The 56636-nt window shown below is 60.0% G+C and carries 58 protein-coding genes (2 of these 58 cut by a window edge); 47 read left to right on the top strand and 11 right to left on the bottom strand.

The genetic code is table 11. The features are described from left to right. On the top strand, positions 1-954 hold the 3' portion of the coding sequence (gene sppA / locus ACA064_RS23695) for a signal peptide peptidase SppA (RefSeq protein WP_497670304.1). It extends 45 nt beyond the left edge of the window; the window shows 954 of its 999 coding nt (coding positions 46-999); the start codon falls outside the window, past its left edge; its stop codon occupies positions 952-954. Between the two features lie 60 nt (positions 955-1014). Here the strand turns inward: sppA and ACA064_RS23690 are convergent, their stop codons facing one another. Further along, a complete protein-coding gene (locus ACA064_RS23690; protein ID WP_497670303.1) occupies positions 1015-1593 on the bottom strand; it encodes a Maf family protein in 579 nt (192 codons plus the stop codon). Positions 1594-1698: 105 nt separating this feature from the next. Here ACA064_RS23690 and ACA064_RS23685 point away from each other — a divergent pair, with 105 nt between their 5' ends. The 13 genes from ACA064_RS23685 (at position 1699) to ACA064_RS23625 (ending at position 12053) form a co-directional block, all read left to right on the top strand. Beyond that, positions 1699-2226, top strand: a complete 528-nt coding sequence (locus tag ACA064_RS23685) for a YceD family protein (protein WP_008152342.1) — start codon at positions 1699-1701, stop codon at positions 2224-2226. Positions 2227-2239: 13 nt separating this feature from the next. Then, complete coding sequence (gene rpmF / locus ACA064_RS23680; RefSeq protein ID WP_008375086.1) at positions 2240-2422, top strand: 50S ribosomal protein L32; 183 nt, start codon at positions 2240-2242, stop codon at positions 2420-2422. A gap of 3 nt (positions 2423-2425) precedes the next feature. Next, positions 2426-3436, top strand: a complete 1011-nt coding sequence (gene plsX / locus ACA064_RS23675) for a phosphate acyltransferase PlsX (RefSeq protein ID WP_497670302.1) — start codon at positions 2426-2428, stop codon at positions 3434-3436. 125 nt (positions 3437-3561) lie between these two features. Continuing rightward, positions 3562-4500, top strand: a complete 939-nt coding sequence (gene fabD, locus ACA064_RS23670; protein ID WP_497670301.1) for an ACP S-malonyltransferase — start codon at positions 3562-3564, stop codon at positions 4498-4500. 16 nt (positions 4501-4516) lie between these two features. Next, the gene (gene fabG / locus ACA064_RS23665; protein WP_497670300.1) at positions 4517-5260 is read left to right on the top strand and encodes a 3-oxoacyl-ACP reductase FabG; all 744 of its coding nucleotides are present in this window, start codon (positions 4517-4519) and stop codon (positions 5258-5260) included. Positions 5261-5452: 192 nt separating this feature from the next. Further along, positions 5453-5689 (top strand): acyl carrier protein, encoded by a 237-nt coding sequence (gene acpP, locus ACA064_RS23660; RefSeq protein ID WP_004371293.1) that lies wholly within the window; start codon positions 5453-5455, stop codon positions 5687-5689. A gap of 110 nt (positions 5690-5799) precedes the next feature. Further along, entirely contained in the window at positions 5800-7044 is a 1245-nt protein-coding gene (gene fabF / locus ACA064_RS23655) for a beta-ketoacyl-ACP synthase II (RefSeq protein ID WP_497670299.1), read from the top strand. After that, positions 7044-7859, top strand: a complete 816-nt coding sequence (gene pabC, locus ACA064_RS23650) for an aminodeoxychorismate lyase (protein WP_497670298.1) — start codon at positions 7044-7046, stop codon at positions 7857-7859. Before fabF ends, pabC begins: the two co-directional genes overlap by 1 nt. 3 nt (positions 7860-7862) lie before the next feature. After that, a complete protein-coding gene (mltG, locus tag ACA064_RS23645; RefSeq protein ID WP_497670297.1) occupies positions 7863-9221 on the top strand; it encodes an endolytic transglycosylase MltG in 1359 nt (452 codons plus the stop codon). 19 nt (positions 9222-9240) lie between these two features. Continuing rightward, entirely contained in the window at positions 9241-9873 is a 633-nt protein-coding gene (gene tmk / locus ACA064_RS23640) for a dTMP kinase (protein ID WP_497670296.1), read from the top strand. Beyond that, positions 9866-10852: a DNA polymerase III subunit delta' gene (locus ACA064_RS23635; RefSeq protein WP_497670295.1), complete on the top strand. Its 987-nt coding sequence runs from the start codon at positions 9866-9868 to the stop codon at positions 10850-10852. The genes tmk and ACA064_RS23635 overlap by 8 nt, the downstream gene beginning before the upstream one ends. Positions 10853-10894: 42 nt before the next feature. Continuing rightward, positions 10895-11251, top strand: a complete 357-nt coding sequence (locus ACA064_RS23630) for a PilZ domain-containing protein (RefSeq protein ID WP_497670294.1) — start codon at positions 10895-10897, stop codon at positions 11249-11251. A 10-nt stretch (positions 11252-11261) separates the two neighbouring features. Beyond that, positions 11262-12053, top strand: coding sequence for a TatD family hydrolase (locus tag ACA064_RS23625; protein WP_497670293.1), 792 nt, complete (start codon positions 11262-11264; stop codon positions 12051-12053). 294 nt (positions 12054-12347) lie between these two features. On the opposite strand, the gene ACA064_RS23620 is transcribed toward ACA064_RS23625, so the two are convergent. Continuing rightward, a complete protein-coding gene (locus ACA064_RS23620) occupies positions 12348-13478 on the bottom strand; it encodes an aminotransferase class V-fold PLP-dependent enzyme (RefSeq protein ID WP_497670292.1) in 1131 nt (376 codons plus the stop codon). Positions 13479-13556: 78 nt separating this feature from the next. Between ACA064_RS23620 and ACA064_RS23615 the strand changes: the two genes are divergently transcribed. The 8 genes from ACA064_RS23615 to ACA064_RS23580 all read left to right on the top strand — a co-directional run bounded on the left by ACA064_RS23615 (position 13557) and on the right by ACA064_RS23580 (position 21450). Further along, positions 13557-14195 carry a TetR/AcrR family transcriptional regulator gene (locus tag ACA064_RS23615; RefSeq protein ID WP_150643823.1) on the top strand — a complete coding sequence of 213 codons (639 nt, stop codon included), beginning with the start codon at positions 13557-13559 and terminating at the stop codon, positions 14193-14195. Positions 14196-14552: 357 nt separating this feature from the next. After that, complete coding sequence (locus ACA064_RS23610; protein WP_497670291.1) at positions 14553-15521, top strand: GTP 3',8-cyclase MoaA; 969 nt, start codon at positions 14553-14555, stop codon at positions 15519-15521. 139 nt (positions 15522-15660) lie between these two features. Continuing rightward, positions 15661-16263, top strand: a complete 603-nt coding sequence (locus tag ACA064_RS23605; RefSeq protein WP_497670290.1) for a DUF4823 domain-containing protein — start codon at positions 15661-15663, stop codon at positions 16261-16263. A 21-nt stretch (positions 16264-16284) separates the two neighbouring features. Then, complete coding sequence (locus tag ACA064_RS23600; protein WP_497670289.1) at positions 16285-16845, top strand: DUF1285 domain-containing protein; 561 nt, start codon at positions 16285-16287, stop codon at positions 16843-16845. Between the two features lie 196 nt (positions 16846-17041). Continuing rightward, a complete protein-coding gene (locus tag ACA064_RS23595) occupies positions 17042-17755 on the top strand; it encodes a GntR family transcriptional regulator (protein ID WP_497670288.1) in 714 nt (237 codons plus the stop codon). After that, positions 17752-18750: an ADP-ribosylglycohydrolase family protein gene (locus ACA064_RS23590; RefSeq protein WP_497670287.1), complete on the top strand. Its 999-nt coding sequence runs from the start codon at positions 17752-17754 to the stop codon at positions 18748-18750. Before ACA064_RS23595 ends, ACA064_RS23590 begins: the two co-directional genes overlap by 4 nt. A gap of 314 nt (positions 18751-19064) precedes the next feature. Next, positions 19065-20531: a purine-cytosine permease family protein gene (locus tag ACA064_RS23585; protein WP_497670286.1), complete on the top strand. Its 1467-nt coding sequence runs from the start codon at positions 19065-19067 to the stop codon at positions 20529-20531. Beyond that, positions 20524-21450, top strand: coding sequence for a PfkB family carbohydrate kinase (locus ACA064_RS23580; RefSeq protein ID WP_497670285.1), 927 nt, complete (start codon positions 20524-20526; stop codon positions 21448-21450). Before ACA064_RS23585 ends, ACA064_RS23580 begins: the two co-directional genes overlap by 8 nt. Before the next feature lie 82 nt (positions 21451-21532). On the opposite strand, the gene ACA064_RS23575 is transcribed toward ACA064_RS23580, so the two are convergent. Beyond that, the gene (locus ACA064_RS23575) at positions 21533-21913 is read right to left on the bottom strand and encodes a Rho termination factor N-terminal domain-containing protein (RefSeq protein ID WP_497670284.1); all 381 of its coding nucleotides are present in this window, start codon (positions 21911-21913) and stop codon (positions 21533-21535) included. A gap of 53 nt (positions 21914-21966) precedes the next feature. Beyond that, positions 21967-22221: a hypothetical protein gene (locus tag ACA064_RS23570; protein ID WP_497670283.1), complete on the bottom strand. Its 255-nt coding sequence runs from the start codon at positions 22219-22221 to the stop codon at positions 21967-21969. A 383-nt stretch (positions 22222-22604) separates the two neighbouring features. Between ACA064_RS23570 and ACA064_RS23565 the strand changes: the two genes are divergently transcribed. From ACA064_RS23565 to ACA064_RS23540, 6 genes are all read left to right on the top strand, one after another. Beyond that, positions 22605-23084 (top strand): GNAT family N-acetyltransferase, encoded by a 480-nt coding sequence (locus ACA064_RS23565; protein ID WP_497670282.1) that lies wholly within the window; start codon positions 22605-22607, stop codon positions 23082-23084. Positions 23085-23281: 197 nt separating this feature from the next. Next, positions 23282-24259, top strand: coding sequence for a 2-dehydro-3-deoxygalactonokinase (locus ACA064_RS23560; RefSeq protein ID WP_497670281.1), 978 nt, complete (start codon positions 23282-23284; stop codon positions 24257-24259). 32 nt (positions 24260-24291) lie between these two features. Continuing rightward, the gene (locus tag ACA064_RS23555) at positions 24292-24912 is read left to right on the top strand and encodes a 2-dehydro-3-deoxy-6-phosphogalactonate aldolase (protein ID WP_497670280.1); all 621 of its coding nucleotides are present in this window, start codon (positions 24292-24294) and stop codon (positions 24910-24912) included. A 145-nt stretch (positions 24913-25057) separates the two neighbouring features. Beyond that, complete coding sequence (gene dgoD / locus ACA064_RS23550; protein WP_150806448.1) at positions 25058-26206, top strand: galactonate dehydratase; 1149 nt, start codon at positions 25058-25060, stop codon at positions 26204-26206. A gap of 229 nt (positions 26207-26435) precedes the next feature. Continuing rightward, positions 26436-27746 (top strand): MFS transporter, encoded by a 1311-nt coding sequence (locus ACA064_RS23545; protein WP_497670279.1) that lies wholly within the window; start codon positions 26436-26438, stop codon positions 27744-27746. A gap of 62 nt (positions 27747-27808) precedes the next feature. Further along, entirely contained in the window at positions 27809-28612 is an 804-nt protein-coding gene (locus ACA064_RS23540; RefSeq protein WP_497670278.1) for an IclR family transcriptional regulator, read from the top strand. 16 nt (positions 28613-28628) lie between these two features. On the opposite strand, the gene ACA064_RS23535 is transcribed toward ACA064_RS23540, so the two are convergent. Continuing rightward, positions 28629-29681, bottom strand: coding sequence for an NAD(P)-dependent alcohol dehydrogenase (locus ACA064_RS23535; RefSeq protein WP_497670277.1), 1053 nt, complete (start codon positions 29679-29681; stop codon positions 28629-28631). 191 nt (positions 29682-29872) lie between these two features. On the opposite strand from ACA064_RS23535, the gene ACA064_RS23530 reads away from it, so the two are divergent. Next, positions 29873-30763 (top strand): AraC family transcriptional regulator, encoded by an 891-nt coding sequence (locus ACA064_RS23530; protein WP_497670276.1) that lies wholly within the window; start codon positions 29873-29875, stop codon positions 30761-30763. A gap of 176 nt (positions 30764-30939) precedes the next feature. On the opposite strand, the gene ACA064_RS23525 is transcribed toward ACA064_RS23530, so the two are convergent. Continuing rightward, positions 30940-32604: an electron transfer flavoprotein-ubiquinone oxidoreductase gene (locus ACA064_RS23525; protein ID WP_497670275.1), complete on the bottom strand. Its 1665-nt coding sequence runs from the start codon at positions 32602-32604 to the stop codon at positions 30940-30942. Between the two features lie 417 nt (positions 32605-33021). Next, positions 33022-33156 (bottom strand): hypothetical protein, encoded by a 135-nt coding sequence (locus tag ACA064_RS23520; protein WP_497670274.1) that lies wholly within the window; start codon positions 33154-33156, stop codon positions 33022-33024. On the opposite strand from ACA064_RS23520, the gene ACA064_RS23515 reads away from it, so the two are divergent. The 14 genes from ACA064_RS23515 (at position 33155) to ACA064_RS23450 (ending at position 44777) form a co-directional block, all read left to right on the top strand. Continuing rightward, entirely contained in the window at positions 33155-33904 is a 750-nt protein-coding gene (locus tag ACA064_RS23515; RefSeq protein ID WP_497670273.1) for an electron transfer flavoprotein subunit beta/FixA family protein, read from the top strand. The genes ACA064_RS23520 and ACA064_RS23515 overlap by 2 nt on opposite strands. Before the next feature lie 15 nt (positions 33905-33919). Continuing rightward, complete coding sequence (locus ACA064_RS23510) at positions 33920-34849, top strand: electron transfer flavoprotein subunit alpha/FixB family protein (protein WP_497670272.1); 930 nt, start codon at positions 33920-33922, stop codon at positions 34847-34849. 80 nt (positions 34850-34929) lie between these two features. Continuing rightward, entirely contained in the window at positions 34930-35754 is an 825-nt protein-coding gene (locus ACA064_RS23505) for a substrate-binding periplasmic protein (RefSeq protein ID WP_497670271.1), read from the top strand. 9 nt (positions 35755-35763) lie between these two features. Next, the gene (locus ACA064_RS23500) at positions 35764-36120 is read left to right on the top strand and encodes a DUF4398 domain-containing protein (RefSeq protein ID WP_497670270.1); all 357 of its coding nucleotides are present in this window, start codon (positions 35764-35766) and stop codon (positions 36118-36120) included. Then, the gene (locus ACA064_RS23495) at positions 36117-36929 is read left to right on the top strand and encodes an OmpA family protein (protein WP_497670269.1); all 813 of its coding nucleotides are present in this window, start codon (positions 36117-36119) and stop codon (positions 36927-36929) included. Before ACA064_RS23500 ends, ACA064_RS23495 begins: the two co-directional genes overlap by 4 nt. Before the next feature lie 253 nt (positions 36930-37182). Next, entirely contained in the window at positions 37183-38622 is a 1440-nt protein-coding gene (locus tag ACA064_RS23490; RefSeq protein WP_150645079.1) for an aminotransferase-like domain-containing protein, read from the top strand. 102 nt (positions 38623-38724) lie between these two features. Next, complete coding sequence (locus tag ACA064_RS23485) at positions 38725-39225, top strand: translation initiation factor 2 (RefSeq protein WP_497670268.1); 501 nt, start codon at positions 38725-38727, stop codon at positions 39223-39225. 166 nt (positions 39226-39391) lie between these two features. Next, complete coding sequence (locus ACA064_RS23480; RefSeq protein ID WP_497670267.1) at positions 39392-39646, top strand: YkgJ family cysteine cluster protein; 255 nt, start codon at positions 39392-39394, stop codon at positions 39644-39646. Positions 39647-39688: 42 nt separating this feature from the next. Next, complete coding sequence (locus ACA064_RS23475) at positions 39689-40297, top strand: START domain-containing protein (protein ID WP_497670266.1); 609 nt, start codon at positions 39689-39691, stop codon at positions 40295-40297. A 147-nt stretch (positions 40298-40444) separates the two neighbouring features. Then, entirely contained in the window at positions 40445-40681 is a 237-nt protein-coding gene (locus ACA064_RS23470; RefSeq protein ID WP_150645075.1) for a hypothetical protein, read from the top strand. A 216-nt stretch (positions 40682-40897) separates the two neighbouring features. Further along, a complete protein-coding gene (locus ACA064_RS23465) occupies positions 40898-41239 on the top strand; it encodes a ribonuclease E inhibitor RraB (protein ID WP_150645074.1) in 342 nt (113 codons plus the stop codon). 365 nt (positions 41240-41604) lie between these two features. After that, the gene (locus ACA064_RS23460) at positions 41605-43014 is read left to right on the top strand and encodes a circularly permuted type 2 ATP-grasp protein (protein WP_497670265.1); all 1410 of its coding nucleotides are present in this window, start codon (positions 41605-41607) and stop codon (positions 43012-43014) included. Positions 43015-43026: 12 nt separating this feature from the next. Next, a complete protein-coding gene (locus tag ACA064_RS23455; RefSeq protein ID WP_497670264.1) occupies positions 43027-43977 on the top strand; it encodes an alpha-E domain-containing protein in 951 nt (316 codons plus the stop codon). Next, positions 43974-44777 carry a transglutaminase family protein gene (locus ACA064_RS23450; protein WP_497670263.1) on the top strand — a complete coding sequence of 268 codons (804 nt, stop codon included), beginning with the start codon at positions 43974-43976 and terminating at the stop codon, positions 44775-44777. The genes ACA064_RS23455 and ACA064_RS23450 overlap by 4 nt, the downstream gene beginning before the upstream one ends. Positions 44778-44920: 143 nt before the next feature. Here the strand turns inward: ACA064_RS23450 and ACA064_RS23445 are convergent, their stop codons facing one another. After that, positions 44921-45727, bottom strand: coding sequence for a c-type cytochrome (locus tag ACA064_RS23445; protein ID WP_497670262.1), 807 nt, complete (start codon positions 45725-45727; stop codon positions 44921-44923). Between the two features lie 667 nt (positions 45728-46394). Here ACA064_RS23445 and ACA064_RS23440 point away from each other — a divergent pair. From ACA064_RS23440 to ACA064_RS23430, 3 genes are all read left to right on the top strand, one after another. Then, positions 46395-47600 carry an acetyl-CoA C-acetyltransferase gene (locus tag ACA064_RS23440; RefSeq protein ID WP_497670261.1) on the top strand — a complete coding sequence of 402 codons (1206 nt, stop codon included), beginning with the start codon at positions 46395-46397 and terminating at the stop codon, positions 47598-47600. A 25-nt stretch (positions 47601-47625) separates the two neighbouring features. Then, positions 47626-49770 carry a 3-hydroxyacyl-CoA dehydrogenase NAD-binding domain-containing protein gene (locus ACA064_RS23435; RefSeq protein WP_497670260.1) on the top strand — a complete coding sequence of 715 codons (2145 nt, stop codon included), beginning with the start codon at positions 47626-47628 and terminating at the stop codon, positions 49768-49770. A gap of 102 nt (positions 49771-49872) precedes the next feature. Further along, positions 49873-50607, top strand: coding sequence for an amidotransferase (locus tag ACA064_RS23430; RefSeq protein WP_497670259.1), 735 nt, complete (start codon positions 49873-49875; stop codon positions 50605-50607). 46 nt (positions 50608-50653) lie between these two features. Here ACA064_RS23430 and ACA064_RS23425 read toward each other — a convergent pair whose 3' ends face one another. Together ACA064_RS23425 and ACA064_RS23420 are read right to left on the bottom strand one after the other, a co-directional pair. Then, positions 50654-52135 (bottom strand): methyl-accepting chemotaxis protein, encoded by a 1482-nt coding sequence (locus ACA064_RS23425; protein WP_497670258.1) that lies wholly within the window; start codon positions 52133-52135, stop codon positions 50654-50656. Positions 52136-52359: 224 nt separating this feature from the next. Further along, entirely contained in the window at positions 52360-53166 is an 807-nt protein-coding gene (locus ACA064_RS23420) for a TatD family hydrolase (protein WP_497670257.1), read from the bottom strand. A 234-nt stretch (positions 53167-53400) separates the two neighbouring features. On the opposite strand from ACA064_RS23420, the gene ACA064_RS23415 reads away from it, so the two are divergent. Then, positions 53401-54822, top strand: coding sequence for an MltF family protein (locus tag ACA064_RS23415; RefSeq protein ID WP_497670256.1), 1422 nt, complete (start codon positions 53401-53403; stop codon positions 54820-54822). 6 nt (positions 54823-54828) lie between these two features. On the opposite strand, the gene mnmC is transcribed toward ACA064_RS23415, so the two are convergent. Beyond that, positions 54829-56636, bottom strand: partial view of a bifunctional tRNA (5-methylaminomethyl-2-thiouridine)(34)-methyltransferase MnmC2/FAD-dependent 5-carboxymethylaminomethyl-2-thiouridine(34) oxidoreductase MnmC1 gene (mnmC, locus tag ACA064_RS23410; protein ID WP_497670255.1) — the 3' portion only. 175 nt of this gene lie beyond the right edge of the window; only the last 1808 of its 1983 coding nucleotides appear in the window; the start codon falls outside the window, past its right edge; it ends in the stop codon at positions 54829-54831.

Here is a 56636-nt window from a genome sequence, read left to right as displayed (position 1 = left end):
GCTGACGGTGCTGACGACAAAAGCTGGAAGCTGCTGGAAAAGACCCTGCTGGCCGGGGTGCAGGAGCAGCGGCGGTCGCGGCGCTGGGGGATTTTCTTCAAGCTGCTGACGTTCGTTTACCTGTTCGTCGCGTTGTTGCTGTTCACTCCGTTGATGGATATGGAAAAGAGCGCGACCCGCGGTCCGGGCTATACGGCATTGATCGAAGTGATCGGGGTGATTGCCGACAAGGAGCCGGCCAGCGCCGACAACATCGTCGGCAGCTTGCGAGCGGCTTTCGAAGATAAAAAGGTCAAGGGCGTGGTGCTGCGGATCAACAGTCCGGGCGGCAGTCCGGTGCAATCGGGTTATGTCTATGACGAGATCCGTCGTTTGCGCGGCCTGCATCCGGACACCAAGGTCTACGCGGTGATTTCGGATCTGGGGGCTTCCGGTGCGTATTACATCGCCAGTGCCGCGGATCAGATTTACGCGGACAAGGCGAGTCTGGTTGGCTCCATCGGCGTGACGGCGGCCGGTTACGGGTTTGTCGGCACCATGGAAAAGCTCGGAGTCGAGCGTCGGACCTATAACTCGGGCGAGCACAAGTCGTTCCTTGATCCGTTCCAGCCGCAGAAACCTGAAGAAACCCAGTTCTGGCAGAGTGTGCTGGACACCACTCATCGCCAGTTCATTGCCAGCGTCAAGCAGGGGCGTGGCGACCGGCTCAAGGATAAGGAGCATCCCGAGCTGTTCTCGGGCCTGGTGTGGTCCGGGGAACAGGCGCTGCAACTGGGCCTGATCGATGGCATGGGCAGTGCCAGTTCGGTGGCACGGGATGTGGTCGGCGAGAAAGAACTGGTGGACTTCACTATTGAGGAGTCGCCGTTCGATCGTTTCTCGAAAAAGCTCGGGGCCAGCATTGCCCAGCAAATGGCAATGTGGATGGGCTTTCAAGGGCCGGCATTGCGCTGATTCTCCAGTGACATAAAAAAACCGGCCTGCTTGGCCGGTTTTTTTATGATCTTTTGATGTTCAGGGGATCTGCACGCCCTCGGCGAGCAGCATATCCACCAGGCGAATCAGCGGCAGGCCGACCAGGCTGGTGGCGTCCGGGCCTTCGGTGCTTTGAAACAGGCTCACCCCCAGCCCTTCGGCCTTGAAGCTGCCAGCGCAGTCGTAGGGCTGTTCGGCGCGCAGGTAGCGTTCGATGCGCGCTGGATCGAGCGTGCGCATGTGCACGGTGAAAGGGACGCAGTCGATCTGGCAGTGGCCGCTCTGGCTGTTGAGCAGTGCCAGGCCGGTCAGGAAGGTCACGCTGGCGCCGCTGGCCGTCAGCAGCTGCTCGCGGGCCTTCTCGAAGGTGTGGGGTTTGCCGATGATCCGGCCGTCGAGCACGGCGACCTGGTCGGAACCGATGATCAGGTGCGCCGGGTGGCTGCCAGCCAGGGCCTGGGCTTTCTCTATGGCCAGGCGTTTGACCAGGTCGATGGCCTGCTCGCCAGGGCGGTGGCTTTCGTCGATATCCGGTGAGCTGCAGGTAAACGCAAGCTGCAAGCGAGCCAGCAATTCACGGCGATAAACCGAGCTTGAAGCGAGTAATAAAGGCAGCATGCGGCTCTCCTGAGGTTGGCCGCGAATTCTAGCGAGGCTTGCAAGTGACGGACAGGGCTGAATTTCCTTTGACATGGCTGGGGGCATCCCTATAATGCTGCGCCTATGTTGAATGACCCGATTCCACCTCACGTTGACCCGCGCAAATTGGCTGATCGTGGCACCACCCTTCAAGGTGAAATGCTGCTGGCCGATTTGGAGAGACTCTGCGACCCGCTTTCCGACACTGTCGGTACGGTGCAGGCTAAATTCGTTTTTGAGCGAGATGAACGTAAATCTGTGGTTATCCACAGTTTTATCGACACCGAGGTCAAAATGGTTTGCCAGCGTTGTCTTGAGCTGGTCACCCTGCCGATCCACAGCGAATGCAGTTATGCTGTGGTGAAAGAGGGTGCGAATACCCAGTCGTTGCCGAAAGGTTATGACGTGCTGGAACTGGGCGAAGATCCTTTGGATCTGCAGTCACTGATCGAGGAGGAGCTTTTGCTCGCCTTGCCCATTGTGCCTGCTCATCATCCGGAAGAATGCCAGCAGCCGGCGGGTCTCGATGAGCCCGAACCGAGCGAGGACGAGGTAACGCGGTCCAACCCGTTCAGTGTATTGGCGCAGTTAAAGCGTGACCCAAACGTTTAGGAGTTAATCAATTATGGCTGTTCAGCAGAACAAAAAATCCCGCTCTGCCCGTGACATGCGTCGTTCGCACGATGCTCTCTCGGCTAGCACCCTGTCTGTAGAAAAAACCACCGGTGAAGTTCACCTGCGTCACCACGTATCGCCAGAAGGCGTATACCGTGGCCGTAAAGTGATCGACAAAGGCGCTGACGAGTAATCCTTGTCCGCTCAAGTCATCGCGATTGACGCAATGGGCGGGGACTTCGGTCCCCGCAGCATTGTTCAGGCCAGTCTTGCTTGCCTGTCTGCTACGCCCTCGCTGCACCTGGCCCTTGTCGGTCAACCCTCCCTTTTAGAAGAATTGATTGCCAGTCAGCCGGCTGTGGATCGCGCGCGCCTGAATATCGTGCCGGCCGCCGAAGTCATTGGCATGGACGAAAAACCCTCGCAGGCGTTGCGTGGCAAGCCGGACTCGTCGATGCGGGTGGCCCTGGGGCTACTGCGCGATGGCAAGGTCCAGGCGTGCGTCAGTGCCGGCAATACCGGTGCGCTGATGGCGTTGTCGCGTTATTTGCTCAAGACCCTGCCAGGCATCGATCGGCCGGCGATGGTGGCGGCCATCCCGACCCAGCGTGGCTTCTGTCAGTTACTCGATCTGGGGGCAAACGTTGATTGCAGCGCCGAACACCTACTGCAATTTGCCGTGATGGGCTCGGTGGCGGCCGAGGCGCTGGGCGTTGTTCGCCCGCGCGTGGCCTTGCTGAATATCGGCACCGAAGACATCAAGGGGAATCAGCAGGTCAAGCTGGCGGCCACGTTGCTGCAGAACGCCCGCGGCCTGAACTACATCGGCTTTGTCGAGGGTGACGGGTTATATCGGGGCGAGGCAGACGTGGTGGTGTGCGATGGTTTCGTCGGCAACATCCTGCTCAAGTCCAGCGAAGGTCTGGCAACCATGATTGGCGCGCGGATCGAGGCGTTGTTCAAGCAAAACCTGGCATCGCGAATGGTCGGCGCCCTGGCGTTGCCGTTGATGCGCCGCTTGCAGGCAGAGCTGGCACCCGCGCGGCATAACGGTGCAAGCTTTCTCGGTTTGCAGGGTATTGTCGTGAAAAGCCATGGCTCCGCCGGGGTGCAGGGCTTCCAGAGTGCCATCCAGCGAGCCTTGATCGAGATCCAGGAAAACCTGCCAGAGCGCTTGCACGGTCGTCTCGAGGACCTGTTGCTTTAGGCGTTTTCGTTCGACAATGCTTAAATGTGACCGTTCAGTTTAATCTGTCATCCAACTGTCAGTTTCTTGTGTCCCTTATTGGGGACGTCAACTTTCCGACGACAAGATCATTAGGGGCTTGTTACATGTCTGCTTCCCTCGCATTCGTCTTTCCAGGGCAGGGCTCGCAGTCCCTCGGCATGTTGGCCGAGTTGGGCGCGCAGTACCCATTGATCCTAGAAACATTCAAAGAAGCTTCCGATGCTCTGGGTTATGACCTGTGGGCGCTGACCCAGCAGGGACCGGAAGAGCAACTCAATCAAACCGATAAGACCCAGCCGGCCATTCTGACTGCATCGATCGCCTTGTGGCGTCTGTGGCTGGCTGAGGGTGGTGCACGCCCGGCCTATGTCGCGGGCCACAGTCTTGGCGAATACAGCGCCCTGGTCGCTGCGGGCAGCCTGAGCCTGGGCGACGCGGTGAAGTTGGTAGAGCGTCGCGGTCAGTTGATGCAGGAAGCCGTTCCGGCCGGGCAAGGCGGCATGGCCGCTATCCTGGGGCTGGAGGATGCTGAAGTGCTGGCAGCCTGTGCCGACGCGGCGCAAGGCGAAGTGGTCAGTGCGGTCAACTTCAACTCGCCGGGCCAGGTGGTGATCGCCGGTGCCAAGGCGGCTGTCGAGCGCGCCATCGAAGGTTGCAAGTCGCGCGGTGCCAAGCGTGCTATGCCGTTGCCAGTCAGCGTGCCATCCCATTGCGAGTTGATGCGTCCGGCTGCCGAGCGTTTCGCCGAGGCAGTTGCCGCGATCGACTGGCAGACGCCGCAGATCCCTTTGGTGCAGAACGTCAGCGCCAATGTGGCGCCGGATCTCGAGACCCTCACCCGTGATCTGCTCGAGCAGCTCTACAAGCCGGTACGTTGGGTCGAGTCCGTTCAGTACCTGGCAGTCAACGGCGCCACTGCGTTGGTCGAGTGCGGCCCTGGCAAAGTCCTTGCGGGCCTGAACAAGCGCTGCGCCGAAGGCGTGTCGACCGCTAACCTCAATACCCCAGATGCTTTCGCTGCCGCTCGCGCAGCGCTGGCCTGAATTAGGAGAAGCCTGCATGAGCATGCAAGGTAAAGTTGCACTGGTTACCGGAGCCAGTCGTGGTATTGGCCAGGCCATCGCCCTTGAATTGGGTCGTCTGGGTGCCGTGGTCGTTGGCACCGCGACTTCCGCTTCGGGTGCCGAGGCTATCACCGCGACCCTGAAAGACAACGGTATTCAAGGTACCGGTCTGGAACTCGATGTCACCAGCGACGAATCAGTCGCTGCGGTATTGGCGAGCATTCAGGCGCAGTTCGGTGCGCCGGCGATATTGGTCAATAACGCTGGTATCACCCGCGATAATCTGATGATGCGCATGAAAGACGACGAGTGGCATGATGTCGTCGATACCAATTTGAACAGTCTGTTCCGCCTGTCCAAGGGCGTTCTGCGCGGTATGACCAAGGCTCGCTGGGGCCGAATTATCAGTATTGGTTCTGTTGTGGGTGCCATGGGCAACGCAGGCCAAGTAAACTACGCAGCCGCCAAGGCAGGACTGGAAGGTTTCAGTCGTGCTCTGGCCCGTGAAGTCGGCTCGCGGTCGATTACGGTAAACTCGGTGGCTCCTGGGTTCATCGATACCGATATGACCCGCGAATTGCCTGAGGCGCAGCGGGAAGCCTTGCTGACGCAAATTCCGCTGGGCCGTCTGGGCCAGGCTCAAGAGATCGCGCAAGTGGTCGCTTTTTTGGCTTCGGACGGTGCGGCTTACGTTACTGGGGCTACAATCCCGGTGAACGGCGGGATGTACATGAGTTAAATGTGACGGATTGATGCAAAAAAATGTAATACGAGCTGTCTAAAATCCGTTATAAAGCAGCAATCTATTTATAGGCAAAGGGTCAGTCGGGTTTGAGGAGTGAAGCTTTCAGTTGAAAAACCGAAAAGCCTTTCTATACACTTACCCACTGGCCAGCTGCCTGAATTTGTCCATTAGGAGTGAAAACAAGGTATGAGCACCATCGAAGAGCGCGTCAAGAAAATCGTTGCTGAGCAACTGGGCGTTAAAGAAGAAGAAGTGACCAACAGCGCTTCCTTCGTAGAAGACCTGGGTGCCGACTCCCTTGACACCGTTGAGCTGGTGATGGCTCTGGAAGAGGAATTCGAGACCGAAATCCCTGACGAAGAAGCTGAGAAGATCACTACTGTACAAGCTGCAATCGACTACGTTACTAGCCATCAGGCGTAATAGTTTGTAGTCGTTGCTTGCTGTCATGGAAAAACCGCACTGCCATCTTGGCGTGCGGTTTTTTCTTTAGGCCTGATGCAAAGTGTCGTCATTAGAAAAAGGAGAGTGCTGTGTCGCGTAGACGCGTCGTAGTCACCGGTATGGGTATGTTGTCGCCACTGGGTACGGATGTACCGAGCAGTTGGCAGGGCATTCTGGCTGGCCGCAGTGGCATTGGTCTGATCGAACACACCGACCTTTCTGCCTATTCCACCCGCTTTGGCGGCTCGGTAAAGGGCTTCAATGTCGAGGAATACCTGTCGGTCAAAGAAGCTCGAAAACTCGACCTGTTCATTCAATACGGTCTGGCGGCAGGCTTTCAGGCGGTACGCAACGCCGGCCTGGAAGTGACCGATGCCAACCGTGAACGCATTGGTGTGGCCATAGGTTCGGGTATTGGCGGTCTGACCAATATCGAAGAGACCAGTCGCACGTTGCACGAGCAAGGGCCGCGGCGGATTTCGCCGTTCTTCGTGCCAGGCTCGATCATCAATATGATTTCCGGTTTCCTGTCTATCCATTTGGGTACTCAGGGGCCTAACTACGCCGTTTCGACTGCCTGCACCACCGGTACGCACTGCATTGGCATGGCGGCCCGCAATATTGTCTACGGCGAAGCCGATGTGATGATTGCCGGTGGCGCCGAAATGGCTGCCTGCGGCCTCGGTATGGGCGGTTTTGGTGCCGCTCGTGCGCTATCGACGCGCAATGACGAGCCGGCGCGCGCCAGCCGTCCATGGGACAAGGGTCGTGACGGCTTCGTCCTTTCCGACGGTGCCGGAGCCCTGGTGCTCGAAGAGCTGGAGCACGCCAAGGCACGCGGTGCGACCATATATGCCGAGCTGATTGGTTTTGGCATGAGCGGCGACGCTTACCACATGACCTCGCCGCCAGCCGATGGCGCAGGCGCGGCCCGTTGCATCACCAATGCGATGCGTGATGCGCAGCTCAACGTCAATGACGTGCAGTACATCAACGCCCATGGCACCTCGACTTCGGCCGGCGACCTGGCGGAAGTCCAGGCGATCAAGTCGGTGTTTGGTGAGCACGCCTACAAGATGGCAGTCAGTTCGACCAAGTCCATGACCGGTCACCTACTGGGTGCGGCCGGCGCGATCGAGGCGATCTTCAGCGTGTTGGCGATCAACAGCCAGGTGGCTCCGCCGACCATCAACCTGGATGAGCCTGATGAAGGCTGCGACCTCGATTTCGTACCTCATGAGGCACGGAACATGGCCATTGATGTGGTGCTGTCCAACTCGTTCGGCTTTGGTGGCACCAACGGCTCGCTGGTGTTCCGCCGGTTCGCCGAGTGATGCACAGCTGGGTCGACGGTCAGCCGGCTGACGCTCTGTCGGTAAAAGACCGGGGCCTGGCCTATGGCGATGGTTTGTTCGAGACCATCGCGGTCAAGGGCGGGCAGCCGTTGCTGATGGAGCGGCACCTGCAGCGCCTGGCCGAGGGGTGTTCGCGGCTGGCGATTGCTGCGGACCAGACCCAGGTCCGCAGCGAGCTGCTGGCCTATGCCGCTGCCATGGGTGAGGGGGTGCTCAAGCTGATCCTCACCCGCGGCGACAGCCTGCGCGGTTATGCCGTCGATCCGGCTGCTCAGGCGCGACGGATTCTGCAAGGCAATCCGCCCGCCGCTTACCCCGCTGCCCATGGGCAGCAAGGTATTCGCCTGTTCCCCTGTACTACGCGCCTTAGCGAGCAGCCCTTGCTCGCCGGGCTCAAGCATCTGAACCGTCTGGAGCAGGTTATCGCCCGCTCCGAGTGGCAGGATGCCGAGCATGCCGAAGGCTTGATGCTGGACGTTTCCGGGCGAGTGATCGAGGGGGTTTTCAGCAATCTGTTTCTGCTGCGCGATGGTGTGTTGCGGACCGCCGATTTGAGTCGCTGCGGCGTCGCCGGGGTAATGCGGGCTGAAATATTGTTTCAGGCCGAGTCACTGGGCATTCCCGTGGAAATTGCCGACATCAGTCTCGATCAACTGCAACAGGCCGACGAAGTCTTCGTCTGCAATAGCGTATATGGCGTATGGCCGGTATGCGGCTATTCAGCACTGAGCTGGCCGGTTGGGCCGCTCACCCGTAAACTGCAAAATATTGCCCGCGCGCTATTGGATGTTTGATTCGTGAGACGTAAATTCTTGCTGCTGCTGGAAACCGGACTGGTTCTGGCCGGCCTGCTGCTGGGCGCTTCGGCCTGGAAAGTGAACTCGGCGCTGGACCAGCCGCTCAACCTGAAGCAAGAGGAATTGCTTGAAGTGCCTGCCGGTGCGACGCCGAGCGGGACTTTCAATCGGCTGGAGGCTGACGGGGTCTTGAAGGACTCTTTCTGGTTGCGGGTGTATTGGCGCTTCAATCTGGCCGGGCAACCCCTGCACAGTGGTGAATACCGCATGTTGCCAGGCATGACTGCCCAAGGCCTGATCGGTGTCTGGCAGCGCAGCGAAGTGGTGCAGTACAGCGTAACCCTGGTCGAAGGCTGGAATTTCCGTCAGGTGCGGGCTGCCCTGGCCAAGCAGGAAAAACTTGAACAGACCCTGAACGGCTTGAGCGATAGCGAAGTAATGGAAAAGCTCGGTCATACCGGCGTATTCCCGGAAGGACGGTTCTTTCCAGACACTTATCGTTTCGTTCGCGGCATGACCGACGCCGAGCTGCTGGCAAAAGCCTACGCCCGTCTGGACGATGTCCTCGCCAAAGAGTGGAGCAAGCGTGCTGCCGACGCACCTTACACTCAACCCTACCAAGCGCTGATCATGGCTTCCCTGGTGGAAAAGGAAACCGGCGTGCCACAAGAGCGTGGGCAGATTGCCGGGGTCTTTGTGCGACGCATGCAGCTCGGCATGTTGCTGCAAACCGATCCGACCGTGATCTACGGCCTGGGCGAGCGTTATAACGGCAAGCTGACCCGCGCCCACCTGCGCGAGGAAACCCCTTACAACACCTACATGATCGCCGGGTTGCCACCGACACCGATTGCGATGGTGGGGCGTGAGGCAATCCATGCGGCGCTGAATCCGGTGCCCGGCAGCAGTTTGTATTTTGTCGCTCGTGGGGATGGCAGCCACGTATTTTCCGATGACCTGGACGCGCACAATAATGCGGTGCGCGAATTCCAGCTCAAACGCCGCGCGGATTATCGATCCAGCCCGGCGCCGATCACCCCTGCGACGGCATCCGAGACCCCAATCCCGGAATCTGAAGCGCCGGTTGAGAGCGCTCCAGAGCCAACTCCAGAGCCAACTCCTGAAACGAGTCCGGAGCCGACTCCGGAGCCGACTCCGGAGCCGACTCCAGAGCTGATTCCGGAGCCAACTCCGGAGCCAACTCCGGAGCCAACTCCGGAGCCTGCTCCAGAGCTGACTCCCGAAACGACTCCCGAAACGACTCCAGAGCCGACCTCGGAGCCGGTTCCCGAAGCAACTCCGGAACAACCGGCCACGGATCCCGCGCCAGACGCGACCGAGCCGCCAAGCCCGCAATGAATCTGACTAAGGACTGCCTGTGACTGGCCTGTTTATTACCCTGGAAGGACCGGAAGGCGCCGGCAAAAGTACTAACCGCGAGTACCTGGCCGAGCGCTTGCGCGCCGAAGGTATCGAGGTATTGCTGACCCGCGAACCGGGCGGCACCCCTTTGGCCGAGCGGATTCGGGAAGTGCTGCTGACCCCCGGCGAAGAAGTCATGTGTGCCGACACCGAACTGCTGCTGGTGTTCGCCGCGCGGGCCCAGCACCTGGCCGAGGTGATTCGCCCGGCGCTGGCCAAGGGCATGGTGGTCCTGTGCGATCGCTTCACCGATTCCACCTACGCCTACCAGGGCGGCGGTCGTGGTTTGTCGCTGGAGCGCATCGCCGCCCTGGAGACCTTCGTCCAGGGTGATTTGCGTCCGCACCTGACCCTGGTGTTCGACCTGCCGGTTGAAGTCGGCCTGGCTCGCGCCAGTGCCCGTGGTCGGCTGGACCGTTTCGAGCTGGAAGGCCGGCGGTTCTTCGACGCAGTTCGCAGTGCTTACCTGAAGCGTGCCGAGGCTGAGCCGGCGCGTTATCGTCTGGTGGACGCCGCGCAGCCGCTGGCGCAGGTCCAGCAGTCGCTGGATGCCTTGCTTCCGCAATTGCTGGAGCTGTACCGTGGCTGAGGCTTTCCCTTGGCAGGACAGCCTCTGGCAGCAACTGGCCGGTCGTGCCCAGCATGCCCACGCTTACCTGCTGCACGGCCCGGTCGGGATTGGCAAGCGCGCGCTGGCCGAACGCTTGATGGCCCGCTTGCTCTGCCAGAAACCGCAAGGCCTGGACGCCTGCGGGCAATGCAAATCCTGCATGCTGCTCAAGGCCGGCAGTCATCCGGATAACTACGTCCTGGAGCCGGAGGAAGCGGACAAGGCGATCAAGGTCGATCAGGTTCGTGAACTGGTCAGCTTCGTGGTGCAGACCGCGCAGATGGGTGGGCGCAAAGTGGTGCTGATCGAGCCGGCCGAGTCGATGAACAACAACGCCGCCAACGCCTTGCTGAAAAGCCTTGAAGAGCCTTCCGGCGACACCGTATTGCTGCTGGTCAGTCATCAGCCGAGTCGTTTGTTGCCGACCGTCAAAAGTCGTTGTGTGCAGCAGGCGTGTCCGCTGCCGAGCGAAGCGATGAGCCTGGCATGGCTGGCCAAGGCCTTGCCCGACTGCGCTGAAGAGGAACGTATGGAGTTGCTGGCGCTGGCCACCGGTTCGCCGCTGGCCGCGGTCACCTTGCAGGCCCAGGGTGTGCGCGAGCAACGTGCGCTGGTGGTCGACGGGGTGAAGAAACTGCTCAAGCAGCAGCAATCGGCGACTCAGTTGGCTGAGGGCTGGAATACCATCCCCTTGCTGTTGTTGTTCGACTGGTTCTGCGACTGGTCGAGCCTGATCCTGCGCTATCAGCTTACTCAGGACGAAGCGGGCCTGGGTTTGAACGATATGTGCAAGGTCGTGCAATACCTCGCGCAGAAGTCTTCTCAGGAAAAGGTCCTGGATATCCAGGACTGGATTCTTGCCCAGCGTCAGAAGGTGCTGAGCAAGGCCAACCTCAATCGAGTGCTGTTGCTCGAGGCATTACTGGTGCAGTGGGCAGGTTTACCTATCCGCAATTGATCGCCCGAGAATAGAATCAAGCATTCAGCAGCGGAGGTCAGCATGAACGAAGCGGTCAATCCGGGTCCACGCAACGGCATCTTGTCCCTGACCATCAAGGACAAGTCGGTGCTGTATGCGGCTTACATGCCCTTCATCAAGAACGGCGGCCTGTTTATCCCGACCCACAAAAGCTACAAGCTGGGCGATGAGGTATTCATGCTGTTGAGTCTGATGGATGAGCCGGAAAAGATTCCGGTTACCGGCAAAGTCACCTGGATCACCCCCAACGGTGCCCAGGGCAATCGTGCCGCCGGTGTCGGCGTGCAGTTCAATGACGGCGACAATAGCGCCCGCAGCAGAATCGAAACCCATCTGGCCGGAGCCCTGAAGTCCGACCGTCCCACTCATACGATGTAGTTGCAGTCTTATGCTTGTAGATTCCCATTGTCACCTTGATCGCCTCGACCTCGCCGAACATGCCGGTTCTCTCGATGCAGCCCTCGACGCGGCGCGCCAGCGCGGGGTCGGGCATTTCCTGTGTATCGGCGTGAGTGTCGAGAATGCGGCTGACGTCAAGGCGCTGGCCGAGCGTTATACCGATGTCGACTGCTCGGTCGGCGTCCATCCGCTCGACGTGCAGCCGGGCGCCGCGCCGGCGCTGGACTGGCTGCTGCAGGAACTCAACCATCCGCGGGTCGTGGCCATTGGTGAGACCGGTCTGGACTATCACTACGAACCGGAAGCGGCCGAACTGCAGCAGGATTCCTTTCGCCTGCATCTGCAAGCCGCGCAGCAGACGGGTAAGCCGGTTATCGTGCATACCCGTGGCGCGCGCGCCGATACCTTGACGCTGTTGCGTGAAGCGGCGTTACCCCAGGCTGGCGTACTGCACTGCTTCACCGAAGACTGGGAGATGGCCAAGGCCGCACTGGATCTGGGGTTCTATATTTCCCTGTCCGGTATTGTCACTTTCCGCAATGCCGATGCCTTGCGCGATGTGGCCAGGCAGGTACCGGCCGATCGACTGTTGGTGGAAACCGACTCTCCGTATCTGGCGCCGATCCCTCATCGGGGCAAGCCGAACCTGCCGCAGTACGTGCGTGATGTCGCAGAGTTTCTGGCGATGTTGCGGGGGGAATCGTACGAGCGTTTTGCCGAGCAGACGACCGAGAACTTCAAGCGGTTGTTTCCGTTGGCGCATGTCAGGGAGTTGGTGTAGAGCCCGAAAAGATCGCAGCCTGCGGCAGCTCCTACGGGATCTGCGTACATCCAAAAGCGCAGGTTTTGGGTCAAATTCCAGGCAAAAAAAACCCGGGTTCTGGGGGGTGAATCCGGGTTAAGACCATTAGGAGTAAAACAAAGATACGCCGTCCGTTGGTACCTTCATCGGCGCGCCACTTGGGGGAGATGTCGCGCCGACAGTTCAAGTATTGATCACTATCGCTCTGAGTCCAGTCTGACCCCTGTGTTTTTTAAACAGATTTGGAATACGTGCGCTTCGGTTGGGTTCTCATTACCTCGCTATTGCCGCCACGATCTGCAGAGTTTCGTCGATCACGCGCTTTTCTGTATAGAAATGCGGAGAAAAACGAATCCCGGGGCCGCGGGGGATGCATACAACCTGTTGCTGCTTGAGTTGCTCGTAAACCAGCTGATTATCAATGCCATCGATACTGAACGAGAAGATCCCGCCGCGTCGGGCGGGATTCAGCGGGCTATGCAGCTGTATCCCGGGAATCGCGCTCAAGCCGTCCTGAAGCCATTGCACACGTTGGGCAATGAGCGCGGCGACGTTTTCCATGCCGACTTCTTCGAGCAGCGACAGGCTGGCTTCAAGCGCCATGGCCCCGAGCATGTTCGGGCTGCCACACTCGAAACGTCGTGCGCTTTTGGCCGGCTCCCACCCAGTGCGGTTGTAATCGCCCATGTGTTCGAGCATATGCCAGCCGAATTCATGCAGCTTCAACTGCTCGCGCAATTCGCTGCGGCAATAGAATACCCCCAGGCCTTCAGGCCCCAGCAGCCATTTATGGCCATCAGCCATGGCGAAATCGCATTGATAAGCCTGGACATCGAAGGGCAGGGCGCCCAGTTGCTGGATCGCATCGATGCAGAACAGCACGTTCTGCTGTTTGCAGCCGGCACCCAGGCGCTGCAGGTCCAGGCGCAGGCCGCTGGCGAACTGCACGGCACTGACCGACATCAGCCGGGTGCGCGGGCCGCAGGCGGCCAGCAGGGCGCCCTCGGGGTCATCGCCCTTGAGGCTGACCTGGACCACTTCCACGCCTTTTGGTGCAAGGGCTTCCCAGACGATGCGATTGGACGGAAATTCTTCGTCACTAATGACAATCTGATCGCCACTTTGCCATTCCAGTCCGAACGCGACAAAAGACAGCGCTTCCGAAGTATTTTTGACCAGTGCCACGTCATCCGTCGACGGAGCGTTAAGCAGGCGCGTAAGGCGTTCGCGCAGGCGCTGCTCAAGGGTCATCCAGTCCGAATAGTCCCGCGCGCCCAGCAAAACGTTCTCCCGGGCGAAACGGGCGACCGCCTCGGCGGCCCGATTTGGCCACGGGGCGACGGCCGCATGATTCAAATAACGCAGGCCCGGAGCCTGTACAAATTCATCAAGAAACGTAGACATGGTCGGATGATCCGTGCAATTTGGCGCAAGTTAGGCATAATACGCGGCTTCGATTTTGACCCCTACAGACCTTTTCTTATGCAGAAAGAACCTCGTAAGGTCCGTGAGTTTCGTCGCCGCGAGCAAGAAATTCTCGATACCGCGCTCAAGCTGTTCCTCGAACAAGGTGAAGACAGTGTCACCGTCGAGATGATCGCTGATGCCGTCGGTATCGGCAAAGGGACCATCTACAAGCACTTCAAGTCCAAGGCGGAGATTTACCTGCGCCTTATGCTCGACTACGAGCGCGACCTGAACGAGCTGTTGCACTCTGCCGATGTCGACAAGGATAAGGAAGCCCTGTCCCGGGCCTACTTCGAATTCCGCATGCGCGATCCGGCGCGCTATCGACTGTTCGACCGCCTGGAAGAGAAGGTGGTCAAGGGCAATCAGGTGCCGGAGATGGTTGAGGAACTGCACAAGATCCGTGCTTCCAACTTCGAACGCCTGACCTTGTTGATCAAGGGCCGGATCAGCGAAGGCAAGCTTGAAGACGTCCCGCCTTACTTCCACTATTGCGCAGCCTGGGCGCTGGTACATGGCGCCGTTGCGCTGTATCACTCGCCGTTCTGGAGCAATGTGCTGGAAGATCAGGAAGGTTTCTTCCAGTTCCTGATGGATATCGGCGTGCGCATGGGCAACAAGCGCAAGCGCGATACCGACACCCCCGGCAGCTGAGTCATTCAGTTGTCTTATTGCGCCATGTTTCCCTACATGGCGCAGTACCTCAGTAATATACTCAGGCTAAGGGTGCGTTCTCGATAACTGACAGTCGCGCCGTCGCCCCGCTGAAATTGTGGGCCGACGGTATTGGCGGCAGGGGCTAGGCCCTACGGGTTGAAGCTGTGATCGCGCCATGCTGCGTTGCGGGACTTGAAGAGGCAGTAAGCATCTCCTGCGTCCCGCGCCTTGCCTGGCACGACCACAACTCCAACGCGATCTGTCATTTATCGAAAACGCACCCTTGGGCTTGCTAAAACCTGATTTTTAAGTCAAGTTTTAGCCTGTCCGAATCTTCTTTCGCCGGAGTCATCCATGATCGTTGACCGTCAAGGCAGGCGTTTTCGCAATTTGCGGATCAGCCTGACTTCAGCCTGCAATTACGCCTGTACCTACTGCGTGCCGAACGGCAAGCGGCTGGTGGCGGCGCAGGATGAATTGTCGGCCGAGGCCATGGCCCGCGGCGTGGCTTATCTGATCGAAGCAGCCGGTATCGAACGGCTGCGGATCACCGGTGGTGAGCCGCTGGTCAGCCCCAAGCTGGAAGCCTTCATGACTGCGGTGGGGCAGATGGGCCTGGCGGATATCAGCCTGACCACCAATGGCCAGCTTCTGGCACGCAAGCTGCCGTTGCTGGTGAATGCCGGCATCCGGCGGATCAATGTTTCCCTCGATACCCTTGACCCTGTCGCGTTTCGCAACATTGCCCGTGGTGGTGATCTGCCTACCGTGCTCGATGGCATGGATCAGGCCAAGGCCGCGGGCATGAAGATCAAGGTCAACATGGTGCCGTTGCGTGGGCAGAACCTGGATCAGGTGATGCCGCTGCTCGATTACTGTCTTGAGCGTGGATATGAACTGCGCTTTATCGAACTGATGCGCATGGGCCATCTGGCCAGCGATTCGAATGCCTTCTTGCAGCAGTTTGTCAGCCTTCAGCAGCTGTTGAGCCTGGTTGGCGATCGTTACGAGTATCTGCAGGCCGACGCACCGGTGGATGCCACCGCGGTGCGCTACGAGATTCCCGGCCAGGGTTTTTTTGGGGTGATCGCCAATGAAAGCGTGCCATTCTGCCGGACCTGTTCGCGCTTGCGTTTGTCGTCCACCGGCTGGCTACATGGCTGTCTGTCATCGAGTAACCGGCACTACGTCGGTGATCTGCTGGACAAGCCGCGCCACGAGGCGTTGCCAGCCTTGCAGCGGCTGCTGGTGAAAGCCCTGGGCGACAAGCAGGAAGTGGCGTTCTCCGGTGGCGCGACCATCATGAAAATCATCGGCGGCTGATCGACCCCACAGTAACAATCAATAAAGAAATTTCTGACACCCTCCAATCCATCCAGCACTCCCATACCCTGTAGCTGGCGCGGAAGCTGCATCCAGCGGCTATTCGCCGGTTTTCCGTCACCGGCCTCTGGAGGGTAGGATGCGTAGCCTGGTTTTGCTGCTGGCCTTTTTGGCGCTTGGTGGCTGCATGAAAGTCAGCGATCTGGGTGAGGGCGCTCGTTATCACATGAGCGATGCAGGCCTGCTCGACCACAGCGATACCCGCCGCTCGAACTCTATCCGCATACAGCCCGACTCGTTCATCTACATCGCCCAAGGGGCATTCGCGCCTCCGGGCGACGCCTATCCACGGCCCAATGTAGTCGCCGAAGAGGCCTTCAACGGATTTGTCGAGTACTTCCCCATGGTCCGTCGTGCCCGCGCCCCTGAAGGGCTGGACGACGCGATGAGCGCGGCCCGCGCAGCCGGTGCGCATTACCTGCTCTATACCCGTTTCGCCAAGGCTGACAACCGGATCGGCAACTCCGATGAATGGGCCGATCAGGAAGCCGTGGATCGCCTGGGAATCGACAGTGGCGTGATTCAGCTCATGTTGATCGAGACCAGCACCCAGTATTTGATCGATACTGCACGTATTCGCAGTCGTGGCGGTTTACTGACGTTCCACGACACCCATCCAGAAGATTTGCTGGGCCCGCCGCTGGAGCAATACGCTCGCAGCCTGCTGGGCTTGAGCGACTAGGCACTACAGGAGAAAAACAACATGAGTGGTCCGCAAAAAGCTAACGATCTGTTGGGGCAAATCCCCAAATCCAAAGGCTTGCCGCCGGTCCACCTGTGGAATCCCGACTTCTGCGGCGATATCGACATGCGCATCGCCCGTGACGGGACCTGGTATTACCTGGGCACACCGATCGGGCGCAAGCCGATGGTCAAGCTGTTCTCCACCATCATGCGTCGCGATGGCGATGATTATTTCTTGATCACCCCGGTGGAAAAAGTCGGTATCAAAGTCGACGACGCGCCGTTTGTCGCGGTCAGCCTGGAGGTCGAAGGCGATGGGGAGGCTCAGGTACTGCGCTTCACCACCAACGTTGAAGAGCAGACCGAGGCCGGCCCTGATCACCCGATGCGGGTGGTGATCGATCCAGACACCCAGGAGCCTGCGCCCTACGTGCATGTGCGAACCAATCTCGAAGCCCTGATCCATCGCAATGTGTTCTACCAGCTGGTCGAATTGGCCGTGACCCGGGAAATCGACGGGCAGCGCTGGTTGGGCGTCTGGAGTGGCGGCGAGTTCTTTCCCATCGGACTTGAGCCGTAAAAACCTCATGTTGACCTGAAATCTGTAGGAGCGAGCTTGCTCGCGATGCACTCAAGAGCGGCGCGTTCATTCAGACAACACGCGTTATCGTTAACGTCCATCGCGAGCAAGCTCCGCTCCTACAAGAGCACCCCTTTGACATCCCTCTGAATAATTCACTTGCTACTGCCAACCCCTTTCAGTTATCAAACTGTACATGATTAGACATGTACGATTTGACAAGAAACAACGGGTGGTCGACGAGTTGATCCGGCGCATCGAAAGCGGCCTCATGGAGGACGGTTTTCTATTGCCGGGCGAACATCAGTTGGCTGAAGAATTTGGCGTAAGCCGCGGGACGTTGCGCGAAGCCTTGGCCGAGTTGAAGCGGCGCAACTACATTGCCACCCAGAGCGGTGTCGGTTCCATCGTGACCTACGATGGCGTGGTGCTCGATCAACGCAGCGGCTGGGCGCAAGCGCTGGCCGACAGCGGGGCGCTGATCAATACCGAAGTATTGCGCCTGGAAGCGACTCGACGGCCTGACCTGTCGAGCCGTTTCGGCACCGAGCAGTTCATCCTTCTGGAGCGTCGTAGGCGCGGCAACGACGGTACGCTGGTGTCCCTCGAGCGCTCACTGATGCCGGCGACTGGAGGTCTGGAAAGCCTGCCGCGGGTCGGCTTGATCGAAAACTCCCTGACTATCACCCTTGCTGCCTACGGCTACATTGGCGAGCGCGGCGATCAATGGATCGGCGCCGAGCCGCTGAATGAAGAAGATGCGCGGTTGCTCGGACGCCCGGTAGGCACAGTGTTTCTCAAAGCGCTGCGCACCACCTATGACCGTCGTGAGCGCTTCATGGAGCAGGTCGAAAGCTTGCTCGATCCCGTGCACTTTCGCCTGCACCTGCAATTCGGTGCGCAGAAGTGACCGCGCTCGATCGGGCCCTGGGGGCTTTCTACGGATTGGCCCTGGGCGATGCCCTGGGCATGCCGACCCAGTCCTTGAGTCGCGCGCAAATCAAGCAACGCTTCGGCGTAATCAGCGCTCTGGAAGATGCCGGTCCCGATCAACCGATCGCCGCGAACATGCCCAAAGGCTCGATCACCGATGACACTGAACAGGCGATTCTGGTCGGTCAGTTGTTGATAGACGGCCGGGGTCAGATTGAACCGGCCATGTTGGCGCAACGCTTGATCGAATGGGAAGCCGGGATGCAGGCCAAAGGTTCGCAGGACCTTTTGGGGCCTTCGACCAAACGCGCCATTGAAATGATTCTCGCCGGTCATTGCGTTGAAGAGGCCGGGCGCTACGGCACCACCAATGGCGCGGCGATGCGTATCACCCCGGTCGGTATTGCCGCGGATGTCACCGATCCGGAGAACTTTATCAAGGCGGTGGTGCAAGCCTGTCAGGTTACCCACAACACCACACTGGGGATTTCCAGTGCGGCGGCGGTGGCGGCGGTGGTCTCGGCCGGGATCAACGGGATGGACCTGGGCGAGGCGTTGCACCTGGGCATGCAGATGGCGCAACAGGCCGAAGGCTATGGCCACTGGGTCGCTGGCGGGCGTATTGCTTCGCGCATCAGCTGGGCGCGAACCATCAGCGTCGACAGCGACAAAGCGCTGTTGGCCGATCTGCTCTACGACGTGATCGGCACCTCCGTGGCTTCGCAGGAATCGGTGGTGGTTTCCTTCGCCTTGGCGCAACAAGTGGCCGTCGGCGAAATGGACGCATTCGAAGCGTTGTGCATGGCCGCAAGTCTCGGTGGCGATACCGATACCATCGCGGCGATCCTGGGAGCGATGCTCGGTGCTTGCCTGGGAATGCAGAGCTGGCCGATGGAGATGATCGAGCAGGTGAAAGCGGTCAATGATCTGGAGCTTGAACCGTTGGTGCAGGGGTTGTTGGCCTTGCGCTAATCCAAGGGCTCATGGGCTTGTTGTGGTAATGGGGCTTGTTGTGGCGAGGGGGCTTGCCCCCGCTGGGGCGCGCAGCGGCCCTGAAACCTGCAAACGCGTTGTATCAGACACACCGCGTTCACCGACTTTACGACTGCTTCGCAGCCGAACGGGGGCAAGCCCCCTCGCCACAGCAAGCTCCCTCGCCACAAGTTCAGCGCAATTCTGAAAAACCACCGCAACGGAATGCAGGAACACGGCAAGGAATGCCGGATGTCATATCGACTTCCGAAATTGCCGACAACCACAATAAATGGCAGCAGGAGTAGTTCTCAATGAGTTCATCGAATGCCGGGCAAAGTGCCGGGCAACTGGAAACCCGTGGCATCGAGCCGGTTCCGGAAGGGGAATGCAACGGGCATCCGCTGCAATTGTTCTGGGTCTGGTTCGCCGCCAATATCAGCATCCTTGGCTTGCCGCTGGGGGCGACGCTGGTAGCGTTTCGCGGGTTGGCGATCTGGCAGGCGATCATCGTCGCCATTCTCGGTGCGGCCGGCTCGTTTGCGGTGGTCGGGATCATCTCGATAGCAGGCCGTCGTGGCCGTGCACCGAGTCTGACCTTGTCGCGAGCGATCTTCGGTGTGCGCGGCAACATTGGCCCGACCCTGGTCTCGCTGATGTCTCGCCTGGGCTGGGAAACCGTCAACACAACCACGGCGGCATTCGTACTGCTGTCGTTGTGCTCGATCCTCTTCAGCTCGCCGGTGGAAGCCCAAACCGCGCCGCTGCTCACGTTGCTGTTCATCGGCATTTTCGTGCTGCTGACCCTGGCTGTTTCCGGCCTCGGTCACGCGACCTTGCTGGTGATTCAGAAGTGGGCCACCTATGTATTCGGTGCACTCAACCTGCTGGTGGGCGGCTTCCTTTGCGCGACCATTGATTGGACTGCCGTATTCAACGCCACACCAGCGCCACTGAGCGCGATGATCATCGGCGTCGGCACTATGGCGGCCGGCACCGGAATTGGCTGGGCCAACGCCGGTGCAGACATGTCGCGCTACCAGCACCGCAGCGTCAAGGCGGCGCGTCTGGTCGCTTCAGCCGCGTTCGGTGCCGGTATTCCGCTGGTGTTGCTGATCACCCTGGGTGGCCTGCTGTCGGTGGGCAATAACGATCTGGCGTCTGCCACCGACCCGATCATCGCGATCCGCGACATGCTGCCGACCTGGATGGCCGTGCCCTACCTGATTACCGCCTTCGGCGGATTGCTGCTGTCGAACAACCTCTCGGTGTACTCCGCGGGTCTGACTACGTTGACCCTTGGGTTGAAGGTCAAGCGGGTGCATGCGGTGATCGTCGACATCGTGGCGATCTTCGCCGGGTCGATTTACTTCATGCTGATCGCCGACAGCTTCTATGGTCCGTTCATTACCTTCATCTCGCTGCTGGCGGTGCCGATTACCGCCTGGGTGGGGATCTTCGTGGTCGACCTGATTCACCGTCACCACTACAGCGCCAGGGACTTGCTGGACGTTAGCCCGAGCAGCGCCTATTGGTATCGCGGCGGCATCGAATGGCGTGCCTTCGGTGCCTGGGCGATGGCGATCGTGCTCGGTTTCAGTTTCACCACCATTGGCACCACGGCCGAAAACATCTGGTTTGCCGGCCCGCTGTCCGATTCCTGGCTGGGGCATAACGGCCTCGGCTGGATCGTGACCTTCCTGGTGGCCGGTGGTCTTTATGCTTTGCTCGGCGGGGCGAAGGATCGTCGCGCGGCTTTTGTCGAGAATGCCAATGCCTAGATTGCTGCATACCGGCCAGGTGATGGTCGACCTGGTGATGTCCGTGGACAAACTGCCGAGTTCCGGCGGTGACGTGCTGGCGCAATCCGCCAGTTTCGAGGCCGGTGGCGGTTTCAACGTGATGGCGGCGGCCCAGCGCAACGGATTGCCGGTGGTCTATCTCGGGCGCCACGGCAAGGGGCGCTTCGGCGACCTGGCCCGTGAGGCGATGACAGCTGAAGGTATCCAGATCGGCATGGTCAGCAGCAGCGAGCAGGACACAGGACTCTGTGTGGCGCTAACCGAAGCCACGGCTGAGCGTACATTCATTTCCTATATCGGCACGGAAGGGGAGTTATCGGCAGAGGATCTGGAAAGTGTTGCGGTGCAAGCTGACGACTATGTGTACGTCAGCGGTTACAGCCTGTTGCATGGCGGCAAGGCGCAGGCCTTGCTCGACTGGGTGCTGGCGTTGCCCGATACAATCAAGGTGGTGTTCGACCCGGGCCCGCTGGTGGATTCGCCGGCCTGCGAGCTGATGGCGGCGTTGCTGCCACGGATCGATATCTGGACCAGTAACAGCGCTGAAGCCTTGCGCTTTACCGGGGCGCAGGGGATTGCCGATGTGCTGGTTCGCCTCGGCGAGCATTTGCCAGCCGGCGCGCTGATGGTGGTGCGCGATGGTCCGCAAGGCTGCTGGATTTGTCAGCTACGCCAGAGCCAGCATGTGCCTGGATTCAAGGTGGTGGCCGTGGACAGTAATGGTGCGGGGGATGCTCATGCCGGGGTATTTGTCGCGGGGCTGGCGAGTGAGTTGACCCCGATTCAGGCGGCCCGCCGCGCCAATGCCGCTGCTGCATTGGCGGTCACGCGGTGGGGGCCGGCGACCTCTCCTGGGATAGCTGAAGTTGATGCGTTGATGCTGAATGAGGTGGATTGACCTTATAACTTTGGCGCTTGATCCACCGTATTCGCGAGCAAACTCGCGAAGGGGCCATTGAGATCGATATCGTTCCCAAGGGTCACCCAGCCTTTTTAAGCGCCTCGATCAACTCCTGCTTGCGCATGCTCGACCGCCCGGGAATGTTTTTCGCTCGGGCTTCTTTCATCAGACTGTCCCTGGTTTGCGTGCCCAATGACGCCGGACTGTTGCGCGAATGGCCTTTACGGCTGGCTACCGCGCGCTTGGCCGATTCCTTGCGATCAGTGGCTTTTTCACTCGCAGGCTTGCGACGTCCCGAGCCGCCGGCACGTTCTCCGCCACCGGATTGTTTATTCACCGTCGCCCAGGCGCGTGCTTCGGCTTCGTCTTTAGAGACACCTTTGTCTTCGTAGCTGGCTTCGATATGGGCGGCTTTGCGCTTCTGTTCCGCCGTGTATTTGGCTTTGCTTCCTCGAGGCATGGGATTACTCCTTCTGATCCTGATGCGCAGGGTCTGGAAAGGTTGCGTTCGATTTAGTTGCGGCCGCTGCCGTCACGGTCTGAACCCGAGCCACCGGTGGTGGTTTTAGAGCTGGTTCCCAATCCGGCGTTATCCGGGACGTTGGGGCCTATGCCGTCGGGTCTTTGGGAGTCGTTGCGATCGATTCGGGGATCGGTCGCGGTGGCGGAAGGGGGGGATACAGGATTGGTCGGAGCGGATGATCCGGCGATGGCTGCTGAGGACAGCAATCCGGCAAGGACAAGGGCAGGCAGTTTTGACATGTTCATGGCGTCGCCTCCACTTCTAGAGTCGTTACCCGTATTAGTCTGCTCCGGATTTTCGTTGGTGCCTGAATTACGACGAGCGGTCCGGCTTTGCCATTGCAGACGGCCGCTGTCGGCCCTGGCCGATCTCGCACAAGACCTGTGGCGAGGGGGCTTGCCCCCGCTGGGCTGCGAAGCAGCCCCAAAACCTGCGACTTCATTTTTCCCAGGCACACCGCATTGACGGGTTTTACGACTGCTTCGCAGCCGAGCGCGGACCGGCCGGCGGGAGCAAGCTCCCTCGCCACAAGTAATCCGATAACCATAAACCAGGTTTTCATTTGAAATGTGACGAGCGCTCCGAGTCGACTTAGTATGGCGTTTTCACTTTTGCACAAGGCAAGTCCATGACCATCGAAATCCGCCCGGCCGTGCCCAGCGATGCCCCGCAAATTCTCGCGTTCATCACTGAACTGGCGGACTATGAGCGCGCCAGGCATGAGGTCATTGCCAGTGTCGCCGACATCGAGCGCAGCCTGTTCAGCGAAGGTGCAACCGCCCATGGCCTGATCTGCCTGCGGGACGGGCAGCCGATCGGTTTCGCGGTGTTCTTCTTCAGCTATTCCACATGGTTGGGCAGCAACTGCCTCTACCTTGAAGACCTGTACATCAATCCCGAACAACGCGGCGGCGGGGCGGGCAAGAAACTCCTGCGCCATCTCGCGCAAATCGCCTGCGCCAACGACTGCGGGCGCTTCGAATGGAGCGTGCTGGACTGGAATAAACCGGCGATCCAGTTTTACCAATCCATCGGTGCAGTGCCACAGGACGAGTGGGTGCGCTATCGCATGGAAGGGGAGAAATTGCGAGAGTTTGCCCAAGGCTGAATCAGCGCTAATTCATTTATCGGTATAGACGGTAGGCGTAGATAACCGCCGACCGTCACCGGGCAAAATCCGTCACTTTGATTATCCCTATATATGGGATACTAATTTATATATTGAGATTTTTCCTCTCCGAGGTTTATAGTCCCCTGCATCAGCTCTACGCACTCACTGCTCAATAACAAATTTCAGGTGAAGCGATGCAGGCGCAATTGATCGCACTCGATTGGGGAACAACTTCCCTTCGGGCTTACAAACTTACTGCTGGCGGCGAGGTGCTCGAACAGCGTTCGCTGTCTTCGGGAATCATGCAGTTGCCCAGTGCGCCGCAGATGATCGCCGGTCAGCTGTGCGCCGATGGTTTTGAACTGGCATTCGATGCCGCCTGCGGTGACTGGCTGGAGGCTCAACCCGGCCTTCCGGTAATCGCCTGCGGCATGGTCGGCAGCGCCCAGGGTTGGGGGGAGGCCGCCTACCGCGACACTCCGGCGAATCTCGCCAGTCTGGGTAGCTCCTTGAAAGTCCTGCACAGCCTGCGCGGCGTCGATGTGCATATCGTGCCCGGGGTGATTGAGCGCTCGCGGCTGCCGAATGTGATGCGTGGTGAAGAGACCCAGGTCCTCGGCGTGCTGCAGAGTCTGCCAGCCGGGGCCGGGGATGACCTGCTGATCGGTTTGCCCGGCAGCCATTCGAAATGGGTGGAAGTGGCCGACGGTTGCATCGTGCATTTCGACACTTTCATGACTGGCGAACTGTTCGCCGTGCTCAGCGAGCACAGCATTCTCGGTCGCACCCAGCAACACGATGCGCCCTTTGATGGCGCGGCGTTTGATCGCGGTGTCCAGGTGGCATTGTCCACCGACGGCGAGATCGGTCCGCTGTCGACCTTGTTCAGTGCGCGCAGCCTCGGCCTGACCGGCGAGCTGAGTCCGGCCGAACAGGCCAACTATCTCTCGGGCCTGTTGATCGGCCATGAGCTCTCATCCCTCGCCAAGATGCAGTGCTGCCGACGCCGCAGCGCGCATCTGCCCTCGATCATCCTGATCGGCAATTCCCAACTCTGCGCTCGCTACAGCCGGGCGCTGGATACCTGCGGTTTCGCTCAGGTGAGCCTGGCCGAACACGCCACCGAACGCGGTTTGTGGCACCTGGCCGAAGCGGCCGGGCTGCTCGGCTGAACCGTCTGCGTTCAACTACCAAGAGGTCTGACATGCTCAAGCAAGCACTGGCGAAAAACGGTCTGGTCGCGATCCTGCGCGGCCTGCGTCCGCAAGAGGCGGCGGCCATCGGCGAGGTGTTGTATCAGGCGGGCTTTCGCGTCATGGAGGTGCCGCTCAATTCTCCTGAGCCGTACGAAAGCATTCGCATCCTGCGCAGCTCCTTGCCCACCGATTGTCTGATCGGCGCCGGTACGGTGTTGACCCCGGAACAAGTCGAGCAGGTGAAGGCCGCGGGCGGCCAGGTGATCGTCATGCCTCACAGCGATCCCAAGGTGTTGCGTGCTGCCAGGGCGGCGGGGCTGTACCTGTCGCCCGGTGTCGCCACGCCGACCGAAGCTTTCGCCGCACTGGCCGAAGGCGCCGATGTATTGAAGATGTTCCCGGCCGAGCAAATGGGCCCGGCGGTGGTCAAGGCCTGGCTGGCGGTGCTGCCGGCAGGGACGCTGCTGCTTCCGGTGGGCGGGATCACCCCGGACAACATGCAGGTATTTGTCGAGGCGGGCGTCGGTGGTTTCGGCCTGGGTTCCGGGCTGTTCAAGCCGGGGCTGACACCTGATGAAGTGGCGATTCGCGCCAAGGCTTATGTACAGGCCTGGAACGCATTGCGTTAAGACTTTTTGGCGCCGATAGCGCCGCAATCCCTGTAGGAGCCGAGCTTGCTCGCGATGGCATCACTGCGGTGAAACAGGCAGACCGCGCCGTCTGCATCGCGAGCAAGCTCGACTCCTACAAGAGCTGATAACAAGAGAGCTGAAAATGAAAATCACCAAACTGACGACCTTTATCGTTCCACCGCGCTGGCTGTTCCTCAAAGTCGAAACCGACGAAGGCGTGACCGGTTGGGGCGAGCCCGTGGTCGAAGGCCGCGCTCACACCGTCGCCGCAGCCGTGGATGAGCTGTCGGATTATTTGATCGGCAAGGACCCGCGCAACATCGAAGACATCTGGACCGTGCTCTATCGCGGCGGTTTCTACCGTGGCGGCGCGGTGCACATGAGCGCTTTGGCCGGGATCGATCAGGCACTGTGGGACATCAAGGGCAAGGCGCTTGGCGTCTCGGTCAGCGATTTGCTGGGCGGTCAGGTTCGCGACAAGATTCGCGTCTATTCGTGGATCGGCGGCGACCGTCCGGCCGACACCGCCAAGGCGGCCCGGGAAGCCGTCGAGCGTGGTTTCACCGCGGTGAAAATGAACGGCACCGAAGAACTGCAATTCGTCGACACCTTCGACAAAGTCGACCTGGCGCTGGCCAACGTCGCGGCGGTGCGTGATGCGGTGGGGCCGAATGTCGGCATCGGCGTGGACTTCCATGGCCGGGTCCACAAACCCATGGCCAAGGTGCTGATGAAGGAACTCGACGCCTACAAACTGATGTTCATCGAAGAGCCGGTGCTCAGCGAAAACTATGAAGCACTGAAGGAATTGGCACCGCTGACCAGCACGCCGATTGCCCTGGGCGAGCGGTTGTTCTCCCGCTGGGATTTCAAGCGGGTGCTCAGCGAAGGCTACGTCGACATCATCCAGCCGGACGCCTCCCATGCCGGCGGCATCACCGAAACCCGCAAGATCGCCAACATGGCCGAAGCCTACGATGTGGCGCTGGCGCTGCATTGCCCACTGGGCCCGATTGCCCTGGCGGCGTGCCTGCAACTGGATGCGGTTTGCTACAACGCGTTCATTCAGGAGCAGAGCCTGGGCATCCATTACAACGAGAGCAATGACCTGCTGGATTACGTCAAGGACCCACGGGTGTTCGACTACGACAAAGGCTTCGTGAAAATCCCCAATGGCCCGGGGCTGGGAATCGAGATCAACGAAGAATACGTCATCGAACGCGCCGCCATCGGCCACCGCTGGCGCAACCCGATCTGGCGCCATGCCGATGGCAGTTTTGCCGAGTGGTAATCCCTGGCTGAATCAATACCGCTCCCACAGGGGCCGCGCAAATCCTGTGGGAGCGGCGGTGCGGCGATCCGACTTGCTCGCGAAGACTTCGGTTCAGACGCCGAGACTCTTCAGGCAAACCGCGTTGACCCAATCGCGAGCAAGCCCGCTCCCACAAAAGCTCGCTCCCACAGGACCGCGTCGTTTCTATCTTTACCGCCCTCAATAAACATAAAAAGAGGCACTCCCCATGCAACCCGAAAGTTTTACCGGGCAGGCGTCGTTGGTGACGCCGAGCCGCAAGCGCTTTTTCATCATGCTGCTGTTGTTCATCACTGTGGTGATCAACTACCTGGACCGCAGCAACCTGTCGATTGCTGCTCCGGCACTGACCAGTGAATTGGGTATCGATCCGATTCATGTCGGGCTGATCTTTTCCGCGTTCGGCTGGACCTACGCCGCCATGCAGATCCCCGGCGGCTGGCTGGTGGACCGGGTGCCGCCGCGCATTCTCTACAGCGTGGCCTTGCTGTTGTGGTCGGTGGCCACGGTGATGCTGGGCTTCGCCGCGAGCTTCATCGCATTGTTCGTCTTGCGCATGGCCGTCGGCGCGCTGGAAGCCCCGGCCTATCCGATCAACAGCCGCGTGGTGACCACCTGGTTTCCCGAGCGCGAGCGTGCAACCGCCATCGGTTTCTACACCTCCGGGCAATTCGTCGGGCTGGCGTTTCTTACCCCGGTGCTGGCCTGGCTGCAGCATCAATATGGCTGGCACATGGTGTTCGTCAGCACCGGTGCGGTGGGGATTATCTGGGCGGTGATCTGGTACGCGGTCTATCGCGAGCCACGGGATTTCAAAGGCGCCAACCAGGCGGAAATCGACCTGATCAGCGAAGGCGGCGGGCTGGTGGATATCCAGGCCGAGACCGCCAAACGCAAGGCCCCGTTCAGCTGGACGGACCTGGGCATAGTGTTGAGCAAGCGCAAGTTATGGGGCATCTATCTGGGCCAGTTCTGCCTCAACTCGACCCTGTGGTTCTTCCTGACCTGGTTCCCGACCTATCTGGTGAAATACCGCGGCATGGACTTCATCAAGTCCGGGCTGCTGGCGTCGCTACCCTTTCTCGCGGCCTTCGTCGGAGTGCTCTGCTCCGGGTTCTTCTCCGACTGGCTGATCCGCCGCGGCGCGACTGTCGGCTTTGCCCGCAAGCTGCCGATAATTGGCGGTCTGCTGATTTCCACCTCGATCATCGGCGCCAATTTTGTCGAATCGACGCCGCTGGTGATCGCTTTCCTGGCACTGGCGTTTTTCGGCAACGGCCTGGCCTCGATCACCTGGTCGCTGGTCTCGACCCTGGCACCCGCTCGTTTGTTGGGACTGACCGGTGGCGTGTTCAACTTCATCGGCAATCTGTCGGCGATCACCACGCCGATTGTCATCGGATTTCTCGCCAGCGGCGACTCCTTCGCCCCGGCGATCACCTACATCGCCGTGCTGGCGCTGATCGGTGCATTGTCTTATGTACTGCTAGTGGGCAAGGTAGAGCGGATCAAACTCTAGTAAGCGCAAGTGCGGGCGACCATAATGCCGCCCGTTCTCTCGCTCATTGTTGAAGGCCGGATATGCAGGAAGACGCCCCAAAAAACGCCAAGGACGCCGCTCCGACCGGCACCCAGACGCTGCTGCGTGGCCTGGGTGTGGTTCAGGCCGTGGCCAGTGGCGCTCGCGACCTCAAGGAAATTGCCCGGCTGATCGGAACCACCCGCAGCACGACCCACCGGCTGGCCAGTTGTCTGGTGGATGAACGCTATCTGCGGGTGGTACCGCAAATCGGCTATCTGCTTGGACCGAAGCTGATCGAACTGGGTTTCCAGGCTCGCGAAGAGTTGCCGTTGGTGACCCTGGCCGGACCGTTTCTGGATGAGCTGTCGGCATTGACCGGCGATACCATTCATCTGGCGATTCGGGAAGACGACGACGTGCTGTACCTGCACAAGAACCCAGGGCGCAATGGTCCGGAAATGCGGTCGCGGGTCGGTCATCGCATGCCGCTGGCGCGCACCGGGATCGGCAAGGCGCTGATGCTCGACGATACTCAGCAAGAGTGGCAGCGCCTGTACGAAGTCAGCTTGCCGGTGGGCGGGAAAAATCTGTTGTGGCCGCAGCACCCGGAACAATCCTGGGAGCAGTTCCGCCAGCGCATGCTGGAATACGTGGCCGGCGGTTACGCCTTCGATCTGGAAGACAACGAACCGTCGATCCGCTGTGTAGCGGCACCGGTACGCGATGCCAGCCGGCGAATCGTCGCCGGGATCAGCATCGCCAGTACCGTGCCGTACATGCCGCTGGAGAAAATGGCAGAGCTGATTCCGCTGATCAAACAGGCAGCCGCCCGGCTCTCGGCGGAGCTAGGGGCCAAGGTATAAGCCGCGAAGGTCTGAGTCAGACCTTCAAGGTCGCCATGTCGATCACGAAGCGGTATTTCACGTCACCGGCGATCATGCGGCTGAAGGCCTCGTTGATCTGGCGGATGTCGAGCATTTCGATGTCACAGGTGATGTTGTGCTCGGCGCAGAAATCCAGCACTTCCTGGGTTTCGGCGATGCCACCGATCAGGGATCCGGCCAGTACCCGGCGACTCATCACCAGCTTGCCGGCGTGGACCGGTGGCTCTACCGGTTCGATCAACCCCACCAGAATGTGCACTCCGTCGAAACGCAGGGTATCGAGATAGGGATTGAGGTCGTGCTGCACCGGAATGGTGTCCAGCAGGAAGTCGAAATGTCCTGCCGCCGCGGCCATCTGTGCCGCATCAGTGGACACGATCACGTGGTCCGCACCCTGGCGTCGACCTTCCTCGGCCTTGCTGGCGGAACGGGTGAACAGTGTCACTTCGGCACCCATGGCCTTGGCAAACTTGATGCCCATGTGACCGAGGCCGCCCATGCCGAGAATCCCGACCTTGTCGCCAGCCTTGACGCCGTAATGCTTGAGGGGCGAGTAGGTGGTGATGCCCGCGCAAAGAATCGGCGCGGCGCTGGCCAGGTCGAGTTTCTCGGGGATGCGCACGACAAAATGCTCGCTGACCACGATGCTGTCGGAGTAACCGCCCATGGTGTTGCTGCCATCGACCCGGTCCGGGGTGGCGTACGTCATGGTCGGGCCTTCCAGGCAGTATTGCTCGAGGTCGGCGTGGCAGGCTTCGCACTGACGGCAGGAATCGACCATGCAACCCACGCCGACCAGATCGCCGACTTTATGCCGGGTGACCTTCGCACCGACGGCGGTGACTTTGCCGACAATCTCGTGGCCCGGCATCAGCGGGTAAACAGCAATGCCCCACTCGTTGCGCGCCTGGTGGATGTCGGAATGGCAGACGCCGCAGTAGAGAATTTCGATCGCCACGTCGTCGGCCCGAGGGCTGCGGCGTTCGAATTTCACGGGGGCGAGGGGAGTGGTGGCCGACTGGGCGGCATAACCGATGGCGGTGTACATGAGGAACCTCGCAGAAACAGTGACAGGTGAGGTGGGGCATTCTGGGCGTTGCTACGGTCACCGGCCATGGCAATTCCTCTGCATGTCATGCCTAATCCTCCGACATGTGCCTTTGATGGGTCGCATTGGTCGTCAGACCTGCGATGATGTTTTCATCCCTTTTTCCGTGACTTTTTTTGTGAAGAGTTCCCATGTTGTTGACCCGTCATCTCGACGCCAATTCCACGCTGGTTTCGCTGATTCAGCCTCTGACCACTCGCGATGGTTTCGCTCCCACCGCATTGCCGGGTGTGCAGGTTTTGCGGGCCAGTCGCGATGTGGCCCGAGGCCCGCAAATCTACGAACCAAGCCTGGTCATCATCGCCCAGGGCAGCAAGTTGGCGTATCTGGGCCCGCGTACGCTGGAGTACGGCGCCGGGCATTATTTGATTCAGGCACTGCCGGTGCCGTTCGAATGCGAGACATTTGCGGCGCCGGATGGGCCGATGCTGGGGATTTCCATTGCTATCGACAGGGTGGCGCTCGGTGAGTTGGTCTTGGCCATGGGGCTCGCGCCGGGGCGTAATATTCCGGCACAGACACCCGAGTCCATGACCTCTGCGGTACTCGACGATGCGATGCGTGGTTGTGTTGAGCGGCTGTTACATTGCCTGCACGATCCGCTGGAATGCCAGGTCATGGGCCAGGCTCGATTGCGCGAGTTGTTGTTCGTCGCCTTGCGCGGGCCGCAAGCCGATGTGCTGCGGGCGCTGGTCGAGCAGCAGGGGCAGTTCGCGCGGATCGCGGCATCGCTCAGTCATCTGCATGCGCATTACACCGAGCCATTGAACGTCGAAACCCTGGCCAGTTGCGCGAACATGAGTGCGTCGACTTTTCACGAGCATTTCAAGCGCAGCACCTTGCTGTCGCCGGTGCAGTATTTGAAGCGCTTGCGCTTGCTCAAGGCGCAAACCTTGCTGGTGGCCGAAGGGTTGGGCGTGGCGCAGGTGGCGCATCGGGTGGGTTATCAGAGCACCTCGCAGTTCAGTCGCGAATATAAACGCTACTTCGAACGCAATCCGGGGGATGAACGCGCTGCTTGATGCACCGCAAATCAAATGTGGGAGCGAGCTTGCTCGCGATTGGGCCATAAGATTCAACATCAATGTCGGCTGCCAGTCCGTTATCGCTCGCTCCCACAATTGAACGGTGGTGAACCCTGGATTGCAGGCAACAAAAAGGCCCCCATTTCGGGAGCCTTGATGTTCAGTGATTCGACTTACATGTTCGGGTAAGTCGGGCCGCCGGAGCCTTCCGGTGCCACCCAGGTGATGTTCTGCGCAGGGTCCTTGATGTCACAGGTCTTGCAGTGCACGCAGTTCTGGGCGTTGATCTGGAAGCGCTTCTCGCCGTCTTCCTTGGTGATCACTTCATACACGCCAGCCGGGCAGTAGCGTTGCGCCGGTTCGTCGTACAGCGGCAGGTTCTTGGCGATCGGGATGCTCGAATCGGTGAGCTTCAGGTGGCAAGGCTGCTCTTCTTCATGGTTGGTACCGGAGATGAACACCGAGCTGAGTTTGTCGAAGCTGATCTTGCCGTCCGGTTTCGGGTAGTCGATCTTCTTGCAGTCGGCCGCCAGCTTGAGGCACGCATAATCCGGCTTGGTGTCGTGCAGGGTGAACGGCAGTTTGCCGCCGAAAATGTTCTGATCGAGCCAGTTGAAACCACCACCGACGATAGCGCCGAACTTGTGGATCGCCGGGCCGAAGTTACGACTGGCGAACAGTTCATCGTAGAGCCAGCTGGCTTTGAACGAATCAACGTAAGTGTTCAGTTCATCGCCGCCTTCGGAACCGGCAAACAGCGCCTCTGCCACAGAGTCGGCGGCGAGCATGCCGGACTTCATTGCGGTGTGGCTGCCCTTGATCTTGGCGAAGTTCAGAGTGCCGAGGTCGCAACCAATCAGCGCGCCGCCCTTGAAGACCATCTTCGGCAGCGAGTTCAAACCGCCTTTGCTGATGGCGCGGGCGCCGTAGCTGACGCGCTTGCCGCCTTCCAGATACTGCTTGAGTACCGGGTGGTGCTTGAGCCGCTGGAATTCGTCGAATGGCGACAGGTAGGTGTTGCTGTAGGACAGATCGACGATCAGGCCGACCACCACCTGGTTGTTTTCCAGGTGATACAGGAACGAGCCGCCGGTGTTCTCGGTGCCCATGATGTCCAGCGGCCAGCCGGCGGTGTGGACTACCAGGCCCGGTTGGTGCTTGGCCGGGTCGATGTCCCAGATCTCTTTCAGGCCGATGCCGTAGTGCTGGCTATCGGCGTCAGTGTCGAGCTTGAAGCGCTTGATCAGCTGCTTGCCGATATGACCACGGCAGCCTTCGGCGAACAGCGTGTACTTGCCGCGCAGTTCCATGCCCGGGGTGTACAGGCCTTCCTTGGGATTGCCTTCGCGATCGACGCCCAGGTCACCGGTGACGATCCCGCGGACTACACCGTTCTCGTCGAACAGCGCTTCCTGGGCAGCGAAGCCCGGGTAGATTTCCACGCCCAGGTTCTCTGCCTGCTGGGCCAGCCAGCGGCACAGGTTGCCCAGGGAGATAATGTAATTGCCTTCGTTGTGCATGGTCTTGGGCACAAAGAGGTCGGGAATTTTGGTGGCGCTGTCAGCGTTTTTCAGGACAAAAATGTCGTCACGGGTGACCGGCGTGTTCAGCGGGGCGCCAAGTTCCTTCCAGTCCGGGAACAGTTCGTTCAGGGCGCGTGGTTCGAACACGGCACCGGACAAAATGTGAGCACCGACTTCGGAGCCTTTCTCGACCACGCAGACGCTGATTTCCTTACCGGCTTCGGCGGCCTTCTGCTTCAGTCGGCAGGCGGCGGACAGGCCAGCGGGGCCGGCACCGACGATGACCACGTCGAATTCCATGTATTCGCGTTCCACAGGCTATCTCCTACTCAAGGCTCACAGTTTTTTTCTAATTGGAGGTTTGGCACTTCATCTATTGTTCCTGCACCGCGTTGAGGCACAGAATCAATGATGAGACATCTTTCTCTCTAGGCGGCGCATTATATCTACACCACCCTCAGCGTCCAATACAAACGTTTGTTTGAATTTGCTGGAAGCCAGATAAATCAAAGAAGCGCGGCTTATAACTGGCCATTTTGCCGTATTGACCGGAATAGGCGTTCCGGTCAAGATACGGTCGGTTTTGCGCTCGCCGTAGGCTGGCTTCTGGTTTCAAGAGCACCTCTAAAGACAGGGCGACGGCAGTACAAGGTGACGGATTGCGCAGCTTTGGCGCGCAGTTTACACGCCACGAAAAAGAATGACTCATCGGTCATCACTGACGAACGGTCATTACTCCGTGAGCGGGCCATTTTTGTCGCTGTTGTAGGCGCCAGCGTTTTTAGAGGTGCCCTTGTGCCGATGAGCATCAATCGCCAGGTTCGTCCGGGCGACTTTCTTTTCACCGGAGAGTAACGAGGAATCCATGAAGGTTCTTGTAGCTGTCAAACGAGTGGTCGACTACAACGTCAAGGTTCGCGTCAAAGCGGACAACTCCGGCGTCGACCTCGCTAACGTCAAGATGTCGATGAACCCGTTCTGCGAAATCGCAGTGGAAGAAGCCGTACGCCTGAAAGAGAAAGGTGTTGCGACTGAAATCGTCGTCGTCTCCATTGGTCCGTCTACTGCTCAAGAGCAGCTGCGTACCGCCCTGGCGCTGGGTGCCGATCGTGCCATCCTCGTCGAATCCGCTGATGAATTGAACTCCCTGGCCGTCGCCAAGTTGCTCAAGGCTGTAGTCGACAAGGAGCAGCCGCAACTGGTGATCCTTGGCAAACAAGCCATCGACAGCGACAACAACCAGACCGGCCAGATGCTGGCTGCGCTGACCGGCTACGGTCAGGGCACCTTCGCCTCGAAAGTCGAAGTCAGCGGCGACAGCGTTGCCGTGACCCGCGAAGTCGACGGCGGCGGCCAGACAGTTTCCCTGAAACTGCCGGCCATCGTCACCACCGACCTGCGTTTGAACGAGCCGCGTTATGCGTCCCTGCCAAACATCATGAAAGCCAAGAAGAAGCCTCTCGAAGTGCTGACTCCGGACGCTTTGGGCGTTTCTACCGCCTCCACCACCAAGACCCTGAAAGTCGAAGCGCCGGCTGCACGCAGCGCGGGTATCAAGGTCAAGTCGGTGGCTGAACTGGTCGAGAAACTGAAAAACGAAGCGAAGGTGCTTTGAGTTAAGGAGCCTAACATGACTATCTTGGTTATAGCGGAACACGACAACAAAGTGCTGGCTCCGGCCACGCTGAACACCGTAGCTGCGGCCGTGAAAATCGGTGGCGACATCCACGTACTGGTTGCCGGTCTTGGCGCTGGCGCCGTGGCTGAAGCCGCGGCGAAAATCGCTGGCGTGGCCAAAGTGTTGGTAGCCGACAACGCTGCCTACGCTCACCAGTTGCCGGAAAACGTTGCTCCTCTGGTTGCCGAGCTGGGCGCTGGCTACAGCCACATCCTGGCTGCTGCTACCTCCAACGGCAAAAACATCCTGCCACGCGTCGCCGCTGCGCTTGATGTCGACCAGATCTCCGAGATCATCTCGGTAGAAAGCGCTGACACCTTCAAGCGTCCGATCTATGCCGGTAACGCCATCGCTACCGTGCAATCTTCGGCTGCGATCAAAGTGATCACCGTGCGTGCCACCGGTTTCGACCCGGTTGCCGCTGAAGGCGGTTCGGCTGCTGTTGAAACAGTTGCTGCTGCTCATGACGCTGGTATTTCCAGCTTCGTCGGCGAAGAGCTTGCAAAATCTGATCGTCCGGAACTGACCGCTGCCAAAATCGTCGTTTCCGGCGGTCGCGGTATGCAGAACGGCGACAACTTCAAGCACCTGTACGCCCTGGCCGACAAGCTCGGCGCGGCAGTCGGCGCTTCCCGCGCGGCGGTCGACGCCGGTTTCGTACCGAACGACATGCAGGTCGGTCAGACCGGCAAGATCGTTGCGCCACAGTTGTACATCGCGGTCGGTATCTCCGGCGCGATCCAGCATCTGGCCGGTATGAAAGACTCCAAGGTGATCGTTGCGATCAACAAGGACGAAGAAGCACCGATCTTCCAGGTGGCTGATTACGGCCTGGTTGCGGACTTGTTCGAAGCCATACCCGAGTTCGAGAAGCTGGTCTAATCCAGCGGCTTGACTTATAAAGAGCCCGGCCTTTTGGCCGGGTTTTTTTATGCCTTTGATTTGAGCGGGAGAATTTCGCCATGGAACTGCGTCGCTGGAGCGGCTTGTGTTGGCTGCTGGGGCTGTCGATGTTGTCTTCGCTGGCAGGCGCGGCGGGCAAGTGCGAGCGCCTGGTGGTGACCGGTAGTCCGGATGCACCGCCTTACCTGTGGCGCGACCCGCAAGACCCGAAACACTTGATCGGTGCCAGCGCTGATCGGTTGCAGCAGATCGCCGCTGAGCTGGGGCTCAAGGTCGAACTGCTATATGCCGGCAAGCGCTCGCAGGCCCTGGATGAAGTGCGCAGCGGGCGTATGGACATGCTCGTCGATGCCCCCCTGACGGTGAGTGAGCTGGAATCCCTGGACTACATTCATCCACCGCTGATGGAAAACGACTATCTGGTCTGGACCCGCAAGGACTCGCAACTGGTCTACAACCAGGCGCAGGACCTGCACGGTCATCCCGGTGCGATCTCGGAAAAAGCCCGTTTGACCCAGCCGTTCAGAACCTTCGCCGAGCAGCAATTGAGCCTCGTGCCGATGCCCAACCTGACCCAGGCTTTTCAGAAATTGCTCTTGGGTGAAGTGGAATATGTACTGGCCGGGCGTTATGCGGGGATGGCCATGGTCGAGACCCTGGGCATGGCCAATGACTTGGTAGCCCATCCGCAACCGATCGATAAACCGGGGCTGTTCCTCGCCGTTTCCCACAACTCCGCCTGCAACGACCCATGGTTGCGCGGACAGTTGGCCAAAAAGATGACAGAATTGCCCGCGTCCGGTCTGACGGAAACCGTGCTGCAACGCAATCTCGAGCGTTGGAAAACACAGTTGAAAAATCCCGTCAGCACCCAAAAACAGTAGGGATTCTTAGTGACTTTTCGACCTCTTTTCGCTGCCCTGGCCGTCCTGGCTCTGGCGGGTTGTGCAGCCGATCCGGCGCCGAATGAACAAATGCGCTTGACCGAACAAGCCCTGGCGCAGGCCAGGGCCGTGGGTGCAACGACAGAAGATGTGCCGGAGCTGAAGCTCGCGGAAGACAAATACGCTCGGGCTCAGGGCGACATGACCGATCTGTCGTTCAAGCATGCGCGCATGCGGGCTGAACAGGCCGAGCTGGACGCCCGTCTGGCCGAGGCACGGGTCCTGACCCTGAAAAGCCAGGAGCAACTGAACGTGCTCGATACCCGTATCACTCGCCTGCGCAAGCAACTGGGGGATGCCCAATGAGCCTGAAGACCCGAGTACTCGGTGGATTGCTGGTGGCCGGTTGCGTGAGCCTGTACGGTTGCGCCGGCCAGCAAAGCGAGGCCGCTCTGGCGCAAGCCAGCGCCGACTTCCAGAAGGTCAAGGAAGACTCCAACGTGCTGCGCATCGCGCCCAAGGACGTGATCCGTGCCGGTGAATCCCTGGCCCGTGCCGATCGCCTGACCAGTTACTGGGGCAGTGGCTCGGATGTAAAGCATTACGCTTACCTGAGCCAGCGCTACAGTGAAATCGCCCGCGAGCACAGCCAGCAGATACTCAATGAGGAACGCGCGGCGAAGCTCGAGCTGGAGCGTCAGCGCCTGCAACTGGCCTTGCGTGAAGCCAAGCTGCTCAGCGTGCAGCAGCAGGGCAAATGGCTGGAAGAGCAGATCATCAACCTGGCCACGACCCAGACCGATCGCGGTCTGGTGATGACCTTGGGCGACGTATTGTTCGATACCGGCCAGGCGGACTTGAAGAGTTCGGCCAACCGCACCGTTCTGAAAATCGTCCAGTTCCTCCAGCTCAATCCCAAGCGCGTAGTGCGGATCGAAGGTTATACCGACAGCACCGGCGGCAAGCAGGACAATCTCAAATTGTCGCGCGATCGCGCCCAGGCAGTGGCCAACGTGCTGATGGATCTGGGAGTCGAGGACAAGCGAATCCAGGTCGAAGGCTACGGCGATGAGTATCCGGTCGAGGTCAACGCTTCCGAACGCGGACGGGCGCAGAACCGCCGGGTGGAAATTGTGTTCTCCGACGAAAAAGGCCAGCTCGGCGCTGCTCGCTAAGGGTTGTTCGCTTGGGACTCAAGTGGACGTGGAAAGATCGCAGCCTCGTTTCACTCGACAGCTCCTACACGACCCGGCCCCTTTTTGGTGCCGGGTTTTTTTATGCCGGCTAATTGCCGCACAAAACAGTACAGATTTGGCTGACACTGCACTGTACGGTCGACTATTGTGGCAACTGTCCCCGTACACTTCTAAACTGTTCCGGTATTGTTCCACACAAAAATAAAATGCCCGTGAAGTCGAGTGCCGCGTCATGACCAATCTCTTGCTCTATCAACGTATCGCTCAGCAGTTGGCTGAGGATATCCGTCGTGGCGTATATCAGCCGGGCGAGCGCGTGCCTTCGGTGCGCAAGATGAGCTCGCAGCTCAACGTCAGCCATGCGACGGTGCTTCAGGCTTACGCCAATCTCGAGGATCAGGGGCTGATCCGGGCGCGGCCACAGTCTGGCTATTACGTGCACCAGACGCCGGCCCTGACGGCGCCGACCCCGGATATCGCCCGGGTCGAGCGGCCCGGTCTGGTCACTCGCAGCAGCATCATTCAACAAGTGCTGGTCGAATCGCGGCGCGAAGGCGTGTTTCCGCTGGGCGCCGCCGTGCCGAGTGTCGACTATCTGCCGGTGCGCGCGCTGCATCAGCAATTGGCCAAGGTCACGCGCTTTCATAGCCCGCGGGCCTTCAGTTACATGTTCAGCCCGGGTTTTGAACCGTTGCGCCGCCAGGTGGCGATCCGCATGCGCGATGCCGGCGTGGTGGTCGATCCGTCGGAAGTGGTGATTACCCACGGTTGTGTCGATGCCTTGCAGATGTCGTTGCGGGTACTGACCCGCCCAGGCGACTTGATCGCGGCCGAATCGCCGACCTATTACGGTCTGCTGCAACTGGCTGACCTGCTGGGTCTGAAAGTCATCGAGATCCCCAGCGATCCGGCCACCGGCATGAGCCTCGAAGCCCTGCAACTGGCGGCGAACCAGTGGTCGATCAAGGCGCTGGTGCTGACCACGCGCCTGAGCAACCCATTGGGCGGCACCATGCCCGAAGAGCGGCAGAAACAGTTGCTGCGTCTGGCCTCGGATTTCGATATCCAGATCGTCGAAGACGATATTTACGGCGAACTGATGTTCGAGCAGGGCCGTACCAAGGCACTCAAGGCCTACGATCGGCTGGATCGGGTGATCTATTGCTCTAGCTTTTCCAAGACACTGTCGCCCGGTGTGCGGATTGGCTGGATGATTGCCGGCAAGTACCAGCAGGAAATCCAGCGCTTGCAGACCTTCAGCACCCATTCGGCGTGCAGCGTCACGCAGATGGGCATCGCGGCTTATCTGGAGAACGGCGGTTATGACCGCCATCTGCGCTATATCCGTCAGGAGTACCGCAAGAACCTCAGCGCCTTTCAGCTGGCGGTGCAGCAGTACTTCCCGGAAGGCACGCAGATGACCCGGCCGACGGGCGGTTTCATCCTCTGGGTCAGCCTGCCCGGGCGGGTCAACACCCAGGAGTTGCATGTGCGCGCTTTGCAGCAGGGCATCAGTATTGCGCCGGGGCTGATTTTCAGTAATACCGAGCAATTCAATCACTGCATTCGATTGAACTGCGGCACCCCCTGGAATCGCGAAGCCGAGCGCACGTTGATGACCCTGGGCATGCTCGCCAATCAACTGTGTCAGGAGGCGGCGGGCGGTTTTTGAAAGGGGCGCAGGCCCCGTCGGATGATCGGCTGGTCGGCACGCTTGTCATGAGCCGGCCAACAAGCGAGCATACGGCCCCCTGCCGTTAAGGCTGTAGTTTCTATGAAAGCGACTTCTGTTGTTGGCTGGTTTTTAATCTGTCTATTGAGCGCGTTCAATAGCGGGGCAGTAATGGCGGCTTCCAACCCGGATAAGCCTGCGGCGTCTCCCCCCGCGACCAAATCGCAGAAGCCTGCGGCAGTGAAGAAAGTCGCGCCCGTAAAAAAGGCGGTTACAGCTAAAAAACCGAAGCCTGTTAAAAAACGCGCGCCCATCGCGTCCAAGTCAAAGTCTGCAAGAGAATTGATAAAGACCCCACTGCCACCGGCCAGAGTGGATCTGAGCCTGCCCCCGGAAATGGTCAGCCAGTTGCAGCCGCCAGGTACTCTGGTACAAACCCAGCATGCACCTTTGCTGCCGCAGCTGTTTGGCGATAAAGCCGGGGAAAGCGGCCCGTTCCAGCTGAACGGTCGCTTGATCAACAATGAAATGGGCTTGCAGCTGCGTAATGAAGAGCGCCGCGATGTCGAGGGTGCAGCCCTTGAGTTCGAGTTCAAGCGGTAAATACCAACTCCTACTGTGAGCCCGACCTTGACGCTTGGTCGCAGACTGCTCAGTCACGGCTGTTTGAGCGAGAAAACCACGGTCTGGCCAATTTCAAACAACTGTTTTAGCGGGTACTCTATCCCGCGTCATTAACCCTTTGCCCGTCGTCAGGAGTTCTGTCGTCATGAAATGCCGTGAAGGCTGTGGCGCCTGCTGCATTGCCCCTTCCATCAGTACCCCGATTCCCGGTATGCCCAATGGCAAAGCCGCGGGAGAACGTTGCCTGCACCTTTCGGCCGAACACCTGTGTGCGATTTTCGGAATGCCCGAGCGGCCAGCGGTCTGCGGGTTGTTTCAGGCGGATCTCGAGGTCTGCGGCAGCAGTCGTGAAGAAGCCATCAAATTGATCGGTTGGTGGGAGCAAATGACGGCGGCTTAGGGATTTTCAATGAACGGAACTTCAACAATAAGGAAAAAGACAATGGGTTCGCTGCATCGAATGGCTGTGCTCTGTGGTTTGACCGTTTTGCTGGCCGCAACGGCCCAGGCCGAGGAATGGAAAACCGCCAAGGAGGCGGACGACATCAAGATTTCCTTGAGCGAAGTCGCCGGTTCCGAATACAAGGCCTACCGCGGTGTGACAGTCATGAAAACCTCCATGGCCAAGTTGCGTGGCCTGCAGGAAGACGTCGTCGGTGCCTGCGCCTGGATCCATGAGTGTAAGTCGCAGAAGTTGCTCAAGCACGAAGGCAACCAAAGCTGGACCTACACCCAGTTCAATACACCCTGGCCGGTGACTGCCCGTGATTCGGTGCTGCACATTACGACCGTCGAGGGTGCCGATGGCAGCCTGACCCGCAATCTGGAAGGTATGCCGACCTATCTTCCCGAGGAAAAGGGTTTCGTGCGGGTGGCTCAGGTCCAAGGCTTCTGGAAGTTCGTCCCCAAAGGCGCGGACCAGATCGAAGTGACCTACCAGGTTCACACCGATCCGGGCGGCAGTGTGCCGTCGTGGCTGGCCAACAAGTTTGTGGTCGATGCTCCGTTCAACACCTTGAAAGCATTGAAAGCAAGGGCTGAAAAGCCGTAACGGCTCGAGCCAGTTGCCCTTTGAAAGGAAGCCGCCTAAGGGCGGCCTTTTTTATGCAAAGCCTCTGGCACTGTGGGTGGAACGATGCCCGGTGCTCAAGGTCGAGATGTTGTAAGCTCATTAACGGGATTTATCGAGGAGAGACAGATGCAAAAGTGGGAAGTCACCTTCGTTGATGATCATGGCGTTAAAACCGTTGAACATTTCGATTGCGAGCAAAAGCCCAGCTTGGAGCAGGCTGCGCAAATGATTCGGGCAAAACTTCTCCCAGTCCCGGCCGCGCTGGATCTCAATGATCTGGAAGGCCGTACCGAAGACCCCACGGTTAAAAACCTGAAGGAACAGTGCAGCATTGAAATCCTCAGCATCAACCAGGCTCGATGAGCTTCTCGCACTATCCTTGTCCAGCCCCTCTGGCACAGGTACTGGCTTCGCGCTACTCTGCAATCGAGATCAGCGAATGAATCGCTAAGGTCTGGTCTTGTCAGCTACATGCTTGTTTCCCCGCGGCAGTCTTATTGCCGTATCGCTTTCACCATTCGGTTGCGAGCGCGGGGGAGTACGGAAAGTCTATCCATTCAGTTTTAGGAGGACGTTTTCATGAGCACAGCCTATCAAGAAGACATCAGCAGCAGCGTGCTGCGCCGCATGAAAGAAGGCGGTTTCGACTTTTCACGATTCCATCCCATCGAGTTCTACGCCATTTTCCCGGACGAGGAGGGGGCACGCAGAGCGGCAGGGCATTATCGCGGTGAGTCACTCAATGCTCAGATCAGCGTGCGTGATGATGGCGCCTGGTATCTGGAGCTGAGCAAGGTGATGTATGCCACCTACGGCGGCATCGGTGACTTCGAGCTGGATTTCGAGGCGGTGGTCGAGCCTCTGGGCGGGATAATCGAAGGTTGGGGCGTGAAGCAGGAGGTACGAGGGTTACTCGCATAACATCTATGAACAGCATCAACACTCAGCATCGGCTGACCTTCGGGTCGGCCGATTTCGTTTGTGGCTGACAGAAGATCAAAAGATCGCAGCCTGCGGCAGCTCCTACAGGGTTTGTGTACAACCACAATTTTGAGGTGTGCCCGGTCGGCGTAGGAGCTGCCGAAGGCTGCGATCTTTTTGCCGTGCAACGAAATCAACGCTGGCTATGCTTCGCAATGAAGCGGGGACGATCGGGTGGGGGCGTTTGCTGCACAGCAATGGTGCGGTGTTTCCTGGGCGTTTATCCAACCGATTGATATTAAAGCGTTTATGCCACTGGCACGGGCCTTGCGAAGCCTAGGTGTCCGGGTGACAAGGAGTACGGCATGATCCGCACCTATTTTGATGAAATGTACGATGCCGGCGGCCAGGTCCGCCCGCATTATCGGGAGTTTGCCCGTTGGCTGGCCGATACGCCTGACGAGCTATTGGCACAACGGCGACGCGAGGCCGATCTGCTATTTCATCGCGCCGGGATTACTTTCACGCTCTATGGTGATGAGCAAGGGACAGAACGCCTGATTCCCTTCGACACCATTCCACGCAGCATCCCCGCCAGCGAGTGGCGGATCGTCGAACGTGGCTGCATCCAGCGGGTCAAGGCGTTGAACATGTTCCTCGCCGACCTTTACCACGAACAGCGCATCATCAAGGCCGGCATTATCCCGGCCGAGCAGGTACTGGCCAACGAGCAGTACCAGTTGGCCATGCAAGGGCTGGATCTGCATCGCGATATCTATTCGCACATCTCTGGCGTCGATCTGGTGCGTGATGGTGACGGCACCTATTACGTGCTTGAAGACAATCTGCGCACCCCAAGCGGTGTCAGCTACATGCTCGAAGACCGCAAGATGATGATGCGGCTGTTCCCCGAACTGTTCGCCGCCCAGCGCATCGCGCCGATCGACCATTACCCCAACCTGTTGCTCGACACCCTGAAAAGCTCCAGTGCGCTGGATAACCCCAGTGTCGTGGTGTTGACGCCCGGGCGCTTCAACAGCGCGTTCTTCGAACACGCGTTCCTGGCGAGGGAAATGGGCGTCGAACTGGTCGAGGGCGCGGATCTGTTTGTCCGCGATGATCGAGTATTCATGCGCACCACTGACGGGCCGAAAGCCGTGGATGTGATTTATCGGCGCCTCGACGACGCCTTCCTTGACCCGCTGGCGTTCAATCCGGACTCGATGCTCGGCGTGCCTGGCCTGCTGTCGTCCTATCGCTCGGGCAATGTGGTGTTGGCGAATGCCATCGGCACCGGAGTGGCAGACGACAAATCGGTCTATCCATTCGTCACCGACATGATCCGTTTCTATCTGGACGAGGAGCCGATCCTCAAGAACGTGCCTACCTTTCAGTGCCGCAAGCCCGAGGAACTGTCCCACGTGCTGGCGAACCTGGGGGATCTGGTGGTCAAGGAAACCCAGGGCTCCGGTGGTTACGGAATGCTGGTGGGGCCGGCGGCGACGGCGGCGGAAATCGAAGCGTTCCGCGCGCGGATCAAGGCCAAGCCCCATGCCTACATCGCCCAACCGACCCTGTGCCTGTCGACGTGCCCGACCTTTGTCGAAAACGGCATCGCCCCGCGCCATATCGACCTGCGCCCGTTTGTCTTGTCTGGCCGCGAAACCCGGGTCGTGCCCGGCGGCCTGACCCGTGTCGCCCTGCGCGAAGGATCCCTGGTGGTGAATTCATCCCAGGGTGGTGGAACCAAGGACACCTGGGTGGTCGAGGATTGAAGGAAGCCTGCCATGTTAAGTAGAACTGCCTCGGATTTGTATTGGATGTCGCGTTACCTGGAGCGGGCGGAAAACCTCGCACGGATGCTCGACATCAGTTATTCGCTGTCATTGATGCCGCAGGACGGCCGCGGTGACGGTCTGCATGAGCTGGCGATGCCGCTGTTGATCACCGGCACCCTGGACGATTATCTGGAGCGCCACGGTGCGTTGCATGCCGAACGGTTGCTGCATTTTTTCGCCCTGGATGCGGCCAACCCGGCGAGCATCTACAGCTGCCTCGGTGCCGCGCGGGCCAGCGCTCATGCGGTACGTGGGCGAATCACCGCCGACATGTGGGAAAACATCAACGCCACCTGGCTGGAGATTCGCGGGATCGCCGAACTAGGCCTCAGCCGTTATGGCATGAGCCGTTTCTGCGAGTGGATCAAGGAGCGTTCCCACCTGTTCCGTGGCGCTTCCTACGGCACCATCATGCGCAACGATGCGTTTCGCTTTATCCGTCTCGGGACCTTCATCGAGCGGGCCGACAACACTTTGCGCCTGCTCGATGCCCGCTACGAAATGGCCGGCGACCAGGCCGAAGCGGTCAGCGACGGCACGGCCCACGCCTACTACCAGTGGAGCGCCTTGCTGCGCGCCTTGTCTTCGTTCGAGGCTTATACCGAGATCTACCGCGACGCCCCCGGTGCGCGACAGGTCGCCGAACTGTTGCTGTTGCGGGCCGATGTCCCGCGTTCCCTGCGTGCCTGCACCGAAGAGATCGACCAGATCCTCGCCAGCCTGCCGGGCGCCAACGGCCGGGCAGCGCAACGCCTGGCCGCCGAAATGGACGCGCGTCTGCGTTATACCGGGATCAACGAAATCCTCGAGGAAGGCCTGCACGCCTGGCTGACCGAATTCATCCCGCTGGTGCGCCAGCTGGGCAACGCCATTCACAGTTCCTACCTGGAGGCTGCATGAGACTTTCCATTAGCCACGAGACCACCTATCACTACGAAGATCAGGTGCGGGCGAGCATCCAGTATTTACGCCTGACGCCCCACGACAGCGAGCGTCAGCACGTGCTCAGCTGGCAGCTTGACCTGCCACGGCCGGTGCGCGCGCAACTGGATCCGTTCGGCAATATCCTGCACGTGCTGACCATGGATGAACCCCATGATGCGATTGTCATCGGCGCCCGCGGACAAGTGGATATCGATGAACAGCACGAAGCCGAGCATGAGAGCCAGTCGGCACTGCCATTCCTGCGTTTTACCCGTTTGACCGAGGCGGACGAAGCCTTGCGTGCTTTTGCTGCCAGGCAATGCCTCAAGCGCCGGGATCGCACCGGGTTGATCGATCTGATGCACGGCTTGAACCAGCACATGACCTATACCCCAGGCTCCACCGAAGTCGACACCAGTGCTGCCGAAGCCTTCGCCGGAGGGGCCGGGGTTTGCCAGGACCATACCCATGCATTTCTGGCCTGCGCCCGCAGCCTGGGCATTCCGGCACGTTATGTCTCGGGTTATCTGTTCAGCGAGAACAGCGAACACCTGGCCAGTCATGCCTGGGCCGAAGCCTGGCTCGACGATGCCTGGTACAGCTTTGATGTGACCAATCAACTGGCCCGGCCCGAGCGTCACCTGAAACTGGCGGTCGGCCTCGACTACCTGGATGCCTGCCCGGTACGCGGCATGCGCCGCGGCGGTGGCAGCGAGCAGATGCACGCCAAAGTCTTCGTCTCGCCGACGCCGGTTTTTTCGGTGCAGCAGCAGTAGAATCGGGGATACCGCATCGCGAGCAAGCCCGCTCCCACATCTTGATCTTCAGTGAATTGCAGATAAGGCACACACCGAAAATCTAATGTGGGAGCGAGCTTGCTCGCGATGGGGCCAGAACAGGCAACACAAGACTCAAACCATCAAGGCTGCTGCTTACGCCCCGCCATATGCTTCAAATACCCCACCAACAACTCCAGCTCCGAATCCGCTAATACGGTTGCGGAGAAGCCGGGCATTTTCGCCTGTGGCCAGCGGCGCAGGCTTTGCGGGTCGCGGATATAGCGCTTGAGGAAGTCGGCGCCGAAGTATTCGGTAGGGCTGAAGGGGATATTCAGATCAGGACCCATCTGCGCATCACCCGCGCCATTTAGGCGATGGCAGGCCAGGCAGTTCTTCTGGAACAGCGCAAAACCCTGATTCACCGGATCATTCGGCGTCAGCTGCGGATCCGGGCGCAAGGCCGGGAAACGCTCGGTGACTGCTGCCAGGAGCTTGATACTGGCGACCTGGAACGGCCATTGTTCAGGGCTGATCTGACCGGCCTGGGGATTGCTCCAGACCAGATAGAACGGCCCGGCACTCGGCTTCCCCGCGGCCAGTGGCGGCCAGGGATGCTGCGGATCTTCCACTGCCAGCCAGGCTTGGGCGCCGCTGTCATTCAGCAGCGGGCCAGCGGCCAGCTCGGCGGCAAAACCGTCGAGCGCCACCGCTTGCAGATGGTCATCGGCGGCGATGCCAGTGAGCAACGCTGACAACGGCACGGCGCGATAACTCATGTCCCGCTTGTAGGACACATCGTCAGTAATCCGGATCGTCTGGGCTTGAGGGTGCTTGAGCAATTCCTCGGTCTGCCAGGTTCGGCTGCCAGCGCCCAGGTCCAGGACCAGTTGCGCGGCGTACAGGGGCGTGCAGAGCAGCAAGGCCCCGAGCAGAATGAAAGGTTTCAATGGGTCGCCGTAATGTCGTCAGTAAATTCGTCCCGGGACGGCGGGACGTAGCCGGACAGGGCGCCATCGAGCTCCCGGGTCTTGCTCGAAGATTGGCACACAAGCGCCGGCCCCGGTAGTGAGCCGGGGCACAAATTGTTGAGTGCGGCGCTGTGAAACTGCCACGCCTTTAGCCGATCACTTTAGTCAGGTTCGGCAATATAAGGAGCAGCGTAGTGGCGAATAGAATGAGTCCGGCTTGACGTACTTTCGATTGTTTGAACATGGCTGACTGCCTTTTTTGTTATTTATTGAGCGTCAAATTGCTTGCCTACATTTCTCCATGATGGCAAAGCGCTGTACTTCCTTTCTGACAAGGGCCCCGGCAAAACCCGACGACAACCTCGTACAAGGTTTACCTTAGGGGCCGCGTCCCACTTGCTTTAGATCCATTTCATATCAGCACTGATACAAAACTGTATAAAAAAGTATGAGGCCTATTGCCAGCTTCTTGGCCGCCCCTTGGCTAGACAGTTCCGTTGCTCCATCGGCGCGATCGATTGCTGGCTACCGTTCGTCTGAGCGTGTCCGTCAAGACCAATGAGCGCTTCGGTCATTGAATCCACAGATGCCAAGCCTAAGGTGGGAGCTCTGTATTGCTCACCTGCCCTAGCGGTTCGAGGACGTCATGACTGAAGCTTTGATTTTCGATGCGCTACGTACTCCCCGTGGCAAAGGCAAGGCCGATGGCGCCTTGCACAGCGTCAAGCCGGTGAACCTGCTGGCCGGGCTGCTGAACGCTCTGCAACAGCGCACGGCGCTCGATACCAGTCAGGTCGATGACATCGTGCTCGGTTGCGTGACACCGATCGGCGACCAGGGCGCCGATATTGCCAAGACTGCCGCGCTGGTGGCCGATTGGGACCTCAGCGTGGCCGGCGTGCAAATCAACCGCTTCTGCGCTTCGGGCCTGGAAGCGGTCAATCTGGGCGCCATGAAAGTCCGTTCCGGGTTCGAGGACCTGGTGGTGGTGGGCGGCGTAGAGTCCATGTCGCGGGTGCCGATGGGCAGCGACGGCGGACCCTGGGCGCTCGACCCGCAAACCAACCTGCACAGCCATTTCGTGCCTCAGGGCATCGGCGCGGACCTGATCGCCACGCTGGAAGGCTTCAGTCGCCAGGATGTCGATGGCTTTGCCTTGCACTCCCAGCAGAAGGCCGCACGGGCGAGGGCGGACGGCTCTTTCAACAAGTCGTTGGTGCCGGTGCTGGACCAGAACGGCATCGTCCTGCTCGATCACGATGAGTTCATTCGCGCGGGCTCTACCCTCGAAGGCCTGGGTAATCTCAAGCCGAGTTTCGAAATGATCGGGCAAATGGGCTTTGACACTACGGCGTTGCGGGTTTACAGCCACGTAGAGCGCATCAACCACGTGCACACCCCGGGCAACAGCTCGGGAATAGTCGACGGCGCGGCGTTGATGCTCATCGGTTCCGAGGCCAAGGGCCGGGCGCTGGGTCTGCAGCCGCGGGCGCGGATCGTCGCCACGGCGGTCACCAGCACCGATCCGACCATCATGCTCACCGGTCCTGCACCGGCCACCCGCAAAGCCCTGGCCAAGGCCGGGCTGCGGGTCGAAGACATCGATCTGTTCGAGGTCAATGAGGCCTTTGCTTCGGTGGTGCTGAAGTTCATCAAGGACATGGCCATCGACCCGGACAAGGTCAACGTCAACGGCGGTTCTATCGCCATGGGCCACCCGCTGGGCGCCACCGGTTGCGCGATCCTCGGCACCTTGCTCGATGAACTGGAAGTGCGGCGCCTGCGCTATGGCCTGGCGACCCTCTGTGTCGGCGGCGGCATGGGTATTGCCACCATCATCGAACGCCTCTGAGCCCTGACTGCAAGGAAACACTTTCATGACTGATGCCATCCGCTACGAAAAAGGTCAGGACCAGATCGTTGTCCTGACCATCGACATGCCCGGCCAGAGCGCCAATACCATGAACGCGGTCTACCGCGATGCCATGGCGACCTGCGTTGCCCGACTGGTTGCCGAACAAGCGTCGATCGCCGGGGTCATCATCACCTCGGCGAAGAAAACCTTCTTTGCCGGCGGCGACCTCAATGAGCTGATCAGCGTCGGCAAAGACCAGGCCAAGGCGTTCTATGACATGGTGCTGTCGCTCAAGGGCCAGCTGCGCGCCCTGGAGACCCTGGGCAAACCGGTAGTCGCCGCGATCAATGGCGCAGCACTGGGCGGCGGCTGGGAGATTTGCCTGGCCTGTCATCATCGGGTCGCACTAGACAACAAATCTGTGCAGATCGGCTTGCCGGAAGTCACCCTCGGCCTGCTGCCGGGCGGCGGCGGAGTGGTGCGCATGGTCCGTATGCTCGGCCTGGAAAAAGCCTTGCCGTACTTGCTCGAAGGCAAGAAAGTCAGCCCGCAACAAGCGCTGCAGGCCGGTTTGATCGATGAGCTGGCGGTTGACCTTGATGAGCTACTGGCCAAGGCCCGGGCGTGGATCGTCGCCAATCCGGCGGTCAAACAGCCCTGGGACATGAGCGGCTACCAGATTCCCGGCGGCACCCCGTCACAGCCGAAAGTCGCGCAGATGCTGGCTATTTTGCCGTCGATCCTGCGCGCCAAAACCAATGGTTGCTTGCCGGCGCCGGAGAAAATCCTCTGCGCGGCGGTGGAGGGTGCCCAGGTCGGTTTCGATACCGCGCAGTTGATCGAAACCCGCTACTTCACCGAACTGACCACTGGCCAGGTGGCGAAGAACATGATCGGCACCTTCTGGTTCCAGCTCAATGAAATCAATGCCGGCAGCTCACGACCGCAAGGCTTTGCGGCCTATGTGACACGCAAGGTCGGGGTGCTCGGTGCGGGCATGATGGGGGCCGGGATTGCCTATGTCAGCGCGGTGGCCGGGATCGAAGTGGTGCTCAAGGACATCAACCTCGCCGCCGCCGAAAAGGGCAAGGCGCATTCGGCGGCGTTGCTCGACAAGAAAGTCGCCCGCGGGCAACTGAGCGCCGAGCAGCGCGAAGCTACCCTCGCACGAATCCGCACCACCGAGCAGGATGCCGACCTGGCCGGTTGTGACCTGATCATCGAAGCGGTGTTCGAGGATCGTGAGCTCAAGGCCAGGGTCACCAGCGCTGCGCAAAAAGTGGTCGGTAGCGAGGCGGTGATCGCTTCCAATACCTCGACCTTGCCCATCAGCGGCCTCGCCACCGCGGTGCCGCAGCCGGAAAAATTCATCGGTCTGCACTTCTTCAGCCCGGTGGATAAAATGCCCCTGGTGGAAATCATCAAAGGTACTCACACCAGCGATGAAACCCTCGCTCGTGGTTTCGACTTCGTTCTGCAAATCCGCAAAACCCCGATTGTGGTCAACGACAGCCGTGGCTTCTTCACCTCGCGGGTGTTCGGCACCTTCACCAACGAAGGCATCGCCATGCTCGGCGAAGGTATCTCGGCTCCGATGATCGAAACCGAAGCGCGCAAGGCCGGAATGCCGATTGGCCCGCTGGCGATTTCCGACGAAGTGTCTCTGAGCCTCATGAGCCATATCCGCCAGCAGACCGCCAGGGACCTGGAAGCCGAAGGCAAACCGCTGCCGCTGCATCCGGCCTTTGCGGTGATCGATCTGCTGCTCAATCAATACAAACGCCCAGGCAAGGCGGCCGGTGGCGGTTTCTACGACTATCCGGCGGGTGGGCAAAAGCATCTGTGGCCGGAGTTGAAAAAACGCTTCGAGAAAGCCGACGGGCAGATTTCGCCCCAGGACGTGCGTGACCGCTTGCTGTTCGTGCAGGCCATCGAAACCGTGCGCTGCGTGGAGGAGGGCGTGCTGCAGTCGACGGCCGACGCCAACATCGGCTCGATCTTCGGCATTGGCTTCGCGGCCTGGACCGGCGGCGCACTGCAGTTCATCAACCAGTATGGCTTGAAGGACTTCATTTCCCGGGCCCAGTACCTGGCCGAGCAATATGGCGAACGCTTCGCGCCCCCGGCACTGCTGCTGGAGAAGGCTGCCCAGGAGAAGTTGTTCTGACGCGTTCAAGGTGAGTGACGCGTTCGGAGCTTGCCTTGAACCGGTATTTCAAGGCAGGCTCTGAGGTGTGCACTATCGCCTTAATCGTGTCAGGTATTTTTTATGTCGTTACGCATCTGCATTCTGGAAACCGATATCCTGCGTCCAGAACTGGTCGATCAATATCAGGGTTACGGGCAGATGTTCCAGCGCCTGTTCTCGCTGCAGCCGATCGCTGCCGAGTTCAGGGTCTACAACGTGATGCAGGGTGAATATCCCAGCGATGAGCTGAGTTTCGACGCCTATCTGGTCACGGGCAGCAAAGCCGATTCCTTCGGCACCGATCCATGGATTGAAACCCTCAGGACTTACCTGTTGACGCGCTACGAGCGCGGCGACAAATTGCTCGGCATCTGCTTTGGCCATCAACTGCTGGCTCTACTGCTGGGCGGCAAGAGCGAGCGCGCGCCCCAGGGCTGGGGTGTGGGCACCCACAACTACACAATGGCCGCGGCCGCCAAAGCGCCGTGGATGAGCCCGGTGGTCGAAGAGCTGACCTTGTTGATCAGTCACCAGGATCAGGTCACCGCCTTGCCGGAGAACGCCACGGTGATCGCTTCCAGCGACTTCTGCCCGTTCGCCGCGTACCACATCAACGATCAGGTGCTGTGCTTCCAGGGGCACCCGGAGTTCATTCACGACTATTCCCGGGCGCTGCTGGAGATTCGTCAGCAGGCCCTTGGCGAACAGATCTACCAGAAAGGTGTGGCCAGCCTGGACCGTGAACACCATGGCGCCACCGTGGCGGAATGGATGATGCGGTTTGTGGCGCACAAGCCGCCCGCTGAATCCGCTTGAATTTTTAGAAGCTTCGCGGGCAAGCCCGCACCTACAAGGGCGCAGGCTACAACTTGAGCTGACCTATCGCCTTGCTCAACTCGCCGGCCAAAGTCGCCAGTTCATGACTGGTGGTGGCCGAGTCGACGGTCTGTTGCACGGTGTTTTCGGTCACGTCGCGAATGCTCACCACCGCGCGATTCATTTCTTCGGCGACCTGACTTTGCTGCTCGGCCGCCACGGCGATTTGCGTATTGCTTTCGCGCATCTGCGCCACGGCGCTGGTGATTTCGGCAAGGGCCGCACCGGCTTCCTGGGCCTGCTGCACGCAATCGTCGGCCTTGAACGAGCTTTCCTGCATGAAGTCCACGGCATCCCGGGTCCCGGCTTGCAGGGCGGAGACCATCAGCGTTATCTCGTCGGTGGAGGCCTGCACCCGTTTGGCCAGGTTGCGCACTTCATCGGCGACCACCGCAAAACCACGGCCCATTTCACCGGCCCGCGCGGCTTCGATCGCGGCGTTGAGCGCCAGCAGATTGGTTTGTTCGGCGATGCTGTGAATCACCCCGACTACGCCGTTGATCTTCTGGCTGTCTTCGGCCAGGCGCTGAATCATCTCGGCGGTTTGCTGGACGCCGCTGGACAGTCCGGCAATCGATTTCTGCACGCGGCTGACCACTTCCTGCCCGCTGCCGGCCAGGGTGTCGGCGGTCTGTGACAAGTCACGAGTCGCTCCCGCGTGCTGGGCGATGTGATAGACAGTGGCGGACATCTGGTTGATCGCGGTGGCGGCCTGGTCGGTCTCGCTTTGCTGACCGAGCATGCCCTGGCGTACCTCGTTCATGCTCGACGCCAGGCGCGCGGCACCGACATCCAGTTGCCTGGCGGTGTTTGCCACGGTATTGACCACCCGTTGGTAACCGGCCTGCATGGCATTGAACGCGCTGGCCATCTGTCCGACTTCATCGGTGCACGCCAGGGGCACGCGGGCCGACAGGTCGCCGGTCTTTTCCACATGCAACATCACGTCTTTCAAGGTGTTGAGCTGACTGAGCAAAAACCGGATCAGCAACTGCGAGGCCCCGAGCATCGCCAGCATAAGGATGAACACTGCCACCGCGTAATTGGGCAGACGCTCACCGAACACCTGACTCAGGCTCGGGCCGTAGGCAAGTACCGCAACCTGCTGACCGTCCGCTCGCGACACCACCTGGGCGCCCATCAAGGGGTTGTCGCCGATCAGCGGCATAACGTTGAACTCGACCCAGCCGCTGGCGCTTTTCAACTCGGCCAGGGATTGTCCATTCAAGGAGGGCGTCTCACCACGGCTGAAGCTCAACAGGTGGCCGGCCTTGGGCAAGGCTTGCCCCTCGGGCCAGGCATCGAGCAAACGCCCCTGGGCCAGGGCCGAGGCTTGCGAAGCCTGGCTGCGGGCCTGCTGCTCAAGCTGTACGGCATACAGCACCAACAGCAGGGTAGTGATAAACGCGACCGCGTTGACGGCCCAGAATTTGTACTTCAGTGAGATATTGCTAAGCCAGGCACCCATGGAAGGTCTTCTCTGATAGCGGAAACAGTTTTGGCAAGGTGCCATTATTGTGCCGGCATCCAGAGAGGGGGGTGTTGATGTGGGTCAATGATGGTTGTCGAAGTCTGCGTGTGCCGGAAAAGATCGCAGCCTGCGGCAGCTCCTACGGATTTGCGCTCGCCTGGATATCTGCGGGGTGTACACGGTCGGCGTAGGAGCTGCCGCAGGCTGCGATCTTTTCGGCTTCACATCACCTCTGGCAACCCGAAAAACGCCCGCGCACACGCGGTGCTATTCGCCGCCACGTCCTCCAGACTCTCACCCCGATGCAACGCCACTTCGCGCAATACTTCGGTCAGGTACGCCGGTTCGTTGCGGCCGTTTTTCGGTTTCGGTCGCAGGCTGCGCGGCAGCAGATAGGGCGCATCGCTTTCCAGCATCAAGCGGTTGCCGGGAATCTCGCGAACCAGCGGGTGTAAGTGAGTGCCGCGGCGCTCGTCGCAGATCCAGCCGGTAATGCCGATATGCAAATCGAGGTCGAGGTAGCTGAACAGCGCGCGCTTCTCGCCGGTAAAACAATGCACCACCGCGGCGGGCAAGCGATCACGGAAGTCGCGCAGGATCTCCAGCAGTCGCTGACTGGCGTCACGCTCGTGGAGGAACACTGGCAGTTGCAACTCGACGGCCATCGCCAGATGTTCTTCGAGGACCTTTTCCTGTTGCGGGCGTGGCGAAAAATCACGATTGAAATCCAGCCCGCATTCACCCACGGCACGCACCCTCGACTCCGTGAGCAGCCCGCGCAAACGCTGGGCACTTTCGGCGTTCCAGTCGCTGGCGCAGTGGGGGTGAATCCCGGCGGTGGAGAACAGCCGCTGCCCGCTTTCGTCCAGTTGCTGGCACAGTTCAAGCGCCTGCTCACTGCCCTCGATACTGGTGCCGGTAAGGACCAGCTGGCAGATCCCAGCGGCATAGGCGCGGTCGAGTACTGCCTGGTGTTTGTCGGCGAAACTGGGGTTGGTCAGGTTGACGCCGATATCGATGAGTTGCATGGTGCTACCTCAGGCCAAGGCCGGAAAGCATATCAGAGCTGTAGATTTATAAGAAAAGACCAGAACTACAATGAGTTAAAGCTGTCTGTTGATGCCAGAAGACAGCTTCGGCTGAAAAACCAGTCGTCGCGGAGTTGTCTTGCGCACCAATGTCTGCGCTCAGGCGCTCTGTTTCTGTCGCCCAACTTCCCGGCATTACGGGTGAAGCTGGACAGTATTCTTCCCGGAGAGCGGATGACGCGACCCTTGGTTTTGCTGTTGCTGTGCTTGTCGATGCTGCTGCCCCTGCCGGCGGTTGCGCGTCTGGCCGGCCCGCCGGTGGCCGCACAGGCGAGCAAGGTGCGCGACCTGGCGGAGATTCGTAGCGGCCGAGTCCTGCGGGTGCTGGTCAACCAGAGTCGCAACAGTTCCGGCGAAGTCCAGGGCCAGGCCATCGGCGTCGAATACCATCGCCTGCGGGCGTTCGAGCAATACCTCAACGGCCATGTCCGCGACGGTCAGGAAATCAGCTTCAAAATCATTCCCAAAGCCAAGGACCAACTGCTCGGCGCCCTGCGGCGCGGCGAGGGTGATCTGGTGGCGCCCGGTGAATTGCTCGACCTGCAGTCCACTAAAGGGGTCAGCGCCAGTGACCCGATCGTCAGTAACGTGCCGTTGTTATTGGTCGGGATCAAGGGCGAGCGGCGCTTCACCCGCCTTGAGCAACTGTCCGGACGGACGGTGGCGCTGACTACGGGCAGTGCGGCGGGCGATGCGATCAATGAGATCAATCAGAAACTGGCGTTGCACAAGTTAGCGCCGATCAAGATCGAGTGGGTCGATCCGAGCCTGGCCGTCGAAGATGTGCTGGAAATGGTCCAGGGCAAGATTTTTCCCCTGACCATCGTCGAGCAACCGATAGCCGAGCGTTGGGGCAAGATTTTTCCCAAGCTGCGCTTCGACCGGCAGGTCATCATCAGTGAGCCGGGCGAGGAGTTCTGGTTTGTACGGCGCGATGCGTCAATGCTGCGAGCGAGCATCGACCGTTTCCTGAAAACCTATAAAGCCCCGTCGGATCAGGACGTCGCGTTGCAGCGCACCTACCGTCGCCTTTACAAGGTCCACTATCCCTTGGCCCGCGCCGATCGCCAGCGCCTGGAAAAACTGCGCCCGGTTCTGCAAAAGCATGCTCGCGAACAGGGCATGGACTGGCTGAACCTGGCCGCGCTGGCGTTCAAGGAATCCTCGCTGCAACCCAATGCCAGGAGCGGCAGCGGGCCGACCGGGTTGATGCAAATTACCCCGTCTGCGGCCCAGCGGGTGGGGGTGAAAAATATTCAAACCCTCGACAGCAACGTACAGGCCGGGGCCAAGTACCTGGCGCTGATCCGCCGCAAGTTCTTCTCCAGTCCCAAGCTCAACGAGCGCGAACGCATGGCTTTTGTCCTGGCCGCCTACAACATGGGCCCGGAGCGGGTGCAGGGCATGCGTACCGAGGCCAAGCGTCGCGGTTTGAATCCCAACCAGTGGTTCTTCCAGGTGGAGCGCATTGCCATGGAACAGGTGGGCATGGGCGCCGTCAGCTATGTGAACAGCGTCAACAAGTACTACCTGGCATTCGATCGGGAGCGGGAATCGTTGGAGCCGGAGGCGCAAAAGGTCGCCTCGCGCAAATGATCGATATCAGCTCTTGCCGCGAATCAATGTGCGCAAGGCAAAACGATTCGGATGACAGGCCTCGGCCACGCTTCTGGGCAGCGGCAGCGGCTCGTTTTCCAGCCAGGCGGCGAGCAGTTCGCCGGACAGCGGGGCGGTGATCAGGCCGCGAGAACCGTGGCCACTGTTGACGTACAAACCGTCCAGCCACGGGCAGCGGAGGTCCGGCACTTGTCGGGCGTCCTTGGCCAGCGCGGCGTAGGTTTGGGCGAAAGCCTGGTGATCGGCCAAGGGGCCGACGATGGGCAGGTAATCGGGGCTGGTGCAGCGAAACGCGGCGCGGCCTTGCAGTTGCTCGGGGTCCAGTTGCTCGGCGTGCAGGCGCTTGACCAGGTCGCTGGAGATTTCTTCGAGTAACTCCAGGTTGCCGGCGTGCTCGGCGGCGGTCGGGGTCAGGTCGTCGCTCTTGAAGTCGAAGCTGGCGCCCAGGGTGTGTTCGCCCAGGCGTGCCGGCGCGACATAACCTTCGGCGCAGACCACGGTGGCCAGGCTCGTACTTTCAGGGGTTTGTGCCAGGCGGGTGATCTGCCCACGAATCCGTTTCAGTGGCAGCTGGCTGCTGGCCGGGAAGCGCTTGATCTCGGCGGCACCGGCCAGAATCACCACCGGGGCGCAGGCCAGCAGCCTTGAGCCGTCCCAGGCTTGCCATTGCTCACCGACCTTGCGCAATTCCAGCGCATCATGATGGGCCAGCACATCAATCGCCGGATGCGCCGCTTGCCACTGGCACAAGGCGGGCGGGTGAACCCAGCCACCCTCGGGAAAGAACAAGCCGCCATGGGCCAGCGCGATACCTGCCCGGGCTTGCGCTTGCGACTGATCCAGTAAATGCAACAGGTCCGGAGCAAAGGCGGCGGCAAGCTGTGCCTGGCGCTCGGCTTCCTTGGCGTTGAAGGCCAGTTGCAGCACTCCGCAACTGTCCCAATCGACACCGCGCTGCAGCTGTTCGAGCAAGCGCCGGGTATGCCCGAAACCACTGACGATCAGCTGCGACAGCGCCGTGCCGTGGGCCGACAGTTTGAGGTACAGCACGCCTTGCGGATTGCCCGAAGCCTCCTGGGCCAGATCGCCATGGCGTTCCAGCAGGCTCACCTGCCAACCCCGCGCGGCAAGGCTCGCGGCACTGGCGCAACCGGCCAGTCCGCCGCCGATCACCAAGGCACGGCGTTCGCCGATCAGCTGATCTGGACGGGCGAACCACGGTTTGCTCGTGACCGGCCGAGGCGAGTCTTCGGGCCAACCAAGGAATTCGCCACGGAGGATTTCCCATTTATGGCCGATGCCTGGCGTGCGGCGCATTTTGAAACCCGCCGCATTCAGCAGGCGTCGGACCCAGCCGGTGCTGGTAAAGGTGCTGATGGTGGAACCGGGGGCTGCCAGGCGGGCCAGCTCGGCAAACAGTTCGGCGGTCCACATCTCCGGGTTTTTCGCCGGGGCGAAGCCGTCGAGAAACCAGGCGTCGATCTGTGCGTCGAGTTGCGGCAGTTGCTCCAGCACGTCGCCGATCAACAGGGTCAGGGTCACCCGCCCGCTATCGAGTACCAGTCGCTGGAAACCCTGGTGGATGGCCACGTACTGCGCCAGCAGTTGATCAGCAAAGGGTTTGAGCTCAGGCCAAAGGGCGAGGGCGCGTTGCAGGTCGGGAGGGCTCAGCGGGTATTTCTCCACGCTGACAAAATGCAGCCGTGCGCCGGCCACGGCTTGCTCTTCGAACAACTGCCAGGCGCAGAGAAAATTCAGCCCGGTGCCGAAACCGGTCTCGCCGATAACCAGCC

This window comes from Pseudomonas sp. LBUM1658 (assembly GCF_059716055.1).
Note: the sequence above shows the minus strand (reverse complement) of the source record. Positions and strands in the feature narration are given on the sequence as shown.

Coding starts and splice junctions, on each gene's coding strand:
- ACA064_RS23605 (WP_497670290.1), top strand. CDS start 15,661: ATGCGTAGCCTGGTTTTGCTGCTGGCCTTTTTGGCGCTTGGTGGCTGC.
- ACA064_RS23560 (WP_497670281.1), top strand. CDS start 23,282: ATGCAGGCGCAATTGATCGCACTCGATTGGGGAACAACTTCCCTTCGG.
- ACA064_RS23480 (WP_497670267.1), top strand. CDS start 39,392: ATGAAATGCCGTGAAGGCTGTGGCGCCTGCTGCATTGCCCCTTCCATC.
- ACA064_RS23485 (WP_497670268.1), top strand. CDS start 38,725: ATGAAAGCGACTTCTGTTGTTGGCTGGTTTTTAATCTGTCTATTGAGC.
- ACA064_RS23470 (WP_150645075.1), top strand. CDS start 40,445: ATGCAAAAGTGGGAAGTCACCTTCGTTGATGATCATGGCGTTAAAACC.
- ACA064_RS23460 (WP_497670265.1), top strand. CDS start 41,605: ATGATCCGCACCTATTTTGATGAAATGTACGATGCCGGCGGCCAGGTC.
- ACA064_RS23595 (WP_497670288.1), top strand. CDS start 17,042: ATGATTAGACATGTACGATTTGACAAGAAACAACGGGTGGTCGACGAG.
- ACA064_RS23570 (WP_497670283.1), bottom strand. CDS start 22,221: ATGAACATGTCAAAACTGCCTGCCCTTGTCCTTGCCGGATTGCTGTCC.
- ACA064_RS23530 (WP_497670276.1), top strand. CDS start 29,873: ATGTTGTTGACCCGTCATCTCGACGCCAATTCCACGCTGGTTTCGCTG.
- ACA064_RS23545 (WP_497670279.1), top strand. CDS start 26,436: ATGCAACCCGAAAGTTTTACCGGGCAGGCGTCGTTGGTGACGCCGAGC.
- ACA064_RS23455 (WP_497670264.1), top strand. CDS start 43,027: ATGTTAAGTAGAACTGCCTCGGATTTGTATTGGATGTCGCGTTACCTG.
- ACA064_RS23490 (WP_150645079.1), top strand. CDS start 37,183: ATGACCAATCTCTTGCTCTATCAACGTATCGCTCAGCAGTTGGCTGAG.
- ACA064_RS23430 (WP_497670259.1), top strand. CDS start 49,873: ATGTCGTTACGCATCTGCATTCTGGAAACCGATATCCTGCGTCCAGAA.
- ACA064_RS23610 (WP_497670291.1), top strand. CDS start 14,553: ATGATCGTTGACCGTCAAGGCAGGCGTTTTCGCAATTTGCGGATCAGC.
- dgoD (WP_150806448.1), top strand. CDS start 25,058: ATGAAAATCACCAAACTGACGACCTTTATCGTTCCACCGCGCTGGCTG.
- pabC (WP_497670298.1), top strand. CDS start 7,044: ATGCACAGCTGGGTCGACGGTCAGCCGGCTGACGCTCTGTCGGTAAAA.
- ACA064_RS23565 (WP_497670282.1), top strand. CDS start 22,605: ATGACCATCGAAATCCGCCCGGCCGTGCCCAGCGATGCCCCGCAAATT.
- ACA064_RS23575 (WP_497670284.1), bottom strand. CDS start 21,913: ATGCCTCGAGGAAGCAAAGCCAAATACACGGCGGAACAGAAGCGCAAA.
- ACA064_RS23580 (WP_497670285.1), top strand. CDS start 20,524: ATGCCTAGATTGCTGCATACCGGCCAGGTGATGGTCGACCTGGTGATG.
- ACA064_RS23450 (WP_497670263.1), top strand. CDS start 43,974: ATGAGACTTTCCATTAGCCACGAGACCACCTATCACTACGAAGATCAG.
- ACA064_RS23425 (WP_497670258.1), bottom strand. CDS start 52,135: ATGGGTGCCTGGCTTAGCAATATCTCACTGAAGTACAAATTCTGGGCC.
- ACA064_RS23625 (WP_497670293.1), top strand. CDS start 11,262: ATGCTTGTAGATTCCCATTGTCACCTTGATCGCCTCGACCTCGCCGAA.
- ACA064_RS23540 (WP_497670278.1), top strand. CDS start 27,809: ATGCAGGAAGACGCCCCAAAAAACGCCAAGGACGCCGCTCCGACCGGC.
- ACA064_RS23435 (WP_497670260.1), top strand. CDS start 47,626: ATGACTGATGCCATCCGCTACGAAAAAGGTCAGGACCAGATCGTTGTC.
- rpmF (WP_008375086.1), top strand. CDS start 2,240: ATGGCTGTTCAGCAGAACAAAAAATCCCGCTCTGCCCGTGACATGCGT.
- ACA064_RS23515 (WP_497670273.1), top strand. CDS start 33,155: ATGAAGGTTCTTGTAGCTGTCAAACGAGTGGTCGACTACAACGTCAAG.
- ACA064_RS23495 (WP_497670269.1), top strand. CDS start 36,117: ATGAGCCTGAAGACCCGAGTACTCGGTGGATTGCTGGTGGCCGGTTGC.
- ACA064_RS23690 (WP_497670303.1), bottom strand. CDS start 1,593: ATGCTGCCTTTATTACTCGCTTCAAGCTCGGTTTATCGCCGTGAATTG.
- ACA064_RS23615 (WP_150643823.1), top strand. CDS start 13,557: ATGCAGAAAGAACCTCGTAAGGTCCGTGAGTTTCGTCGCCGCGAGCAA.
- ACA064_RS23420 (WP_497670257.1), bottom strand. CDS start 53,166: ATGCAACTCATCGATATCGGCGTCAACCTGACCAACCCCAGTTTCGCC.
- fabD (WP_497670301.1), top strand. CDS start 3,562: ATGTCTGCTTCCCTCGCATTCGTCTTTCCAGGGCAGGGCTCGCAGTCC.
- acpP (WP_004371293.1), top strand. CDS start 5,453: ATGAGCACCATCGAAGAGCGCGTCAAGAAAATCGTTGCTGAGCAACTG.
- ACA064_RS23630 (WP_497670294.1), top strand. CDS start 10,895: ATGAACGAAGCGGTCAATCCGGGTCCACGCAACGGCATCTTGTCCCTG.
- ACA064_RS23440 (WP_497670261.1), top strand. CDS start 46,395: ATGACTGAAGCTTTGATTTTCGATGCGCTACGTACTCCCCGTGGCAAA.
- ACA064_RS23510 (WP_497670272.1), top strand. CDS start 33,920: ATGACTATCTTGGTTATAGCGGAACACGACAACAAAGTGCTGGCTCCG.
- ACA064_RS23465 (WP_150645074.1), top strand. CDS start 40,898: ATGAGCACAGCCTATCAAGAAGACATCAGCAGCAGCGTGCTGCGCCGC.
- ACA064_RS23475 (WP_497670266.1), top strand. CDS start 39,689: ATGGGTTCGCTGCATCGAATGGCTGTGCTCTGTGGTTTGACCGTTTTG.
- ACA064_RS23520 (WP_497670274.1), bottom strand. CDS start 33,156: ATGGATTCCTCGTTACTCTCCGGTGAAAAGAAAGTCGCCCGGACGAAC.
- ACA064_RS23555 (WP_497670280.1), top strand. CDS start 24,292: ATGCTCAAGCAAGCACTGGCGAAAAACGGTCTGGTCGCGATCCTGCGC.
- ACA064_RS23415 (WP_497670256.1), top strand. CDS start 53,401: ATGACGCGACCCTTGGTTTTGCTGTTGCTGTGCTTGTCGATGCTGCTG.
- ACA064_RS23620 (WP_497670292.1), bottom strand. CDS start 13,478: ATGTCTACGTTTCTTGATGAATTTGTACAGGCTCCGGGCCTGCGTTAT.
- ACA064_RS23505 (WP_497670271.1), top strand. CDS start 34,930: ATGGAACTGCGTCGCTGGAGCGGCTTGTGTTGGCTGCTGGGGCTGTCG.
- ACA064_RS23585 (WP_497670286.1), top strand. CDS start 19,065: ATGAGTTCATCGAATGCCGGGCAAAGTGCCGGGCAACTGGAAACCCGT.
- ACA064_RS23535 (WP_497670277.1), bottom strand. CDS start 29,681: ATGTACACCGCCATCGGTTATGCCGCCCAGTCGGCCACCACTCCCCTC.
- ACA064_RS23685 (WP_008152342.1), top strand. CDS start 1,699: ATGTTGAATGACCCGATTCCACCTCACGTTGACCCGCGCAAATTGGCT.
- ACA064_RS23600 (WP_497670289.1), top strand. CDS start 16,285: ATGAGTGGTCCGCAAAAAGCTAACGATCTGTTGGGGCAAATCCCCAAA.
- fabG (WP_497670300.1), top strand. CDS start 4,517: ATGAGCATGCAAGGTAAAGTTGCACTGGTTACCGGAGCCAGTCGTGGT.